The organism is Streptomyces sp. NPDC053755 (assembly GCF_040677675.1).
Classification (GTDB): Bacteria; Actinomycetota; Actinomycetes; order Streptomycetales; family Streptomycetaceae; genus Streptomyces.
Map to the genome: position 1 here is coordinate 1 of NZ_JBFASK010000041.1, position 51,640 is coordinate 51,640.

30 protein-coding genes, 2 tRNA genes and 1 pseudogene are annotated in these 51,640 nt (G+C 73.7%); 14 read left to right on the forward strand and 19 right to left on the reverse strand.

Annotation, left to right across the window (positions count from 1 at the left end; genetic code table 11):
* Positions 1-48: 48 nt before the first annotated feature.
* The 4 genes from AB0K65_RS28300 to AB0K65_RS28315 all read right to left on the reverse strand — a co-directional run bounded on the left by AB0K65_RS28300 (position 49) and on the right by AB0K65_RS28315 (position 17,371).
* Entirely contained in the window at positions 49-258 is a 210-nt protein-coding gene (locus AB0K65_RS28300; RefSeq protein ID WP_365721386.1) for an MbtH family protein, read from the reverse strand.
* A complete protein-coding gene (locus AB0K65_RS28305; RefSeq protein WP_365721388.1) occupies positions 255-14,528 on the reverse strand; it encodes an amino acid adenylation domain-containing protein in 14,274 nt (4,757 codons plus the stop codon). Before AB0K65_RS28305 ends, AB0K65_RS28300 begins: the two co-directional genes overlap by 4 nt.
* Positions 14,529-14,642: 114 nt before the next feature.
* Positions 14,643-15,689 carry an iron-siderophore ABC transporter substrate-binding protein gene (locus AB0K65_RS28310; protein WP_365721390.1) on the reverse strand — a complete coding sequence of 349 codons (1,047 nt, stop codon included), beginning with the start codon at positions 15,687-15,689 and terminating at the stop codon, positions 14,643-14,645.
* A 329-nt stretch (positions 15,690-16,018) separates the two neighbouring features.
* Positions 16,019-17,371 (reverse strand): SidA/IucD/PvdA family monooxygenase, encoded by a 1,353-nt coding sequence (locus AB0K65_RS28315; RefSeq protein WP_365721392.1) that lies wholly within the window; start codon positions 17,369-17,371, stop codon positions 16,019-16,021.
* Positions 17,372-17,636: 265 nt separating this feature from the next.
* Between AB0K65_RS28315 and AB0K65_RS28320 the strand changes: the two genes are divergently transcribed.
* Both AB0K65_RS28320 and AB0K65_RS28325 read left to right on the forward strand, forming a co-directional pair.
* Positions 17,637-18,584 carry a methionyl-tRNA formyltransferase gene (locus AB0K65_RS28320; RefSeq protein WP_365721394.1) on the forward strand — a complete coding sequence of 316 codons (948 nt, stop codon included), beginning with the start codon at positions 17,637-17,639 and terminating at the stop codon, positions 18,582-18,584.
* Between the two features lie 122 nt (positions 18,585-18,706).
* Positions 18,707-19,390, forward strand: a complete 684-nt coding sequence (locus AB0K65_RS28325) for a winged helix DNA-binding protein (RefSeq protein ID WP_365721396.1) — start codon at positions 18,707-18,709, stop codon at positions 19,388-19,390.
* A 153-nt stretch (positions 19,391-19,543) separates the two neighbouring features.
* Here the strand turns inward: AB0K65_RS28325 and AB0K65_RS28330 are convergent, their stop codons facing one another.
* From AB0K65_RS28330 to AB0K65_RS28355, 6 genes are all read right to left on the reverse strand, one after another.
* Positions 19,544-20,341, reverse strand: coding sequence for a VOC family protein (locus AB0K65_RS28330; RefSeq protein WP_365721398.1), 798 nt, complete (start codon positions 20,339-20,341; stop codon positions 19,544-19,546).
* Between the two features lie 87 nt (positions 20,342-20,428).
* A complete protein-coding gene (locus tag AB0K65_RS28335) occupies positions 20,429-21,631 on the reverse strand; it encodes an FAD-dependent oxidoreductase (protein ID WP_365721400.1) in 1,203 nt (400 codons plus the stop codon).
* Positions 21,632-21,779: 148 nt separating this feature from the next.
* Positions 21,780-22,457, reverse strand: a complete 678-nt coding sequence (locus tag AB0K65_RS28340) for a HutD family protein (RefSeq protein WP_365721402.1) — start codon at positions 22,455-22,457, stop codon at positions 21,780-21,782.
* Between the two features lie 164 nt (positions 22,458-22,621).
* Positions 22,622-24,040 carry a Re/Si-specific NAD(P)(+) transhydrogenase subunit beta gene (gene pntB / locus AB0K65_RS28345; RefSeq protein WP_365721404.1) on the reverse strand — a complete coding sequence of 473 codons (1,419 nt, stop codon included), beginning with the start codon at positions 24,038-24,040 and terminating at the stop codon, positions 22,622-22,624.
* 1 nt (position 24,041) lies between these two features.
* Positions 24,042-25,568, reverse strand: a complete 1,527-nt coding sequence (locus AB0K65_RS28350) for a Re/Si-specific NAD(P)(+) transhydrogenase subunit alpha (RefSeq protein WP_365721406.1) — start codon at positions 25,566-25,568, stop codon at positions 24,042-24,044.
* Between the two features lie 378 nt (positions 25,569-25,946).
* Positions 25,947-26,023: transfer RNA gene (locus AB0K65_RS28355), tRNA-Pro, on the reverse strand.
* Between the two features lie 183 nt (positions 26,024-26,206).
* On the opposite strand from AB0K65_RS28355, the gene AB0K65_RS28360 reads away from it, so the two are divergent.
* The gene (locus AB0K65_RS28360; RefSeq protein WP_365721408.1) at positions 26,207-26,701 is read left to right on the forward strand and encodes a DUF309 domain-containing protein; all 495 of its coding nucleotides are present in this window, start codon (positions 26,207-26,209) and stop codon (positions 26,699-26,701) included.
* 412 nt (positions 26,702-27,113) lie between these two features.
* Here the strand turns inward: AB0K65_RS28360 and AB0K65_RS28365 are convergent, their stop codons facing one another.
* Together AB0K65_RS28365 and AB0K65_RS28370 are read right to left on the reverse strand one after the other, a co-directional pair.
* Positions 27,114-27,488 carry a DUF488 family protein gene (locus tag AB0K65_RS28365; protein WP_365721410.1) on the reverse strand — a complete coding sequence of 125 codons (375 nt, stop codon included), beginning with the start codon at positions 27,486-27,488 and terminating at the stop codon, positions 27,114-27,116.
* Between the two features lie 29 nt (positions 27,489-27,517).
* Positions 27,518-28,120, reverse strand: a complete 603-nt coding sequence (locus tag AB0K65_RS28370; protein ID WP_365721412.1) for a TetR/AcrR family transcriptional regulator — start codon at positions 28,118-28,120, stop codon at positions 27,518-27,520.
* A 157-nt stretch (positions 28,121-28,277) separates the two neighbouring features.
* Here AB0K65_RS28370 and AB0K65_RS28375 point away from each other — a divergent pair, with 157 nt between their 5' ends.
* From AB0K65_RS28375 to AB0K65_RS28410, 8 genes are all read left to right on the forward strand, one after another.
* Positions 28,278-29,174, forward strand: a complete 897-nt coding sequence (locus AB0K65_RS28375; protein WP_365721414.1) for a phosphatase PAP2 family protein — start codon at positions 28,278-28,280, stop codon at positions 29,172-29,174.
* Positions 29,171-30,454: a DMT family transporter gene (locus AB0K65_RS28380; RefSeq protein WP_365721416.1), complete on the forward strand. Its 1,284-nt coding sequence runs from the start codon at positions 29,171-29,173 to the stop codon at positions 30,452-30,454. Before AB0K65_RS28375 ends, AB0K65_RS28380 begins: the two co-directional genes overlap by 4 nt.
* Before the next feature lie 493 nt (positions 30,455-30,947).
* Positions 30,948-31,952 (forward strand): SPFH domain-containing protein, encoded by a 1,005-nt coding sequence (locus AB0K65_RS28385; protein WP_365721418.1) that lies wholly within the window; start codon positions 30,948-30,950, stop codon positions 31,950-31,952.
* A complete protein-coding gene (locus AB0K65_RS28390; protein ID WP_365721420.1) occupies positions 31,949-32,848 on the forward strand; it encodes a hypothetical protein in 900 nt (299 codons plus the stop codon). The genes AB0K65_RS28385 and AB0K65_RS28390 overlap by 4 nt, the downstream gene beginning before the upstream one ends.
* Positions 32,849-33,057: 209 nt before the next feature.
* Entirely contained in the window at positions 33,058-33,921 is an 864-nt protein-coding gene (locus AB0K65_RS28395) for a GNAT family N-acetyltransferase (RefSeq protein WP_365721422.1), read from the forward strand.
* Between the two features lie 963 nt (positions 33,922-34,884).
* On the forward strand, positions 34,885-36,582 hold the full coding sequence (locus tag AB0K65_RS28400; protein ID WP_365721444.1) for a S8 family serine peptidase: 1,698 nt from the start codon (positions 34,885-34,887) through the stop codon (positions 36,580-36,582).
* A gap of 236 nt (positions 36,583-36,818) precedes the next feature.
* Entirely contained in the window at positions 36,819-39,875 is a 3,057-nt protein-coding gene (locus AB0K65_RS28405) for a LuxR C-terminal-related transcriptional regulator (protein ID WP_365721424.1), read from the forward strand.
* A 209-nt stretch (positions 39,876-40,084) separates the two neighbouring features.
* Positions 40,085-41,017 (forward strand): DNA/RNA non-specific endonuclease, encoded by a 933-nt coding sequence (locus AB0K65_RS28410; RefSeq protein ID WP_365721426.1) that lies wholly within the window; start codon positions 40,085-40,087, stop codon positions 41,015-41,017.
* Between the two features lie 78 nt (positions 41,018-41,095).
* Here AB0K65_RS28410 and AB0K65_RS28415 read toward each other — a convergent pair whose 3' ends face one another.
* Both AB0K65_RS28415 and AB0K65_RS28420 read right to left on the reverse strand, forming a co-directional pair.
* Positions 41,096-43,216: a SpoIIE family protein phosphatase gene (locus AB0K65_RS28415; protein WP_365721428.1), complete on the reverse strand. Its 2,121-nt coding sequence runs from the start codon at positions 43,214-43,216 to the stop codon at positions 41,096-41,098.
* 280 nt (positions 43,217-43,496) lie between these two features.
* Positions 43,497-43,570 (reverse strand) — tRNA-Pro (locus AB0K65_RS28420).
* Positions 43,571-44,177: 607 nt separating this feature from the next.
* Here AB0K65_RS28420 and AB0K65_RS28425 point away from each other — a divergent pair.
* Positions 44,178-45,377 (forward strand): acyl-CoA dehydrogenase family protein, encoded by a 1,200-nt coding sequence (locus AB0K65_RS28425; protein WP_365721430.1) that lies wholly within the window; start codon positions 44,178-44,180, stop codon positions 45,375-45,377.
* 79 nt (positions 45,378-45,456) lie between these two features.
* Here AB0K65_RS28425 and AB0K65_RS28430 read toward each other — a convergent pair whose 3' ends face one another.
* From AB0K65_RS28430 to AB0K65_RS28450, 5 genes are read right to left on the reverse strand one after another with little or no spacing between them, the layout of a single operon-like run.
* Entirely contained in the window at positions 45,457-46,026 is a 570-nt protein-coding gene (locus AB0K65_RS28430) for a GAF domain-containing protein (RefSeq protein ID WP_365721432.1), read from the reverse strand.
* A complete protein-coding gene (locus AB0K65_RS28435) occupies positions 46,023-46,646 on the reverse strand; it encodes an ATP/GTP-binding protein (protein ID WP_365721434.1) in 624 nt (207 codons plus the stop codon). The genes AB0K65_RS28430 and AB0K65_RS28435 overlap by 4 nt, the downstream gene beginning before the upstream one ends.
* On the reverse strand, positions 46,624-46,995 hold the full coding sequence (locus tag AB0K65_RS28440) for a DUF742 domain-containing protein (protein WP_365721436.1): 372 nt from the start codon (positions 46,993-46,995) through the stop codon (positions 46,624-46,626). The genes AB0K65_RS28435 and AB0K65_RS28440 overlap by 23 nt, the downstream gene beginning before the upstream one ends.
* A gap of 2 nt (positions 46,996-46,997) precedes the next feature.
* The gene (locus AB0K65_RS28445) at positions 46,998-47,432 is read right to left on the reverse strand and encodes a roadblock/LC7 domain-containing protein (RefSeq protein WP_365721438.1); all 435 of its coding nucleotides are present in this window, start codon (positions 47,430-47,432) and stop codon (positions 46,998-47,000) included.
* A gap of 7 nt (positions 47,433-47,439) precedes the next feature.
* The gene (locus AB0K65_RS28450; protein ID WP_365721440.1) at positions 47,440-49,272 is read right to left on the reverse strand and encodes an ATP-binding protein; all 1,833 of its coding nucleotides are present in this window, start codon (positions 49,270-49,272) and stop codon (positions 47,440-47,442) included.
* 502 nt (positions 49,273-49,774) lie between these two features.
* Between AB0K65_RS28450 and AB0K65_RS28455 the strand changes: the two are divergent.
* Positions 49,775-50,197: pseudogene (locus tag AB0K65_RS28455) on the forward strand (AraC family transcriptional regulator); the annotation flags it as partial.
* Between the two features lie 38 nt (positions 50,198-50,235).
* Positions 50,236-51,513, forward strand: coding sequence for an Nramp family divalent metal transporter (locus AB0K65_RS28460; RefSeq protein ID WP_365721442.1), 1,278 nt, complete (start codon positions 50,236-50,238; stop codon positions 51,511-51,513).
* The last annotated feature ends 127 nt before the right edge of the window (positions 51,514-51,640 follow it).

The window sequence follows — 51,640 nt, forward strand, 5'->3', positions numbered from 1 at the left end:
CCCGGAGAGGAACCCCCTCTCCGGGCGGCGGCGTCCGGCAGGCGGGCGTCAGCCCTGTTCCGCCGCGAGGCTCGCCGGGCGCAGGTCCGTCCAGTGGGACTCGACGTACGCCAGGCACCCCTCCCTCGTGTCCTCCCCGAAGACGGTGCGCCAGCCGGCCGGTACCTCCGCGAAGGACGGCCACAGCGAGTGCTGGTTCTCCTCGTTGACCAGGACCAGGAAGCGGCCCTGCGGGTCCTCGAACGGGTTGGTGCTCATGCGGTTTCACTCCTTGTGGACATGGCGGTGAACAGCTCCGAAAGCGGCTGCTCGGGATCGGCGGCCACGGTGCGCAGCAGCCTCTGGAGTTCGTCGGCGAGCCGCCGTGCCTTGGCGGCTCCGAACAGGTCGGTCGCGTGGATCAGACCGCAGTGGACGGGGCCTTCACCCCGCGGCTCGTAGAAGCTGAGGGTCAGCCGCGCCCGCGTCGAGCCGGTCGGCACGGCGTCGAGGGAACCGACGCCGCCCTCCAGCTGCTCCAGGTCCGCCTGCTCGTGGTGGATCACCATGACCTGCGGACCCTCCGGGGGCAGCCCGGTCGCCCGGACCACCTCCTCGAAGGGGAGTTCCTGGCGGTCCAGCGCGCTGAGCGTGGTCTCGCGGACGCGGGACAGCAGCTCGGCGAAGGTCGGGTCCCCCGCCGTGTCGGTGCGCAGCACGACCGTGTTGAAGAAGCAGCCGACCAGATCGGCCAGTCGGTCGTCGGTGCGGCCCGCCACCATCGTGCCGATGGGGAGGTCCGTGCCGGCGCCGTGGGCGGTGAGCAGCGCCGCCAGGGCGGAGTGCAGGACCATGAACATGCTGGTGCCGGTCGCCTGGGCCAGCTCGTCCACGGCCTCGTGCAGCCGCTCGTCGAGGACGAAGCCGACGTGGCCGGCGCCGGGGGCGGACACGCCCGGGCCGTCCGCGGGGAGCGCCAGCCCGGCCGGTACGTCCTTGAGCGTGTCCCGCCAGTAGGCGAGCTGGCGCGCGCCGCGGCTGTCCGGGTCGTCCGGGTCGCCGAGGACCTCGCGGGCCCAGCGGCCGTAGTCCGCGTACGTGACCGGCAGCGGCGTCCACTCGGGTGCGCGGCCCTGCGTGCGGGCGGCGTAGGCCGCCGTCAGGTCACGGAACAGGGGCACGACCGACCACTCGTCCACCGTCAGGTAGTGCATGGTCAGGAGCAGCGCCTGGTCTCCCCCGGCTCCCGTGAGCAGATGGGCCCCGAGCGGTGCCGCGCGCTCCGGCTCCGGTGCTCCCGCGGCGAGTTCCGTCAGGCGGGTCTCCAGGTCCCCGCACGCCTCCCGGACCAGCACCGGGGGCTCGGCGGGCCGGTGGTGGACGGTTCCGTCGCGTTCCGTGAACGCCGTCCGCAGGGGCTCGTGGCGGCCCGCCACGTCCGCGAGCGCGCTCTGGAGGGCGTCCGCGTCGAGACCGCCGCCGGGTGAGCGCAGCACGAGGGCGTGGTCGAAGCGGGGGGTACGGCGGTAAGCGTCCCACTGCCAGCGCTGGACGGGGGCGGCCGGGAGGGGTTCACGGCCGGCGTCCTGCGGGCGCAGCGCCGGGCGGGCGGCCGCCCCGCCCTTCAGCTTGCCCTCCAGTCCGGCGACGGTCAGCGCGTCGAAGACGTCGCGGATGCTCAGTTCCACCCCGAACTCGGCGCGGATGCGGCCCAGGAGCCGCATCGAGGCCATGGAGTGGCCGCCGAGCGCGAAGAAGTTGTCGTGGACGCCGACCTTGTCCAGCTTGAGGATGTCGCAGAACAGTGCGGCGAGCCTGGCCTGCGTCCCGTTCGTCGGCCGGGTGTCGCCGGTCATGGCGGCCCAGTCCGGCGCGGGCAGCGCCTTGCGGTCGAGCTTGCCGTTGGGCGTCAGCGGGAGCGGGCCGTCCAGCGGGACGACGAGCGCCGGGACCATGTACTCGGGCAGGACGCCGGCCACGTGGGCGCGCAGCTCGTGCGGCGCCGCTTCCCCGGCCTCGCCCGCCTCCCGGACGGCGTATCCGACCAGGCGGACGATGTCGCCGTCGCGGTCGGGCACGACGGCGGCCTGGGCCACGGACGGGTGCGAGGCGAGGACCGCCTCGATCTCGCCCAGTTCGATGCGGAAGCCCCGCACCTTCACCTGGGTGTCGACCCGCCCGAGGAAGTCGACGTTGCCGTCCGCGCGCCAGCGGGCGCGGTCGCCGGTGCGGTACATCCGGCTGCCGGGCGGGCCGTAGGGGTCGGCGACGAACCGCTCGGAGGTCAGCCCGGCCTTGCCGAGGTAGCCCCGGGCGAGGCCGCGTCCGGAGACGTACAGCTCGCCGGCGACACCGGGCGGAACGGGACGCAGATGGTCGTCGAGGACGTAGCAGCGGGTGTTCGGGTCGGGCCGGCCGATGGGCACCCGGCCGGTCGGGCGGCCCGTCTGCTCGCGTGCGGGCCAGAGCGTGGAGTTGACGGTCGCCTCGGTCAGGCCGTACGCGCAGATCAGGTGGGCCGTGGCGCCGAACCGCTCGAACAGGTCCGGCGGCACGGTCTCCGTGCCGACCAGGACGGTCGACCCTTCGGGCAGTTCGCAGCCCGGCGGCAGGGCGGACACCAGGGACGGCGGAAGGATCATGTGGGTGATCCGCTGGTCCTGGAGGAAGTCGGTGAGCGCGGGGCCCGCGACCCGGGCCTCGTCCGTGATGAGGACGAGCCTGCCGCCGTGGCAGAGCGCCATGGACAGTTCGAAGGCGAAGACGTCGAAGCCGATGGACGCGAACTGCAGGACGCGGCTGTCGCGCTCCAGGCCCATCCGGTCGACGGCCGTGGCGACCAGGCTGGCGATGCCCTCGTGAGGGACGATCACGCCCTTGGGGCGGCCGGTCGATCCGGAGGTGTAGATGACGTACGCGGCCTGGTCGAGGGCGATCCGGCCGCCGTCGACGGGGGTTCCGGGCAGGGCGTCCAGTTCGGCGGCGGTGGCGGGGTCGTCGAGCAGGACCGCCGGTACGCCCGCCACATCGGGGATCTTGCCCGCCACCGGCTCGGTGCCGACCACGAGGGCGGCCCGGGAGTCCTCGATCATGTACGTGAGGCGGTCGGCCGGGTGCACCAGGTCGAGCGGCAGGAAGGCGGCGCCCAGCTTCAGGGCCGCGAGGACCGTGGCGACCATGTCGACCGAGCGGGGCACCGCCACGCCGACGACGCTCTCGGCGGCCACGCCGCGTGCGGCGAGGAGCCGGGCGATGCGGTTGGCCCGGGCGTCCAGCTGCGCGTAGGACACGGAGCGGGAGCGGTCGACGACGGCGACGGCGTCGGGGCGCTCGGCGAGCCTCTCCGCGAACAGGGCGGGGAAGGTCTTCTCGTCGACCTCGCGGGCGGTGGCGTTGAAGCCCTCCAGGACCAGCCGGCGCTCGTCGTCGCGGAGGATCTCCGCCCGGGAGACGGGCCGCTCGGGCGCGGCGACCAGGGCCGTGACGAGCGTCCTGAGGCGCTCGCCGAGGCGCTCGGCGGTCTCCTGGTCGAACAGCTCGGTGGCGAACTCCAGGCGGCAGCCGAGGGAGCCCGTCGAGCCGTCGGCCGGGGTGTGCTCGGTGAAACTGAAGACGAGGTCGAACTTGGCGGAGCGGACACGGAAGGGCACGTAGTCGGCGTGGAGGCCGGGCAGTTCCAGTCCGTCGCCGGTGCGGGCGTGGTAGCCGACCATCACCTGGAAGAGCGGGTTGCGGGACAGCGAGCGGGTGGGGTTGAGCCTCTCCACGACCGCCTCGAAGGGCACGTCCGCGTGCGAGAACGCCGCCAGGTCGGTCTCCCTGACCCGGCCGAGCAGCTCCATGAAGCTGGGGTCGCCGGTCAGGTCGGTGCGCAGCACCAGCGTGTTGACGAAGAACCCGACCAGGTCGTCCAGGGCCTCGTCGCCGCGGCCGGCGATGGGCGAGCCGAGGGGGATGTCCGTCCCGGCGCCCATCCGGTGCAGCAGGGCGGCCACGGCGGCGTGCGCCACCATGAACATGCTGGCCCCGGACTGGCGGGCGAGCCGCCGCAGGCCCTCGTGGACGTCGGCGTCGAACACGATGTCGAGTTCGGCGCCGGAGAACGCCGGCCGTGCCGGGCGTGGCCGGTCGGTGGGCAGTTCCAGCTCCTCGGGGGCGCCGTCCAGCGCCGTCCGCCAGTACTCCAGCTGCCGGGAGGCCAGGCTGCCGGCGTCGGCCGGGTCGCCGAGGAGGCGCTGCTGCCACAGGGCGTAGTCGGCGTACTGGACCGGGAGCGGCTCCCAGTCGGGTGCCGAGCCGCCGAGGCGGGCGGTGTAGGCGGTGGCCAGGTCGCGCAGGAACGGGCGGTCCGACCACTCGTCGGTGGTGATGTGGTGCAGCAGCAGGACGACGACGTGGTCCTCGGGCGCCAGCTCCACGAGCGTGGCGCGCAGGGGCAGTTCGGCGGCCAGGTCGAAGGGGCGGTTGGCGGCCGCGTCGACGATGCCGGGCACCTCGTCCTCGGCGGCGCGCAGCCGCTCCACCACGGGGCGCGCCTCCTCGGCGGGCAGCACGCGCTGGAGCGCCTGGCCGTCGCGGTCGACGAACACGGTGCGCAGGGCTTCGTGCCGGGCGGTCACGTCGGCCAGGGCCGCCTCCCACGCGTCGGCGTCGAGCGCGCCGCGCAGCCGCATGACCAGCGGGAAGTTGTAGGCGGCGGAGGTGCACTCGATCTGCTGGATGACCCACAGGCGCTGCTGGGCGTGGGACAGCGGCAGTTCTTCGGGCCGCTCCACGGCGGTCAGCGCCGGGCGGGCGGCGCCGCCGGAGCGGGCCGCGCGCTCGACCAGCTCGGCGACGGTGGGGGCCTCGAACAGGTCGCGAATGGCCAGTTCGGTGTCGAGCGCCGTACGGGCCCGGCTGACGAGGCGGGTGGCGAGCAGGGAGTGGCCGCCCAGTTCGAAGAAGTCGCTGTCGATGCCGACGCTGCCCTCGGGCAGGCCGAGGACCTCGGCGAAGAGCGCGCAGAGCGTCTCCTCGCGGGGGTCGCGCGGTGCGCGGCTGGTGCCGGTCCCGGCGAAGTCGGGGGCGGGCAGGGCGCGGACGTCCAGCTTGCCGTTGACGGTGATCGGCAGGGTGTCCACGGGGACGAGGGCGGAGGGGACCATGTAGTCGGGCAGGCCCGTCCTCAGGTGGTCGCGCAGCCGCTGGAGCAGGTGGTCGTCGGCCGTGACGCCGTCCTCCGGCGCGAAGTAGCCGACGAGGCGCTTCGTGCCGGTGCTCTCGTCGACGACCACCGCCGCGTGGGCGACCTCGGGGTGCGCGGACAGGGCGGAGGAGATCTCGCCGAGTTCGATGCGGTATCCGCGGATCTTGACCTGGTCGTCGGTGCGGCCGAGGAAGTCGAGCAGGCCGTCGGGCCGCCGGCGCACGAGGTCGCCCGTGCGGTACATCCGCTCCCCCGGTTCGCCGTAGGGGTCGGCGACGAACCGCTCGGCGCTGAGTGCGGGACGGTCGTGGTAGCCGCGGGCCAGGCCGGTGCCGGCGATGTACAGCTCGCCGGGGCAGCCCTGCGGGACGGGCCGCAGCATGGTGTCGAGGACGTAGGCACGGGTGTTGCGGATGGGCAGGCCGACCGTGGGGGTGGGGCTGTCGGTCGTGGAACCGCCGAGCGTGTTGATCGTGTACTCGGTCGGTCCGTAGAGGTTGTAGCCGTACGTGCCGTCGGTGCGGCGCAGCTTCGTCCACACGGTGTCGGACACGGCCTCGCCGCCGAGCAGGACCAGGGCCGGACGGTGCTTGCCGGCCTTCTCGTCGCGGTCGAGGAGTCCTTCCTCGATGAGCAGCTGGGCGTAGGTGGGCGTCACGTTGACGACGTCGACCCGGTGGGTGTCGCAGTAGGCGACCAGGGCCTCGGCGTCGCGTCGCAGCTCCTCGTCGCAGACGTGGACCTCGTGGCCCTCGACGAGCCAGAGCAGCTCCTCCCAGGACATGTCGAAGGCGAAGGAGACGGTGTGCGCGATGCGCAGCCGCCGGCCGCCGGCCGAGGCGATGGCCGGGTCGAAGATCTCCTTCTGGTGGTTGAGCTGCATGTTCGTCAGGCCCCGGTAGGGGGTGACGACGCCCTTGGGGCGGCCGGTGGAGCCGGAGGTGTAGATGACGTACGCCGGGTGCTCCAGGCGGTCGGCGATGTCCCGCGCGAAGGCGGGCCGCTCGGCGTCGGTGACCTCGTCGCCGGAGAGGGCGGCCAGTTCGGCGGCGACGGCCGCGTCGTCGAGGAGGAGTTCGGGTGCGACGGGGACCGCGTCCGCGCACAGGGTGGGGGCGACGGCCGTGGTCGACACCAGGCACAGCGGGCCGGTGTCCTCGGCCATCAGGCGCAGCCGGTCGGCCGGGTGGTCCAGGTCCAGCGGCAGATAGGCGGCTCCGGTCCGCAGGACGGCGAAGAGCGCAGCCACCATGTCGATGGAGCGGGGCAGGGCCAGCGCCACGACCTTCTCCGGGCCGGCTCCCCGGGCGAGCAGCAGCCGGGCGATCCGGTTGATGTGCGCGTCCAGTTCGGCGTAGGTGAGGGCGCGCTCGCCGAAGACCAGCGCGACCGCGTCCGGGGTACGGGCGACCTGGGCGGTCAGCATGTCGGCGACGGTCTCGTTCGGCACCGGCTCGCGGCTGTCGGTCCACTCGGCGGTCAGCGCGGCACGCTCGGCGGGCAGCAGCAGGTCGACGCCGACGGTCCGGGCGGTGGCCGCGTCCGGGGCGCCGAGGGTCGCGGCGAGCCGCTCGAGGACGGTGGTGAACCGTCCGAGGACGGTGGTCGCCGCCTCGGCGTCGAAGAGGTCGGGCCGGGCGGCCAGGGTGACCCGGAGCCGGGTCTCGGGCGTGACGATCAGGGTCAGCGGGAAGTGGGTGCCGTCGACGTTCGACACGTCGGTGATGCCGTACCGCTGCCGCAGCGCCGCGGCCCGGTCCTCGCCGTCGGCGGAGCGGAGCACGAAGAGCGTGTCGAAGAGGCGGCGGTGACCGGTCTCCTGCTGGAGCGTGCCGAGGCCGACGTACTCGTACGGCATGACGGCGGCGCGCTCGGACTGCATGCGGCGCAGCAGGTCGAGCAGCGGCTCGTCCGGGGCGAAGGCGACCCGCGCCGGGATGGTGTTGAGGAACATGCCGATGATGCCGGCGGCGTTCGGCACGTCGGTGGGGCGTCCCGCCACGGCGGTGCCGAAGGCGACGTCGGCGCGGCCGGTCATCGCGGAGAGGACCAGGCCCCAGGCGGCGTTGAGGACGGTGTTGAGGGTGAGGCCGTGGCGGCGGGCCAGGGCCCGCAGACCGTCGCTGGTCTCCCGGGTGAGCAGGGCGTCGAAGTCGGCCGGGATGACCGGGTCCGCGTCGCGGCCGGCGGGGGCGACGAGGGTCGGCTCGTCGAAGCCGGCGAGCGCGTCGCGCCACGCGCCGACGGCCTGGGCGGTGTCCTGCTCGTCGAGCCAGGCGAGGTAGTCGCGGTAGGAGCCGGGGTCGGGCAGACCGGTGGTGTCGCCGCCGCGCTCGTACAGCGTGAACAGCTCCTCCAGGAACAGCCAGGCGGACCAGCCGTCCCACAGGATGAGGTGGTGGGTGACGACGAGCCGGTCGCGCCCTTCGCCGAGCCGGATCAGCTGGAGGCGGCAGAGGGGCGGCGCGGAGAGGTCGAAGCGGCGGCGGCGGTCGGCCGCGAGCAGCTCGTCGACGCGGGCGCGCTGCTCGTCGGCGGGCAGGCCGGACAGGTCGGTCTCGACGAGCGGGATCTCGGCCCCGTCCGCGATGAACTGCACGGGCCGCGGCAGGCCGTCACTGGTGAATCCGGCGCGCAGGCCGGCGTTGCGGGCGAGGAGGGCGCGGCAGGCGGCGCGCAGGCGGTCCGCGTCGAGGCGGTGGTCGAAGTCCAGGTTCTCCTGCGACAGGTAGACGTCGAGGGCGTCGCCCGCGTCGTAGGTCGCGTGGAAGTACATGCCCTCCTGGAGCGGGGAGAGCGGCCAGATGTCGGCGACGGGCAGTCCGGCGGCGGCCTCGACGCGCGCGGTCTCCTCGTCGGTCAGCTCCAGTCCGCCGAGCGGGGCGGGCGCGGGCGGTTCCTCGGGGCCGGCCGCGGCGGCGGCGGTCAGCTGGCCGAGCAGAGCCTGGAGAGCGGGGTCGACGGCCGCGCCGGACAGGCTCTGCTGGGCCAGCATGGCCTGGAGCGCGGCGGCGGCCTGTCCGGCGTCGGTGGCCGACACGGTGAGGGCGGGAGCGTCGGCGGGCGGGGCCGCCGGGGTGGCGCCGTCCTGGGGGTGCGGAGCGTCCTGGGCCGTCGCGGCGAGCGCGGCGGGCGTACGGTGCTCGAAGACGTCGCGCGGGCTGATGGTCAGTCCCCTTTCCCGGGCCTGGGTGACGACGGCGATCGAGGTGAGGCTGTCGCCGCCGAGCATGAAGAAGTCGTCGTCGGGGCCGATCCCCGGCGTTCCGAGGACGGCGGTGAAGATCTCGCACAGCGCGCTCTCGCGCTCGTCGCGGGGTGCGCGTCCGCCCGCCCTGGGCGCGGTGGACGGTGCGGGCAGGGCGTTCTGGTCGAGCTTCCCGCTGGGACTCAGGGGCAGTGCGTCGAGGGTGACGACGGCGCTGGGCACCATGCCGGCGGGCAGCGCCCCGGCGAGGGCGCCGAGCAGGGCGTCACCGTCCGGGACGGTGGTCCCCGGAGCGGGGACCGCGTAGCCCACGAGGGCCCCGTCGCGGACGACGACGGCCGCGCGGGCGACGCCCGGCAGGCCGGCGAGAGCCGCCTCGATCTCGCCCGGTTCGATGCGGTTGCCGCGGATCTTCACCTGCCGGTCGGTGCGGCCGAGGTACTCGACGGTCCCGTCGGCCCTGCGCCGGACCAGGTCGCCGGTGCGGTACATCCGGGCGCCGGGCTCCCCGAACGGGTCGGCGACGAACCGCTCGGCGGTCAGGCCGTACCGCGCGTGGTAGCCGCGTGCCAGCTGCACACCGGCGAGGTACAGCTCGCCCGGGACGCCGTCCGGGACGGGTCGCAGGAAGGCGTCGAGGACGTACAGGCGGGTGTTCCAGACGGGCCGGCCGATGGGGACGGCGAGTTCGGTGCCGCCCTCGTACGGGAAGAAGGTCACGTCGACGGCCGCCTCGGTGGGCCCGTAGAGGTTGTGCAGCGGCACCGGGCCGGGGGCATGCCGGGCCGTCAGGTCGGACCAGCGGCGGGCGTCGGGGCCGGTGAGCGCCTCGCCGCTGCAGAAGACCCGGCGCAGGCTCGCGGCCCAGTCGGGGGCGGCGGGGGCGGCTTCCAGGGTCCGGACGAACGCGGCCAGCATCGACGGGACGAAGTGGGCGGTCGTGATCCGCTCGGCGCGGATCAGGTCGGCCAGGTACGCCGGGTCGCGGTGGCCGTCGGGCCGGGCGAGGACGACGGCGGCGCCCTCGACCAGGGCCCAGAAGAACTCCCACACGGACACGTCGAAGCTCGACGGGGTCTTCTGCAGCACCCGGTCGTCGGCGGTCAGGCCGTACTCGCCCTGCATCCAGGCCAGCCGGTTGACGATGGCCCGGTGGGTGACGACGACGCCCTTGGGGCGGCCCGTGGAGCCGGAGGTGTAGATGAGGTACGCGGGGTGGTCGGGTCCCGCCGGCTCGAGCGGCGCGGGGGCCCGCCCGTCGTGCTCCGGGGCCTCGTCCTCGCGGTCCACGAGGACGTGTGCCAGGCCCGGCACAGGGGGCAGCCGGTCCGCGGACGCGGAGGTGGTGACGACCGTGCGCGCGCCGGAGTCGCCGAGCATGAACGCGACCCGATCGGCGGGGTAGTCGAGGTCGACGGGCAGGTAGGCCGCGCCCGCCTTGTGGACGGCGAGGAGCGCCACCATCAGCTCCGCCGAGCGGGGCACCGCGACGGCGACGAACCGCTCCGGGCCGGCGCCCGCGGCCCGAAGCCGCCGGGCCAGGGCCTCGGCGCGCCGGTCGAGTGCGGCGTACGTGAGGGTGGTGCCCTCGAAGACGACGGCGGGGGCCTCGGGGGTGCGGGCCGCCTGCGCGGCGAAGAGCGTGGCGAGGGTGGCGCCGGTGTCGGGGAGCGGGCGCGCGGTGGCGTTCAGCTCGGCGAGGCGCTCCCGCTCGCGGCCGGACAGCAGGCCGAGGCGGGCGACGGTGCGGCCGGGGTCGGTGGTGAGGGTGCGCAGCAGCGTCTCGAAGCGGTTGGCGAGGACGGCCACGGCGACCTGGTCGAGCCGGGCGGCGTCGTACGCGAACCGCAGCGCGAGGTGCCCGTCGCGGGGTTCCACGATGAGGGCGAGCGGATAGTGCACGGCGTCGAGGACCTCGACGCCGGTGACCAGCGGGGCCACCGGCCCGCCGGCGGAGGCGAGGTCGCCCGCCGGGTAGTTCTCGAAGACCACGAGGGTGTCGAAGAGTTCACCGCCGCCGGCGACGCGCTGGATGTCGGCGAGGCCGAGGTGCTGGTGGTCCAGGAGCGCCGCGTGCTCGTCCTGGACCCGCCGCAGCAGGTCGGCGAGGGACTCCTCGGCGCGCAGGGTCACACGCGCCGGGACGGTGTTGATGAACAGGCCCACGGCCGCGTCCAGGCCCTCGACCTCCGTGGTGCGCCCGGACACGGTGGTGCCGAACACGATGTCCCGGCTGCCGGTGAGCGCGCCGAGCAGCAGGGCCCAGGCGCCGTTGACGACGGTGCTCAAGGTGAGGCCGGCCGACCGGGCCCGAGCCGTCAGGTCGGCGGTGAACACCTCGGGCAGCCGGAGGTCGACGTGCTCGTGCCGGGCCCGGCGCGCGGAGCCGGCGCCGTCGTCGGTGGTGAGGGCGGGCAGCCGGGTCGGTCCGTCGAGGCCGGCGAGCGCCCGGGCCCAGGCGTCGCGGGCGGCGTCACGGTCCCGGCCGGCCAGCCAGGACAGGTAGGCGCGCGGTGCGACGGGCTCGGGCAGGGGCTCGCCCGCGTACGCGGCGGTGAGTTCGCGCAGCAGGACGGAGACGGACCAGCCGTCGGCGATGATGTGGTGCAGGGTGAGCAGCAGCCGCCGGCGCTGCCCGTCCCGGATCAGGGTGGCCCGCAGCAGGGGCGGGGCGGCCAGGTCGAATCCCTCGGCGCGGTCGCGCCGCAGGATGTCCGCCAGGCCGGTCGGGGCGGTGTCGGCCTCGCGCCAGGGCAGGGTCACCCGGTCGGCGAGCCGCTGGACGACCTCGCCGCCGGGGAGCTGTCGGAAGGAGGCGCGCAGCAGCGGGTGCCGGTCGAGCATCAGCTGCAGCGCCCGGCGCAGCCGCTCGGGGTCGACGGTGCCCGCGAGGTCGAGGACTTCCTGGACGACGTAGAGGTCGTCGTCCTCCCGGTCGAACGAGGCGTGGAAGAAGAAGCCCTCCTGGAGCGGCGAGACGGGCAGGGCGTCCTCGTCGAGGACGACCGCCGGGGCGGTCGCCGCGCCGGCCGCGGGATCGATCCGTCCCGCGGTCCTGGCGAGCGCCGCCACCGTGCGCTGCCGGAAGACGTCGCGCGGGGTGAGGGCGAGTCCGCTCTCCCGGGCGCGGTTCACCATCTGGATGGCGACGATGCTGTCGCCGCCCAGCTCGAAGAAGCTGTCGTGGACGCCGACCGACGGCAGTCCGAGGACCTCGGCGAAGAGCCGGGCGAGGGTGGTCTCGACGGGGCCGGTCGGCGCGTCGTCTCCGGCCATCGCGGTCCACTGCGGTGCGGGCAGCGCGCGGCTGTCGAGCTTGCCGTTGGGGGTGAGCGGCAGGGGTCCGTCGAGGCGTACAAGCGCGGAGGGCACCATGTAGTCCGGGAGTGCCTCCGCGATCCGGGAGCGGGCGTCGGCGACGGCCGCGTCCGCGTCGGTGCCGGACTCGGCCACGAGGTAGGCGACCAGGCGCTTGACGCCGCGGTGGTCCTCGCGGACGAGGACGGCGGCCTGGGCGACGCCAGGGCAGGCCATGAAGGCGCTCTCGACCTCGCCGGGCTCGATGCGGTGGCCGCGGATCTTGATCTGTCCGTCGGCGCGGCCGAGGAACTCCAGGTTGCCGTCGGCGCTCCAGCGCACCCGGTCGCCGGTGCGGTACATGCGGGCGCCGGGCTCGTCGGCGTACGGGTCGGCGACGAAGCGCTCGGAGGTGAGCCCGGGCCTGCCGAGGTAGCCGCGGGCCAGACCGCGGCCGCCGACGTACAGCTCGCCCTCGGCTCCGACCGGGACCGGTCGCAGGGCCGAGTCGAGGACGTAGGCACGGGTGTTGGGGTCGGGCCGCCCGATCGGGGCGGGGCCCGGCCGGTCGGCGTCGGCGGACCAGAGCGTGGAGTTGACGGTGGCCTCGGTGAGGCCGTAGGCGACGACGACCCGGACGCGGCCGGCCCAGCGGGCGATGAGCTCGCTCGGCACGGCCTCCGTGCCGACGATCAGCACGGCGCCGTCGGGCAGGTCGCACTCCTGCGGCAGCGCCGAGACGAGCGACGGCGGCAGGATCATGTGGGTGGCGCGGTGGTGGGCGATGTAGTCGGTGAGCGCCGGCCCGGCGACCCGGCGTTCGGTGGGGACCACGATGACGCGCCCGCCGACGCACAGCGACATGATCAGGTCCCAGACCGTCACGTCGAAGCCGGCCGAGGCGAACTGCACGACCCGGCTGTCGGCGGTGACGCCGATGCGGTCGGTGGCGGTCGCGATGAGGCTGCCGACACCGTCGTGCGTGACGACGACCCCCTTGGGGCGGCCGGTGGAGCCGGAGGTGTAGATGACGTACGCGGCCTGGTCGAGGACGACGGGGACGCCCGGACCGGTCGGGGCGAGGTCGGCGCACTCGGCGGCCACGGACGGCTCGTCGAGGAGCACGCGCGCGGTGCCGGGGGTGCCCGGCAGACCGTCGGACAGCTCCCGGGTGGTGAGGACCGTCCGGGCGCCGGCGTCGTCCAGCATGTAGGCGATGCGGTCCTGGGGGTGGTCGGCGTCCAGCGGCAGGTAGGCCGCGCCCGCCTTCATCACGGCCAGCAGGGCGATCACGAGTTCCGGGGAGCGGGGCAGCGCCACGGCGACGACGTCCTCGCGGGCCACGCCCCGGGCGAGAAGGAGGCGGGCGAGGCGGTTGGCGGCGGCGTCGAGTTCCGCGTACGTCAGCTCCCGGTCCTCGCAGACGAGCGCGACGGCGTCGGGAGCCAGGCGTACCCGCTCCTCGAAGGCGGCGGGCCAGGACAGCTCGGGGGCGGGGCGGGGCGCCACGCCGAACTCGTCGAGCAGCCGGGAGCGCTCGGCGCCGGAGGTCAGTTCGATGTGCCCGACGGGCCGGGCGGGGTCCGAGGCGAGCGCGTCGAGCACGGCGAGGAAGCGGCGCTCGTGGTCGGCCAGCGTGGCCTCGTCGCAGACGGCCGCGTCGGCGTCGAGGTGGATGCGGAGCCCGTGGCCCTCCGCGAACTCGCCGAAGGTCAGGGCGAGGTCGCTGACGGGGCCGAGCCAGCACGGCACGAACTCCGCGTCGGCGCCTTCGAAGCGGAGTCCCTCCGGCTGGGGAAGGATGTTGACCGTCGGGCCGACGAGCTCCTGGACGCCGTCGACCAGGCCCAGGTCACGGGCGAGGTCCTCGGCGCGGTAGCGGCCGTGGGCGACGGCCTCGGAGACGGCCTCGCGGACCGTCTCCAGGAGCCGGGTGCCGGTCATGTCGGGGCGGACCGTGAGGCGCAGCGGCAGGATGTTCGACACCATGCCGGGGGTGCGCTGGGTCCCGGGGTCCTGGCGGGTGGTGACGGGCAGGCCGAGGACCAGGTCCTGCTCGCCGGTAGCGCGGTGCAGATAGGCGGCCGAGGCGGCGATCAGGAGGCGGGAGAGCGACCGGCCCGCGGCGGTGGCCCCGGCGCGCAGCGCGGCGGCGGCTTCCGGGGCGAGTTGGGTGGTGCGGCGGACACGGCGCCTCATCGGCGCGGCCGCGCGCTCGACGAGGCGGACGGGCTCGGGCCGGCCGGCCGTCGTCTCCCGCCAGTACGCGCGGTCGCGGTCGTACCGCTCGGAGCCGCGGTAGGCGGTGTCCGCCTGGACGAGCCGGGCCAGGGACCAGTCCGGGGCGGTGGCCGTCCCGTCGGCCGAGTAGAGGTCGCCGGCGCGGCGGGTGATCTCGGCGATGCCGGCGCCGTCGACGACGATGTGGTGGTAGCGCTGGAACCACCAGACGCGGTCGTCGGCGAGGCGGAGCAGTGCCTGGCCGAACAGCGGGCCGGCGGACAGGTCGGCGGGGCGGTCGCGGTCGGCGTCCATCCACCGGTAGGCCGCCTCCTGGGGGTCGGCCTCGCCCCGCAGGTCGACGTGGGCCACCTCGACGGGGAAGCGTGTGGGTGTCTGGCGCGGTACGCCGTTCACGTCCTCGATCCGGACGTGCAGGCTCTCCGCCTCCTCGGTGGCCCGGCGGACGGCGGCCGTCAGGCGGTCCAGGTCGATGCGGCCGCTGAGTTGGAGCACGAACGCGATGTTGTAGGCCGAGCCTTCCGGCTCGATCTGCTGGGCCAGCCAGATGCCGGACTGCCCGCCCGTGACGGGCATCCCGGAAGCGGACGTCCGGTCCGACTCGACGTCAAACATCGTTCGTGAGGGCCTTTCCCTGGTGGTGCGTCGGTGACGTGCGGTGCGCGTCCCGCCCGCCCGCGGGGCCGAGCTGCGGCGGGCGGGACGGGACGCGCGATCGGGGGCTGACGGCTACTTGACGGCCGTCAGCAGCGGCTCGATCTCGTCGATCGCGTAGGGGATCGACAGGACCGTGTTGAAGGAGAAGGCGGCGCCGATGTCCGGGTCCTGGTACGGCACGAACAGGTCGCGCTTCTCCTGGTTGACCTTGAGCTTCTTGTAGAGCGGCTCGGCCTTGATGCGGTTGTTGGCGTCCGTGCTGGAGGTGACCCAGACGAGACGGTCGACGTCGAGGACGTTCAGCTTCTCGGCGCTGAGTTCGGCGACGTTCCAGCCGGGCTTGGCCATGGTGTCGATCTCGGGCTTCAGCTTGAAGCCGAGCTCGGAGAAGAAGATCGACTTGGGGTCGGTCTTGGTGAAGGCGGAGTACTTGCCGGCCTCGAAGCTGTCGGCGACGGCCAGGGTCTTCTGCGCCCACTCCGGGTGCTTGTCGCGCGCGGCCTTGAAGCGGGCGTCGACGCCGGTGATCAGCTTCTCGGTCTCGTCGGCCTTGCCGAGGGACTTGCCGATCTGGCGGGTCATCACCTGCCACGGGGCGCCGTAGTCGGGGTGGTCCTTGGGCTGGGCGACGACCTTGGCGATCTTCGACAGGGTGTCGTACTGCTCCTTCTTCATGCCCGAGTACTGCGCCACGATCAGGTCGGGCTTGAGGGCCGCGATCTTCTCGATGTTGTACTCGTCGCGCTCGCCGACGACCTGCGGCGGCGTCGAGCCCCACTTGTCCTTCGCCCAGGGCCACTTGCCGTACGGCTGCTCCTTGAACCAGTCGACGGAGCCGACCGGCTTGATGCCGAGGGCGAGCACGGCGTCCTGGTCCGACAGGCCGAGGGTGACGACCTTCTTCGGCTCCGACTCGATGGTCGTGCTGCCGTACTTGTGCTCCACGGTGACCGGGAAGGCGGTCGGCTTGCCCGCGCCGGTCCCGGCCGACGGCTTGGACTCGGTCTTCTCCGTACCGCCCCCACAGGCGGACAGGGCGAGCGCGGCGACGGCGGCGACGGCCACGCGGGGGACGTTTCTGACGAGCCGCGTCAGCGCGGGGCGTGTACCAGTGGACACGGATGTTCCTTTCACGGGGGTTCCTCTGTGCTGCCACGCCTGCCGGGTGCGACGGCGCCACCCGGTGGAGCGCGGCGGTATGTGCGTGGGGGGTACGGGGGACGGGGGGACGGGAGTGCGTCGGGGCGGGGAGTGTGCGCCCCGGGCTCCGGGGTGGCCGCCACGCGGGACCGGACCGGACCGGCGGGCGGGCCGGCCGGGTGCCCGGGGCCGGGCCCGAGGGATGCGATCGGGGCGGACCCTCGGGGGCGTGGCCTGGGTCGCGTCCGGAAGGTCTCGCCGGGGCTGCGACGCCCCGCGGGCGCACGCCGGTACTTTCCGGGCCCTCCCTAGCGGCTCGTACCGATCCCGTCGGCGACCGGGCGGGCCACCTCGGCGGAGACCGGAAGACCGCGGTCGAGGATCGAGTCCAGGATCTCGCCGACCCGGATGGCGGTGTTGGACAGCAGCGACGACGTGATGCCGTGCGTGTGCTCGGTGCCGCCCTGGAGGTAGATGCCGCACCGCAGTTCGGCGTCGGTGGCGATGCGGTAGTCGCGCTCGACGCGGACGCGGCCCTGGTCGTCGCGGTGGCACCGGCCGGCGACGTCGCCGAGGAGGCCGAGGCCGTCCGCCTGCTGGTAGCCGGTCGCGAAGACCACGATGTCGGCGTCCAGGGTGCTGTCCTCGCCGCTCACCAGCGACTTGACGGTGGCGCGGACGCTGTCGGTGGTCTCTTCCACGCCGGTGAGGCGGGAGACGTTGATGAAGCGCAGGCGCTCGGTGCCGAGGACCTTCTCCTGGTACGCCTGCCGGTACAGGTCGTCGATCAGGTCGATGTCCACCACGGAGTAGTTGGTGTTGCCGTGATAGTCCATCAGCTTGCGCTTGATGTCGTCCGGGGCCGCGTAGTACTCGTCGACCGCCGAGGGGTCGAAGATGCGGTTGGCGAAGCTGCTGTCGTCGGCGGGGCTGTAGCCGTAGCGCGAGAAGACGGCGCAGATCTCCGCCTCGGGGAAGCGGCGGTGCAGGTAGGCGACGTTCTCGGCGGCGCTCTGACCGGCGCCGACCACGACGAAGCGGGAGGGAGCGGTGCCCTCCAACCCCTCGACCTTGGCCAGGAGTTCGGAGTTGTGCCAGACGCGGTCGCCCCGCTCGACGCCCTCGGGCATGAGCGGACGCAGCCCGGTGCCGATGACGAGGTTGCGCGCCCGGTGGACCACGGTCTCGGTGCCGGACCGGGCGGTCACGTCCAGGTACTCCACCACGCCGTCGACGACCACGGGTTCGACGGAGACGACCTCGTGGCCGTAGGAGACCATGTCGTCGACCTTGGCCGCCGCCCACTCGAAGTAGTCGTGGAACTCCACGCGCAGCGGGAAGAGGTTCTTGTGGTTGACGAAGTCGATGAGCCGGCCCTTGCTCTGCAGGTAGCAGAGGAAGCTGTACTCGCTGGTCGGATTCCGCAGCGTCACCAGGTCCTTGAGGAAGGAGACCTGCATCGTCGCGTCGTCGATGAGCATGCCGCGGTGCCACCCGAAGCGGGGCTGCCGCTCGAAGAAGTGAGCGGTGACCGCCTCTTGCCTTCCGACGCGTGCGTTGTGCTCGCTGAGCGCGATCGCCATGGCCACATTGGACGGCCCGAAGCCGATTCCTATGAGGTCGTGGATCAGTGGTGCGTCGTCAGGAAGAGCCTGAGACATGTCACTCCCATCGTGCGGGACAGCCGCCTGCCAGGCGCGGCTGTCAGGCGTGGGGAACGGCGGAGCCCGAGCACGCCGGTAAGACGGCGCTGCCGAGCGGAACTTAGGTAAAGCTAACCTGATCTGGCCGCACTGTCGATGGGGCAAAACGGACACGAGGCTCGTCACCCGCGTCAACTGGGCCACAAATGAAGGGTCGTTGCATCCTTAGGTAAGGCTTGCTTTACTTGACGCCGGTCAGTCGCTTTTCTGAGGAGGAACCTCCATGCGGGTCGTCATGTTCGGTTATCAGACCTGGGGCCATCGCACCCTGCAGGCGCTCCTGGACTCCGAGCACGACGTCGTGACGGTCGTGACGCACCCGAAGAGCGAGCACGCCTACGAGAAGATCTGGAGCGACTCCGTCGCCGATCTGGCCGAGGAGCACGGCGTCCCGGTCGTCATCCGCAACCGGCCCGACGACGAGGAGCTGTTCCAGCGGCTCAAGGACGCCGACGCGGACATCATCGTCGCCAACAACTGGCGCACGTGGATCCCGCCGCGCATCTACACCCTGCCGAGGCACGGCACGCTGAACATCCACGACTCGCTGCTCCCCAAGTACGCCGGCTTCTCGCCGCTGATCTGGGCGCTCATCAACGGCGAGCCCGAAGTCGGCGTCACCGCCCACATGATGGACGAGGAACTCGACGCCGGCGACATCGTCATGCAGCGCGCGGTCGCGGTCGAGGCGACGGACACGGCCACCGACCTGTTCCACAAGACGGTCGACCTCATCGCCCCGGTGACCATCGCCGCCCTCGACCTCATCGCCTCCGGACAGACCGAGTTCACCCGGCAGGACCGGTCGCAGGCGACCTTCTTCCACAAGCGCGCCGAGGAGGACATCCGGATCAACTGGGAGTGGCCCGCGGAGGTGCTGGAGCGACTGGTCCGCGCCCAGTCCGCCCCGTACCCGAGCGCCTTCGCCTTCCACAAGGGCAAGCGGCTCGAGATCGTGTCCGCGGTGGTCTCGCAGGGGCGCTACGGCGGCACTCCGGGACGCGTCTTCTACCGGGAGGGCGAGGGCGTGGTGATCGTCGCCGGCGCCGACGCCCGCACCGGCCGCAACCACGGTCTCGCGATCACCCGCGTGCGCACCGAGGACGGCCGGGAGCTTCCCGCGACCGAGTACTTCACCTCCATGGGCGGCTACCTGACCAGTCGTCCCTGACGACCGGCCCCGTACACCGGCCCGCCCGGACGGTCCCGGGACGGGCCGGCACTCTCGGTCAAAGTTAGGTTAGCCAAACCTAACCAGACCTCCTCTGTGACATCTGAACAGTGAGGAAAGCGATGGATCAGCCGGTCATCTCCGGAACAGCGCACGACCCGTCCGGCACGCGGTTCGCCGTCGTCGGCATATCGAACATGCCGACCGACTGGGCGCAGGTCTTCCGATCCCTCGCGGGCGCCGACCTGACGCTGACGCTCACCGCCCCGCCCCTCGCGCCCGAGGGCACGACCCCGGAGCGCGTGCCGGTCTCCGGTCCGCCCTCCATGAGCATGACCCCGCCCAGCGTCCTCGGCCTCAACGCCTACCTCATGTACGCGATCGGCAAGGCCGCGCGACGCAGGCTCCAGGACAGGCTGACCTCCCGCGGGTTACGCCTCTGGCACCTCACCGTCCTCGCGATCCTCGCCGACCTGGGCCCCCAGGCCAAGACCGTCCTCGCCGCGCGCCTCGACATGAACGCGAGCGACCTCGTGAAGATCGTCAACGACCTCGTCAAGACCGGTCACGTCGACTGCGACCGCGACCCCGACGACCGCCGCCGCGTGGTGGTCCGGCTCACCCCCGCCGGCCGGTCCGCGCTGGCCGAGCTGAACGCGGACATCGCCACGGCCGACGACGAACTCCTCGGCCCCCTCACCCCGGAGGAACGCGACACCCTCGCCTCCCTCCTGCGCCGCGTCCACCACCACCTCGACCCCTCGCCCGCCGGGACGCCGGCGGCCACGCGGCCCCACCCCGGCTGAGCGGGCCCCGCCGCCGAGCCGTTCGGTGACGCACCCTCACCCGCCCCCGCCAGAAAGGGCCTTCGTCCCGGCCGAGCAGGCGGGCGCCGATGACCGGCGACGACGGGAGCCGCCACCGGCCCGCGGAACGGAACGCCGCGGGCCGGCCGGCGCTCAGCCGGCGGACGGCGTGAGGACGACGAAGTCCGCGTTCGACGGGTCGAGGCAGACGGCCATACGGCCGACTCCTTCCGCGTCATCCGGCCCCATCTGCACGGTGCCGCCGTTCTCGGTGACCCTGGCGACCGCGCCGTCGCAGTCGGCGACGGCGAAGACGGGGTGCCAGTACGGCCGCCCGCCCGTAAGGGTTAGGGCGTCGGCGGGCATCTCCATGAGACCGCCGTGCATGCGCTCGTCGGGGAGTCCTGCCGGGGTGATGAGGGCGTACGTGCCCGCGCCGCCGGGCAGCTCCATGTCGCCGAACCGCCAGCCGAGGACGCCGCCGTAGAACTCCTTCGCGGCGGCGGCGTCGGTCGTGTACAGCTCGGTCCAGGACAGCGAGCCCGGCTCGTCGACCAGCTCGACGCCCTTGTCCGTCCCCGGCTGCCAGACGGCGAACTGGCCTCCCAGAGGGTCGCTGTACTGCGCCATCCGGCCCCACTCGTCGAGGTCGCGGGGCGCGACCCGGACCGTGCCGCCCGCCCGTTCCACCGCCTGGGTCGTGGCGTCCGCGTCGGCGACGCTGTAGTAGATCATCCAGGCCGGGCGCGCGCCCTCCTCGGTGAGCTTGCCGAGCCCGGCGACGATCTTGCCGTCCTTGCGGAACATCCCGCCTTCCATGTCCTCCCCCTCCCCCATGGACTCGTACTCCCAGCCGAGCACGGCGCCGTAGAACGCCGCGGCGGCGGGGACGTCGGGGGCGCCGAGGTCGAGCCAGCAGGGGGAGCCGGGTACGAAGTCGGTGGTGATCATGGCAAACGCCTTTCGCAGGTCCGGTACGCACTCAGGCTCGCACCGGAGTCCTGCGCCCGCCCGTCGGCCGCGCCGTTCCGACGGCCGTCACCCCACCGGCCGGTCCGGAAGCCGGAAGCCGTCGAACAGGTCGTCCAGGCCGCGCAGGGCCAGCCGGTCGGGGGCGGCCCGGACCGCGAGGTCGCGGGCCGCCACGGCGAGCGGGTGACGGAGGGCGCCCAGGCGGCCGACCCGGCGGGCGCGGACGCGCACGGCGTCGGCCCGGTCGCGGCGGGCGGCGGTGTACGCGGCGAGGGCCGCCGGAACGCCGTCCGGGCCGTCACCGCCGTCACCGCCGTCACCGGCGGGCAGGAGGTGGGCGAGGATCACCGCGTCCTCGATGGCCTGGCAGCCGCCCTGGCCGAGGTTCGGGGCCATGGCGTGGGCGGCGTCGCCGAGCCAGGCGATCCTGCCGTGATGCAGGCGCGGGAGCGGGGTGGCCAGCTCGTGGAGGTCGTGCCGGAGGACGTCCTCGGGGGCGAGGCGGTCGACGCGGTCCAGCAGGGCGGGGATCGGGTCGTGCCACGAGCCGAAGCGACGGCGGAGTTCGCCGCGGGCGTCGGCCGACCGCACGCCGGCCGGGACGACCGCGGTGGCGTAGAGGTAGAACCGGCCGTCGCAGAGCGGGGTGACGCCGAACCGCTCCCCGCGTCCCCAGGTCTCGCTCATGGCCTCGATCCCCAGGTCCGGAGCGTCCACGAGGGCCCGCCAGGCGGTCTCGCCGATGTAGCGCGGGCCGGGGTGGCCGGGGAAGTACGCGCGGCGCAGCGGGCTGTGGATGCCGTCGGCGGCGACGACCACGTCGGCAGGCAGGTCCGGACCGGCTTCCGTACGCACGACCGGGCGGCCCGCGGCGTCGTCGACGGCGGTCACGGCGGTGGCATGGCGGAGGGTCCGCGCCGGCAGGGCGGCGGCCAGAGCGGCGGTGAGCGCCGGGCGCGGGACGGCGATCGGGGGCATTCCGTAGCGCGCCGCCATGTCGGCGGTACGGGTCCGGGTGAGCCACCGGCCGTCGGAGCGGCGCACGCCCATGACGGCGGGCACGGCGCCACCGGTGGCCCGGGTGACGTCGACGTCGATGGCGCGCAGCGCGCGCAGCGCGTTGGGGGCGAGGCCGATGCCGGCACCGGTGACGGGGGGTTCGGGGGCGCTCTCGCAGACGGTGACGTGCCAGCCGCGGCGGTGCAGCGCCACCGCCGCCGTGAGGCCGCCTATCCCGGCCCCGACCACGACCACGCGACGTCTCGGCATGGAGCCTGTCTCCCCTCGGTCCGGGCGTTCGCCACCGCTGCGGAGGCCGCGGCCGGCCACGGCCTCCGGGCCGGTGGCCGGGTGCGGCCGCGGACCCGGGGCGAGCCCGGGAGCGTGGTCTCGCGGATCCCGTTCCCGGCCACCGTACTCACCTCACCGGCGCGACGTCCGCCCAGAGGGCGACCGCCTCGGGCGAGAGCGGTGTGACCGCCCGGCCCGGGGCGGTCTCGTGCCGGGGCTCGGCTCGCGTCCGGATCGCTTCGCGCGCGCGTGCGCGGTCGGCCGAGCCCGCCCGCTCGTCCCTCCCGCGCTCTCCCTCCTCGACGGCCGCGTGTCCCCGCGGCTCGTCCCACCACACGCCCTGCCCCGTGGCCAGGGTGTGCCCCTCGGCCTCCGTCCGCCAGGCACCGCGCAGCACGTACAGCACTCCGGCGTGGCCGAAGGGCGGCACCACGGGCCCGGTGACGCGCTCCACCCGGGCGGCCCGGACACCGCGCCGGACCATGATGTTGAGCACCCGGCAGGCCCCGCCCCGCAGTTCGGCGGTGAGTTCCAGGTCACCGGAGAAGCCGAAGGGCTCCCCCGCTCGCACCGTCCGGTCGAACGCTCCGGGGGCCGTCAGGCGCACCCCGTCGCCCGCGAGGAGGGTGAACGTCCGGTCGACGCCGGGAAAGGCGGAGAACGGCCCGTCCCGGTCGATGTCGGCCACGCTCGCCCGCCACCGGAACTCCTCGGCGCCCGCCGGCCACGACACGATCACCCGCGTGGCGCCCCCGCCGTTGCGCCACCGGCCCGCCGTCAGGGTCTCGACGTCGAAGGGGTGCATGCGGACTCCCGGGCTGCGCGGCCTACGGGTGCGGATCACCCGTCCGGCCCACGATAGAGGGGCCGTCCCGAGGCCCCGCAGGGCGGAGGCTCCCGAAGAGGCCCGCCGGCCCGGGTGGACGACTGCGTCCACCCGGGCCGGCGCGTCCTCGGCCGTCGCGCTCCTCAGAGGGCGCCGACGATGTCCTCGACCCGGGCCTTCGCGTCACCGAAGAGCATCGCGGTGTTCTCCTTGAAGAACAGCGGGTTCTGCACACCCGCGTATCCGGAGGCCATCGAGCGCTTGAACACGATGACCTTGCCGGCCTCCCAGACGTTGAGGACCGGCATGCCGGCGAGCGGGCTGCTGGGGTCCTCGGCTCCGGCCGGGTTGACCGTGTCGTTGGCGCCGATCACGAGGACGACGTCGGTCTTGGCGAAGTCGTCGTTGATCTCGTCCATTTCGAGCACGATGTCGTACGGCACCTTGGCCTCGGCGAGGAGCACGTTCATGTGGCCGGGCAGGCGGCCGGCGACCGGGTGGATGCCGAACCGTACGTCGACGCCCTTCGCGCGCAGCTTCGCGGTCAGCTCCGCGACCGGGTACTGGGCCTGGGCGACGGCCATGCCGTACCCGGGCGTGATGACCACGGACCGGGCGGCGCCCAGCAGTTCGGCGGCGCCCTGGGCGGTGGTCTCCTGGTGCTCGCCGTAGTCGACGTCCGAGCCCGACGGCGCCTCGATGCCGAAGCCGCCGGCGATCACGGAGAGGAACGAGCGGTTCATCGCCTTGCACATGATGTAGGACAGGTAGGCACCCGAGGAGCCCACGAGCGCGCCGGTGATGATCAGCAGGTCGTTGCCGAGCAGGAAGCCGGAGGCGGCCGCCGCCCAGCCGGAGTAGCTGTTGAGCATCGAGACGACGACCGGCATGTCACCGCCGCCGATCGAGGCCACCAGATGCCAGCCCAGGGCCAGCGCCAGGACCGTCACGGTGATCAGCAGCCACAGCTCCGGCGTGATCACGAACCACACCGTCAGGGCGAGGAAGAGGACCAGCGAGCCGAGGTTGAGGGCGTTCTTGCCCGGCAGCACCAGCGGCTTGGAGTCGATCTTCGCGGCGAGCTTCAGGTACGCCACGACGGAGCCCGTGAAGGTCACCGCTCCGATGAACAGGCCGATGAAGACCTCGGCGTGGTGGATGCCCAGCGTGCCGAGCGCGTCCAGGACCTTGGCCTCGTGGCCGTCCGGGTCGTGTTCGACGTTGAGGAAGCCGTTCCAGCTGACCAGCACGGCGGCCAGACCGACGAAGGAGTGCAGCAGCGCGATCAGTTCGGGCATCCCGGTCATCTCGACGCCGCGGGCCCGCTGGAGGCCGATCACCGCGCCGATCAGCATCGCGGCGGCCATCAGGCCGAGGCCGGCACCGCTGATGTCACCGTCCAGCGCGAGCACGACCGTCGCGACGAGCGCGACACCCATGCCGAGCATGCCGAACGCGTTGCCGAGCCGTGCCGATTCGTGCTTGGAGAGTCCTGCCAGCGCCAGGATGAACAGCAGCGCGGCAACGAGGTAGGCCGCCTGTGCGGCGAGGGTCGCAGACATGTCAGCTCCGGTTGAACATGGCGAGCATGCGACGCGTCACCGCGAAGCCGCCGAAGATGTTGATACTGGCCAGAAGGATCGCGACGAACGAGAGCACCGTGACCGCCGTGCTCGTGTGGCCGATCTGCAGGAGCGCGCCGACGACGATGATCCCGGAGATCGCGTTCGTCACCGACATCAGCGGCGTGTGCAGGGCGTGGTGCACGTGCCCGATCACGTAGTAGCCGATCACGATCGCGAGGATGAAGACCGTCACGTGCGGCAGCAGCGCCGCCGGGGCGAACGCGGCCATGAGGAAGAGCGCCAGCGCGCCCAGGGCCACGCCGCCGAACTTCTGCTTCGCCGACTTCGGCTGCTTCTTCGGCACCGGCTGCGCCGCGGGCGCCGCGGGCGCGGGGGCCGGGGCGGCGGAGACCTGGACCGGCGGGGGCGGCCACGCCGACTCCCCCGCGCGGACGACGGTGATGGAGCGCTGCACCGGGTCGTCCCAGTCGAGGACCAGCGCGCCGTCCTTGCCCGGCGTCATCAGCTTCAGCAGGTTCACCAGGTTCGTGCCGTACAGCTGCGAGGCCTGGGCCGGCAGCCTGCCCGCCAGATCGGTGTACCCGATGATCGTCACGCCGTTCTCCGTGACGGTCTTCTCGCCCTTCACGGTGCCCTCGACGTTGCCGCCGTTGGCGGCCGCCATGTCGACGATGACCGAGCCCGGCTTCATGCTCGCCACCATCTCGGCGGTGATCAGCGTCGGCGCGGGACGGCCCGGGATCAGCGCGGTGGTGATGACGATGTCGACCTCGCGGCACTGCGCGGCGTAGAGCTCGACCTCGCGCGCCTTGTAGTCGTCGCCCATCTCCTTGGCGTAGCCGGTCTTCGAGACCTCCACCTCCGGGGACTCGATCGACAGGTACTCGCCGCCCAGCGAGCGGACCTGGTCGGCCACCTCCGGTCGCGGGTCGGTCGCCCGCACGATCGCGCCGAGCGAGCCGGACGCACCGATCGCCGCCAGGCCGGCGACGCCGGCGCCCGCGACGAGCACCTTCGCCGGCGGGACCTTGCCCGCCGCGGTCACCTGGCCGGTGAAGAAGCGCCCGAACTCGTGCGCGGCCTCGATGACGGCCCGGTAGCCGGCGATGTTCGCCATGGACGACAGGACGTCCATCGACTGGGCCCGGCTGATACGCGGCACCGCGTCCATCGACAGCGCCGTGAAGGGACGCCGGCCCAGGTCCTCGACCATCGCCGGGTCGAAGGCCGGCGCGAACAGCGCGACCACGGTGGCCTCCGGCCGGACCCGGTCCAGCTGTGAGGGCGTCGGGGCGTTGACTCCCAGCACCACGTCGGCGGCCTCCGCCTGGCCGACGGTCGCGCCGGCGGCCTCGTAGGCACCGTCGGTGAAGCCGGCCGCGACCCCCGCGCCCGGGGCGACGACCACGTCGTACCCCAGTTTGCGGATCTGTTCGATCGTGGCCGGCGTGGCCGCGACGCGACTCTCACCCGCCCGCGCTTCCTTGAGGACTCCGACGATCACGAGTGTTCTCCGTTCGCTGCTCCGGCCGTCACCGGCCTGTTCCCGACACGATCAGAAGTGCACCCGCGAAGATCCGGAGCACGACGCTCAGCTTGGCCGTCGAAAGCTCTCCTTGAACAGCACCCACCAGTGAGGCACACGCAACACTCGACAGAATTCGAATCCCGTGCCTCACCCCACGCCGCGCGTCCCGAAGCCGGAGTCACCGGGCGACCGCGCACGGCGCCCCACCCCTGCCCGCGTGGCGTCTCAAAGCCCTCTACCTGGGCGGACGCAGGGGGACCGACGCGCATCCGGCCCGCGTCCACCGCACGCGCGAACGCACGAAAGGCCGCCCTCTCACGGATGAGAGAACGGCCTCCGACCAGCGTTTCCGCATGGTCGGGACGACAGGATTTGAACCTGCGACCCCTTGACCCCCAGTCAAGTGCGCTACCAAGCTGCGCCACGTCCCGGTGCTCGGCCCGCCCGGATCATCCCGGTGGGGCGTTGCGAGACAGACTTTACCCCACTCCGGGGGGCCGGTGAGCGCACGGGGTCGTCGTCGCGTCGGGCGGTGGTGGGGCGACGGCGCAGGTGGGCGCGCCCGTGGGGGCGCGGCGACTGCGGGTGCGGGGCCCGGGGGCCACAATGGCGGGGTGAGCCGGACGCCGAGGGATCGCGACCAGGAGGGGCGGGCGCGCAGTGCGCGGCCGCGTGACGGGCTGGGGCGGCCCCTGCCGTACGGGGCGGAGGGGGTGCCCCGGCAGCCGGAGGGGCTGACGCGGGCTCCGGCGGAGACGCTCGCCGAGGCGCAACGGCTCCTGGACGCCGGCATGCCGTTCCACGCGCACGAGGTCTTCGAGGACGCCTGGAAGACGGGACCGGCCGAGGAGCGGGACCTGTGGCAGGGGCTGGCGCAGCTCGCGGTGGGGCTCACCCACGCGGCCCGCGGCAACGCGCCGGGCGGGGCGCGGCTGTTGCGCCGGGGCGCCGACCGCGTCACGGGTCCCGGGCCGGCGCCGCGGGCGCGGGCGTACGGCATCGACGTGGACGGCCTGGCGAGATGGGCGCGGGCTCTCGCCGACCGGACCGACCTGGCCGGTCAGGTGATCGACGCGACCGCCGAGGCGCCCCGGCTGCGCCGGGAGTAGCCCCCTCCGGCCGCGCGGGGGGGGCACACCAGGCGTCTCGGGTGGGCGGCGGCTGAGGGCCGGCCGCGCCACCGCTTCGTGGTCCTCCGCGAGCCGGAGGCCAGGAAGGCGGCGGGTGAACGGTTCCAGGGCGAGCCTGGGTTGCGCCCGGCCGAGCCGGGCCGGCCGTGCGCGCCGTGGCCGGCCGGAAGGGCGGTGGGGGGCGCCGCGGACCGGGGGATGCCGAAGGTGTCGGGGTTCGCGCGCCGCGCCTCGTCGCGGTCGGCGGAGCCGTGGGGCGACGAAGGCGGCCGCTCCGGCGGGCAGTTCGGTGCCGGACAGGACGGCCGGGCGGGTCGCGCCGGGACGGTACCCCTGGACGCCGGCGGTGTCGTGGCGCGGCACCGGTCCGACGACCCAGAGGGTGGACGGGTCAGCCGCTCGGCTCGGCCAACAGGCGCCGCAGGACGGAGGTGTGGCTGAGGGAGGGGTCCTTGGCGGCGGTGAGGAGGGTGATCGTGCCCCGCGCGGCGAGGTCGCGCACACGGTCGAGCGCCTCGGCGGCGGCGGGCTCGGCGAGCTCCTCCTCGTACCGTGCGCGGAACTCCTCGTACGTGCCCTCGGCGCCGTGATACCAGCGGCGTAGCTCGGTGGACGGAGTGAGCGCCTTGGGCCATTCGTCGACGCGCGCGTCGGTCCTGGCGAGGCCGCGCGGCCAGAGCCGGTCGACGAGGATCCGTACGCCGTCGTCGGGCGAGGGCGTTTCGTAGATCCGGCGCACGCGGATGCCGGGGGTGGTGGCGGCCATGTCTCCAGGGTGCGGGACGGGGCGGCCGGTCAGCCGTCGACGCGCAGCGCCGGAAGGAGGACCGCGTCCACCAGACCCCGCAGCGCCGCCTCGTCCGCGAAGCGCTCCTCGAAGAGGCGCTCGACGCGGAGCATGCCGAGGAAGCAGGGGGCCACGAAGCCGGCGGCGGGGTCGTCCGCGTCGATCTCGCCGCGCTCGACCGCGCGCCGCAGCATCTCGTCGAGCGCCGCGACCTCGGGGTCGATGACCGTGGCGCGCAGGGCGTCGCGCAGGTCCGGATGCCGGGTGTAGGCCTGGCTGACGGCCTCCATCAGCTCGACGTCCCGGTCACGGCGGGATCCGGCCGCCCGCGCCGCCTCGCGCAGGTCGCCGGCGAGGGAGCCGGTGTCGATGCCGGTGAAGAACGCGCAGCGGCGGTGAGCGAGCGCGGCCGTGACGAGCTGCGGCTTGGTGCCCCACTGCCGGTAGAGCGTCGCCTTGCCGCACTTGGTGAGGGCGGCGACGCCCTCCATGGTCACCGCGTCGTAGCCGCCCTCGCGGAGGAGGCGGATCACCGCCTCGTACAGCTCCGTCTCCCGCTCGGGGGTGATCTTGCTGCGGCGGGCTGCGGCGGTCGCGGCCTGCGTGGACATCGATTCCTCCCGGTCGTCCCGGACTGCTGCTCTGCACATACGAGAGTAGGGGGCGCACAATCGAGACGCAAACGTATCGAGACGCTTGCGTCTCGATGAAATCGGATCTAGGCTTCCCCCGTTTGTTGACGGTTTGATCGGAAAAAGGGGCCGTGCCATGGGTGCCGGGATACGCGGGATACGCGGGACTCGTCCCGCGGAACCGTGGCCGCCGCCCACCCCGGCACTGGGAACGGCCACGCAAGAGACCCCGGCGCTGGGAACGACCACGGAAGAGACCCCGGCACCGGGGACAGCCGCGCGGGAGACCCCCAGGCCGCCCCTCGTCCGCGAACTGCTGCTCGTCACCGCCCTCTTCGTCTTCTACAAATGCGGCAGGCTCTTCGCCAACGGCCACGAGCGACGTGCCTTCCACAACGCCGATCGCGTGTGGGACGCCGAGCGGGCCGTCCACCTGCCGGGCGAGGACTCCGTGCAAGCGCTGCTCCTGCACGGCGACACCCTCGTGCGGGTCGCCAACACCTACTACGCGGCGGTGCACTTCCCGGCCACGGTCGCGTTCCTCGCCTGGCTCTACTGGCGCCGCCCCGCCCACTACCTCTGGTCCCGACGCGTCCTCGCCCTCCTCACCGCCGCCGCGCTCGCGCTGCACCTGCTGATGCCGCTGGCACCGCCCCGCATGCTCTCCGCCGCCGGGCTCGTCGACACCGCGCGGGTCTACGGCCCCTCCGTGTACGCCGCGACGCCGCAGACGGACACGATGGCGAACCAGTTCGCCGCGATGCCCTCACTCCACTTCGGCTGGGCGCTGATGGTCGCGATCGGCCTGATCGGCGCCGGCCGCGGCCGCCTGCGGTGGCTGTGGCTGCTCCACCCCTTGCTGACCCTCCTCGTGATCGTCGGCACGGCCAACCACTACTGGTTCGACGCCCTCGCCGCCGCGGCGCTCCTCGCCCTCGCGCTCGCCGCCGTGCGTGCCCCGGGGTCCCGGCGCGCCACCCCGGCCCCTCCCGCGCGCACCGTCGCGCACCGCCCGGCAGGAGCACTGCGATGACCGGTCTCGACGGCACCGTGCTCGCGGTGCTCCTCTCCCTCGTCTCCGCCGCCGGGTACGCCCTCGCGGCGGTCGCCCAGGCCCGCCTCGCCGCGGCCTCCGACGGCGGCGGCGCTCTGCGCGCGCTGCTCGCCCGCGGCCGGTGGTGGTGGGCGGTCGGCCTCAACGCGGCCGGCGCGCTCGCCCACGTCGCCGCGCTGCACTACGGGCCCCTCACCCTCGTCCAGCCGCTCGGCGCGCTGACGCTCGTGGCCGCGCTGCCCCTGGGGGCGCGCCTCGCCCGGCGCCGGGTGACGCGGGCGGAGTGGCGCGGGGCGTTCTGGACGCTCGCGGGGCTCGTCGGGCTGGTGTCGGTCACCGGCCCCGCCGCGCCCGGCGAGGCGCTGAGCCTGCGCGAGGCGCTGATCGTCTCGGCGGCGACCGCGGGTCTGATCGCCGTCCTCGCGTCGGGCCGGGCAGGCCGCGTACGCCGGCGGTACGGAGCACACGGAACGGGAGCCGGGCGCGCCCGGGACATGCCCGCGGGCCGGGTCCGCGGCCTCGGTCACGCCACCGCCTCCGGGATGGCCTCGGGCGTCGCCTCCGCCCTGACCCAGACCCTGACGGCCGCGCTCGCGCTCGAGCTGCCCGGCGGGTCCCTCCCCTGGTGGCAGACGACGCTGGTGGCGCTCCTGATCTCCGCCTTCGCCGTCGGCGGCCTCCTCCTCTCCCAGACCGCCTACCGGGGTGGTCTCGCGGCTCCCCTGGCCGTGGTGAACCTCTCGAACCCCGCCGCCGCGGCGGTCATCGGCGTGGCACTGCTCGGCGAAACGTTTCGCGCAGGCGGCTGGGGCTGGCTGGTCGCGGCCACCGCCTCCCTGGTGGCGGCACGCGGCGTGGTCCTGCTGACGACCGCCGGGGGCGCCGCCGGAGCGGCTGCGGCGGCACAGGAACGGGTGCCGGCGGAAGGGGCGTGGGCACCGCCGACACCGAAGCGGATCCCGGCGGACGCGGCGCGGATCGCTCCGACACCGAAGCGGGTCTCGCCGGAAGCGGCCCGGACGTCACCCGCGCCACGACGGACGCCGCCGGACGCGGCACCTTCCCGCACCCCTGCGCCCGCCCCGGCCGCGCCCCCACCCGTGTTCTCCCGTGTGCTCGTCACCCCCGCGGGCCTGCCGCCCGCCGAGGACGAGCACCCCGCACCTCGCCCCGGGCCAGCCGGGCGGGGCTCCGCCCCGGCCTCCCGCCCCGTCCCCGCCGCCGACCCGGCGCCGGCCCCCGCGCCCCTCGTCGGCTGACGGGACGAGGAAGCCTCCGGAAGATCCGGCCTCCGGGAGCGACCTTCGGCAGCAGGAGCCGCACCGACGGACCACAGCCCGGCCGGGGGCGCCTCCTTCACCCGCGAGGCTACGGCGGGAGTCCCCCGGCCCCAGGGCCGCAACCCCGCAGGAGCGCGTGCGCGGGCCGCGGATCGCCCCCGAGGGTCGCGCGGTCGTCGACCACGCCCCGGCCCGGCGCGTCGCTCCGGTAGCGACCCGCCCTCGGGCCGGCTCAGACGCGGCCGGCGACCCGTCGCCCGGCTCCCGGGCCGCGACGACGGGTCCGGCCGCAGGCCCGACAGCCCGCCCCATCGCTCCCGGCCCCCGGACCGCGAACACAGGTTCCGTGGACGCCCGACAGCCCCCTTCCCGCCCGGCGCCGCCGGTCGCGAGACCCCCGACCAGCCACTTTCGTCATCTTGACGAGAAAGATCGGTTCCACTATCGTCAACATGACGACAAGGGGGATCCCATGGCCGACATCACCCGGCGCGCCGGTTGGCGCCATCTGCGCTCCGCGCCCACCGCGCACATCCGCCACCACCGTCGTGGACAGCTCGTCCACGACGGCGCGGGGCTCAGCTTCTGGTTCCGTTCGCTGTCCGCCGCGCTCTCCGAAGTGCCGGTGAACGACCGGGAGCTGGCCATGGCGTTCCACGCGAGGACCGCCGACTTCCAGGACGTGAGCGTGCAGTGCACGGTGACGTACCGCGTCAGCGATCCGGAGGCCGCGGCCACCCGCGTCGACTTCTCGATCGACCCCGACACCGGGTCCTGGCGCGGCGCGCCGCTGGAGCAGATCGCCACGCTCCTCACCGAGACCGCCCAGCAGCACGCCCTCGACGTCCTGGCGCGCACCCCACTGGCCGCCGCCCTCGTCGACGGCGTGTCGGCCGTGCGCGAGCGGATCGCGGACGGGCTCACCGCCGAACCCCGGCTGCCGGACACCGGCCTGGAGGTGGTGGCGGTACGGGTGGTGGCCGTCCGGCCGGAACCGGAGGTCGAACGCGCGCTGCGCACCCCGGCCCGCGAGCGGATCCAGCAGGAGGCGGACCGGGCCACCTACGAACGGCGGGCCGTCGCGGTCGAACGCGAACGGACCATCGCCGAGAACGAGCTGGCCAGCAAGATCGAGCTGGCCCGCCAGGAGGAGCGGCTCGTGGACCAGCGCGGCACCAACGCGCGCCGCGAGGCGGAGGAGAGCGCCGCCGCCGACGCCGTCCGGGCGGAAGCGGAAGCGGTACGGAAGGTGCGGCTCGCCCGGGCGGAGGCCGAGGCGGCGCGCGAGGTCGGCGAGGCGCGCGCCCAGGCGCAGGCCGCCTGGCTGCGGGTGCACGGTGAGGCCGACACCGGCACGCTCCACGCGCTGGCGGCGACCCGGGCGGCGGAGAACCTGCCGCGGATCGAGAGCGTCACCGTCTCCCCCGACGTGCTGAACGGCCTGCTCGCGAAGCTGGGCGGCGGGAGCGCGTCGTGAGCCTGGCGCCCCGGGCCGTGCTGGTGCACCGGACCACGGAGTACGAGGAGCTGCTCGCCCGGCACGGCACCCACGGGCAGGCCGCCTTCTTCCTGGCCGGGCGGGGCCGCGGCGTGGAGGAGGTACGGGAGCGGCACGAGCGGGCGCGTCGCGCGCTGGCCGAGGTCGCGGGGGCGGTGCCGCTGTCCTGGCGGCAGGCCAGGGTGGAGCGCGCCGACCTGGACCGCTTCCTGTTCGGCCCCGAGGACGTGGTCGTCGTGGTCGGGCAGGACGGTCTGGTGGCCAACGCGGCCAAGTACCTCACGGGTCAGCCGGTCGTCGGGATCGACACCGATCCGGGGCGCAATCCGGGCGTTCTCGTACGGCACCGTCCGGCGGACGCGGCGGCGTTGCTTCCGGCGGCCGGACGGACGGCCGCCGAGGAGCTGACGATGGTGGAGGCCGTCGCCGACGACGCCCAGCGGCTTCTCGCGCTCAACGAGATCTACGTGGGCCCGCCCGGGCACCAGACCGCGCGCTACACCCTCCACGTCGAGGGCGGGGAGGCCGGTCCGGGGCCCGAGCCGCAGGCGTCCTCGGGCGTCGTCGTCGGCACCGGCACGGGGGCCACGGGCTGGCTCCGCTCCCTGCTGCTGCAGCGTTCGAGCCCGCTGCCCCCGCCCTCCCCGACCGACCCCCGCCTCGCCTGGTTCGTACGGGAGGCCTGGCCGTCGCCGGCCACGGGCACCACGCGCGTGGAGGGTGTCCTGGGTGCCGGTGACGCCCTGAGCCTCACCGTGGAGTCCGACCGCCTGGTGGTCTTCGGCGACGGGATGGAGGCGGACGCGCTGGAGCTGACCTGGGGACAGACGGTACGGGTGGGGGTGTCGGGGACCGCTCTGCGACTGGTGGGCTGAGGCGCCTCGCGGGGCCGCTCCGCGTCCGGCCGGAAACGATCGTCGCCGAATCCGTCCGCCGCCAAGCGCCGCTAGGATCGGGCCGCTTCCGCTCGCGCGGGGCACGTCGCCCTCTCCCGGAATCCGACCGGCCGCGTCACCGCCCGTAGCCGCGAAGGGGGTCGGCCCCGACGACTCACCCCGGAACCAGGCAGCCGAAGGAACGCCCCATGCCCTCTCGCTCCCCCGGCCCGCTCAGGGTCTCCACCGCCACGCCCGAAGACTGGGCGCTGGTGCGCGCCTGGGCCGCCGACGAGGGGTGGAACCCGGGGGTCGCCGACGCGCGGGCGTTCTTCGCGCAGGACCCCGGTGGCTTCTTTCTCGGGCGGATCGACGGGGAGCCCGTCTCGGCCGTCTCGGTCGTCAACTACAGCGACCGTTACGCCTTCCTCGGCTTCTATCTCGTCCGCCCCGACCAGCGCGGTCTCGGCCACGGTCTGACGACCTGGCAGGCCGCCCTCGCCCACGCCGGCGACCGGACCGTGGGCCTCGACGGCGTGCCCGCCCAGCAGGACAACTACCGCCGGTCCGGATTCTCCACGGCGTACCGCACGGCCCGGTACGTCGGCGAGGTCCCCGCCGCGGCACCGGCCCCGGACGTGGTCCCCGCCGAGCGGGTCGATCCCGCCGCCGTCGCCGCGTACGACGACGCCTGCCACCCCGCCGACCGGCCCCGGTTCCTCGCGCCCTGGCTGACCACGCCCGGGCACCGCGCCCTCGTCCGGGTCGTCGGGGGACGTCCGACGGGATACGGAGTCGTGCGGCCGGCCCAGGAGGAGGCGCGTATCGGGCCCCTGTTCGCCGACACGGCCGCCGACGCCGCCGTACTCCTGGACGCCTTGGCCGCCGAGGCGCGGAGCTTCGGCTCGCCGCGGATCGCGATCGACATGCCGGAGGCCAATCCGGCGGCGGCACACCTCGCGCGGGAGCGGGGGCTCGAGCCGACGTTCGAGACGGCGCGCATGTACACCGGGCCGATCAGGCCGGTCGCCCAGGAGCGGATCTTCGGTGTGACCACCCTCGAACTGGGCTGACAAGCCTCACCCGATCCGCCGGGCGCCCACGATCCAGCAGACCGCGAACCCCGTCCACACGATCGCGAAGCCCCAGGCCGGAAGGGAGCCGCCGAACAGTGCCATGTCACCCCGCCGGACACCGCACCGCCCGCAACGCCGCCCGCGGTGGCCACGCCGCTGCCGCCGATCGTCGCACCGGCCGCCGTGACGCCCCCGCTCGAACCGCCGGACGTACAGCGCTCGCCCGTCCGGCGGTCGAGGACCGTGCCCGCAGCGCGCCGTACGCACCCCTCGCCGCCCCCGCTCCCGTTCGCGCAGACCGGCGCGTCGCGGAGCGGTACTCCATGGTCGCCCCGTACCCCTCGGCCACCTGCCGACCGCAGAGGAGGACACCCCATCCGGCGGCGAGGACGACCCGTCCCCGTAACCAGACGGGCATCCGCCCTCGGTAACGGCCCCGCCCGTATCCCCGTGTTCTCACCCCGCCGTGGTTCCCTCCGCACGGGGCCCCCAAGCACCGCCCCTCCCCCTCCCCCCTCCCCCCTGCGAGGGGTGACAAGGGTTTTCCCCGTATCGGGTTCATCCGCCCGTTCCCTACTGTCTGCCGCACCGGCAGATCCCATCCCCCGATCCACGCCCCCCACAGGAGCTCAGGCCCTGTCAGGTGCATGAGGTGAGGGGGGTGGTGTCCGCCGGTGACGGCCTTGACCCGGGCCGTCGCGCCGGTGGCGGCGCACGGGCCCCCCAAGCCCAGGGTGCAGCGGACCGCGACCCCCACTTCGCGCCGAGGCCCCGCGCCGCCGCCACTGCTCCGCACCTACGTCGTGCTTGAAAGGGAACACCTTGAACAGTTCCACGCGGAGAGTCATATCCGTGGTGGTCGCGAGTGCCGCGATCCTCGGTGCCGCAGCCGCCACCACCGGGGTGTCCGCCGCCTCCCCGGCCGTCTCCACCCCGAAGCCGGCTCCGGCTTCGCAGGCGATGACCGCGCTGCCCAGCGCTCCCGTCGAGAAGGTCATCGTCACGTACAAGACCAAGACCGCAGAGGCCGGTTCCAACGCCGCCGCGAAGAGCGACGCGGCCGCCAAGGGCGCCGCGACCGGCGAGAGCCTCTCCTTCGAGCGCCGCCTGGCCGGCGGCGCCGCGCTCGTCGACCTGGGCGACAGCGCCACCAAGCAGGACGTGACCGAGGTCATGGACGCCTTCCGCGCCGACCCGCAGGTCGCCTCGGTCGAGCCCGACATCCGTGCGTACGCCATGGCGGTCACGCCGAACGACACGGACTACGCCAAGCAGTGGGACCTCTTCGAGGCCACCGGCGGCATGAACGTCCCGGCCGCCTGGGACAAGACGACCGGCTCCGGTGTCACCGTGGCCGTCATCGACACCGGCTACGCCGCCCACACGGACCTGGCGACGAACATCGTCTCCGGCTACGACTTCATCTCCGCCTCCGCCGACGCCCGCGACGGCAACGGCCGCGACGCGAACGCCAAGGACGAGGGCGACTGGAACGCCACCGACGGCGAGTGCGGCGTCGGATCCAAGGCGAGCGACTCCTCCTGGCACGGCACCCACGTGGCCGGCACCATCGGTGCGGTCACCAACAACACCAAGGGCATCGCGGGCATCGCGTACAACGCGAAGATCCAGCCCGTGCGCGTGCTCGGCAAGTGCGGCGGCTCCTCGTCGGACATCGCCGACGCGATCACCTGGGCGTCCGGCGGCACCGTGCCGGGCGTCACGGCCAACCCGACGCCGGCGAAGGTGATCAACCTGAGCCTCGGCGGGGCCAGCTCCACCTGCCCGAGCGTCTACCAGACCGCGATCAACGGCGCCGTCTCGCGCGGCAGCACCGTCGTCGTCGCCGCGGGCAACAGCAACGCCAACACCTCCGGCTTCACCCCGGCCAACTGCTCCAACGTCATCACCGTGGCGTCGACCAGCCGCGAGGGCAACCGTTCGTTCTACTCGAACTACGGCACCATCGTGGACGTCGCGGCCCCGGGCGGCGAGACCCGCCGCGGCACCGACACCCCCGGCACCGTGACCACGCCCCAGAACGGCATCTACTCCACGCTGAACTCGGGCGCGACGATCCAGTCGGCCGAGAACTACGAGCCCTACCAGGGCACCTCGATGGCCGCGCCGCACATCGCCGGCCTGGCGGCCCTGCTGAAGTCGGCCAAGAGCACCCTCACCCCGGCCGAGATCGAGTCGGCGATCAAGGCCAACGCCCGCCCGCTGCCCGGCACCTGCACCGGCGGCTGCGGAACCGGCATCGCCGACGCCGCGAAGACGGTCGAGGCCGTCACCACCACGACGCCTCCGTCCGGCGGCACCTTCACCAACACGGCGGACGTGACGATCTCCGACAACACCACCGTGTCGTCCTCGATCGCCGTCACCGGCCGCACCGGCAACGCCTCCGCGGCCCTCAAGGTCGCCGTGGACATCAAGCACACCTGGCGCGGGGACCTGGTCATCGACCTGATCGCCCCCGACGGCACCGTGCGCAACCTGAAGGCGTCCTCCTCCTCCGACAGCGCCGACAACGTCCTGACCACGTACACGGTCGACGCGTCGAGCGAGGTCGCCAACGGCACCTGGAAGCTTCAGGTCCGTGATGTGGCTTCGGGTGACACCGGCTACATCGACTCCTGGGGTCTGACCTTCTAACCCCTTCCGACCCACCCCCCACATCAGCATAACTGCTGGTCAGCGACGCGCTCGTGGTCTACACCACGGGCGCGTCCTGGCGTGTTGACCGGCGTCCGCTGTCCGTATGCCGGACAACAGGCCTGGACTGCGCCCGTACGCTCCGTATTCTCTGCCCCACGGGGCTCAGGGGCCGGGCCCGAGTGCGCCGGAGGGTGGTGGACAACGTGACGACAACGCCGCACCTCCCTGCGGGCATGGGGGGACCCCCCGCGCCGGTGGGCCGCGAGGAGCTTCTCGCACGTCTCGAACGCGTGCTGCACACACGGGGCCGTGCCCTGCTGACCGGACCCGCCGGGGTCGGCAAGACCGAGGTCGCCCTCGCCGAGGCCGCCCGGGCCGAGGCCCGCGGCGAGACCGTCCTGTGGCTCCCCACCCTCCCCGCGGACCGCGACATACCGGGCGCGACGGCGGCCGCGCTCGTCGCCTCCGTCGCGGCGACGGTGACCTGGCCCGACATGCCCCCGGCGGCGGAGACCGTTTCCCCGGAGGCAGTGACGGGCGCCCACGGAAACCGCGCCGACCACGCCGCAGGGCGAACGGCGATACCGGGACAGTCCAGGGGCGACACCCTCGTCCCCGGCGGCCCGGACGCACCGGTCCCGGGCGGAGCGGCGGCCGCGTCCGGGAGCGGCACCCATGCCGCAGGCCACACCGCCGCCTGGACGGGCCACGCGCCGCCCTCCGGCACCCACCCCGCGCCCGGGTACACCGCGGGAGCCCCGCTCGGCGCGACGGCGTCCGGCGCCTTCGACGGTCTCCCCGGCCCCCAGCGGACCGCCGTCGCCATGCTGTGCCGGGAAGCCCCGCTGCACGAGGGTGGTTGGGACCCGATCGCCCTGCGCCTGGGCATCGCCCAGATCCTGCGCGCGCTCACCGCACGCGGCCCTGCCCTGCTCGTCGTCGACGGCGTCCAGCACATCGACGCCGACAGCGCCGACCTGCTGCGCTTCGCCCTCCACCTCGCCCCGCCCGCGCTCCGCGTCATCGCCGTCGAGACCCCCGAGGCGTACGGATCCCAGGACGCGCACGACACCGATCTCTGGGTGCCGTCGGAGGCCGACATCCTTCTCGTCCCCCCGTTGCAGGCCGATGAGATCGCCGAACTCCTCATCCACCACCGGCTGCCCTCCCGCATGGCGGGGCGCATCCACAAGGCCAGCGGCGGCAACCCCCGCCTGGCCCTCGCCGTCGGACGGTCGCTGGCCGACGCCCGCACGCCCGTCCACCACGCCGAGGCGCTCACCCTGTCCGGCAGGGCCCGCGACCTGGCCCGGCAGCTGCTCGGCACCGCGCCGCCCGCCGTCCGCGAGACCCTGCTGCTCGCCGCGCTCGCGCTGCGCCCCTCCGCGGCGCTGATCCGCCGGGCCGGCCGGCCGAACGCGGAGGCGGACCTCGCGGCCGCCGAACGCGCCGATCTCGTCTCCCTGGCAGAGGACGGCACGGTCACCTTCACGGCCGGCCTGCTGCCCTCGACCCTGGTCCACGACGCCTGCTGGGCCGAGCGCAGCGCCGGACACGCGGCGCTCGCCGAGGTCGTGGACGACTCGGTCGAAGCGGTACGGCACCGGGCGCTCGCCACCGACGTCCCGGACGAGGCCCTCGCGGCCGAGGTCGCCGCGGCCGCCGACCTCGCGCGCCGCCGCGGCAACAGCGCCCTCGCCGCCGAGCTGGCCCTCCTCGCCGCCGGATCCACCCCCGTCGAGCACGGCCCGCAGCGCATCGTGCGGCTCGTCGACGCGGCCGAGGAGGCCGCCCGCGCCGCCCGCGCGGACCTCGCGATGCGGGCCGCCACCGACCTGCTGGCCCGCGACGCCGCGCCCTGTGACCGGGTGCGGGCCCGGCTCGCCGTCCTCGACACGGCGGGCCAGGGCCTCACCGAGCTCGACGAGATGTACGTCCACGCCATGGAGGACTCCGAGGGCGACACCGCGCTCAGAGCCGCCGTCCAGCTCCGACTGGCCGTCAAGTACGTTCTGGCGGAAGGCGATCCGCTGCGCTCACGGGCCGCCGCGGTCGAATCCGCGGCCCTGGCGGCCTCGATGGGCGACCCGCGGACGGCCGCCCAGGCCCTCACCGTCCAGGCCCGGATGGAGCGGGCGCTGGGGTCGCCCGACGCCGAGTCGGTCCTCGCCCAGGCCCGCGGACTGGAGATGGCCGAGCGCCCGCTCGGAATCCGCAACGCCGCACAGATCCTGACGATCCGTCACGCACTCTTCGACGATCGCCTCTGCGACGCCCGCGACCAGCTGAACGCGTTGCTGCCGCTGGTCCAGCGGCGCGGCTCGGTCGAGGACACGATCGAGCTGTTCTCCACCCTGGCGGCGATCGAGGCCCGGATCGGCGCGTGCCCGGCGGCCCTCGCCCACGCGGGGCAGTCGCTGGCGCTCACCCTCGAAGCCGGGCTCTCCCCCGGCCCCGCCTGGTACACACTGGCGCTCGCCGAGACCGCCGGCGGCAGTTTCGGGCGGGCCGCGAGCTACGCCCGGCGCAGTGTCCAGGCGTCGGAGGAGGAGGGCGACCGCGTCTTCCTCTCCCGCAGCCTGTACGCGCTCGGCCGCGTCCAGCTCGTCAACGGCGACGTCGCCTCGGCTTTGGAGACCCTGCGCCGCGTCCAGGTCAACGAGCGCGCCCAGGCCAACGTCGACCCGTCCATGCTCCGCTGGCACGAGGAGCTGGCGGAGGCGCTGCTGGCCACCGACGCGCAGCAGGAGGCGATGGACCTGCTCGACGAGGTCCGCCCGGTCGCGGAGCGCCTGGGCCGCACGACCGTCCTGCTCGGCTGTGACCGCGCGTACGCCCTCTCCCTGGCAGCGGCCGGGAAGACCGACGAGGCCGCGCAGCTGCTGACCCGCACCGCCGAGCGGTTCGCCGAGGCGGGACTCCCGCTGGAAGGGGGGCGTGCGCTGATCGCCCTGGCCAGGGTGGAGCGCCGTCGTCGTCGCCGGTCGGCTGCGCAGAGCGCGCTCCAGGCCGCGGCGGCCGTCTTCGAGCGGGCCGGCGCGGCGCCCTGGCTGGCCCTGACCAGCGAGACCAGGGTCGGGGAGGCCGGGGAGGAGTCGCTGCCGGCGCTCTCTTCCCTGACGGACGCGGAGTTGCGGCTCGCCCGGCTGGTGGGGCAGGGCGCCAGCAACCAGGAGGCGGCGGCGAAGCTCTATCTGAGCGTGAAGACGGTCGAGGCACGTCTGACCCGGATCTACCAGAAGCTCGACGTGCGCTCCCGCGCGCAGCTCGCGACCGCGCTGCGGGGGTGAGGCAGGGCGGGCCGGCCGCCCCGGAGGGGCCGTAGGGGAACGCGGACGAGCGGGCGCGGTCACCGGCGAACGAACCGAGCGCGTACGGCCGCGTGAGTCCGGCGGGAAGGCCACGGAGGCGAAACGAGCCGGGCCCGCGGGGGAGGTCTGAACGAGTGGCCTGCGGCCCGGGGCCGACCGCGGCCCGCCGCGCGCGGTACCTACTCCGTATGAACCCGACCGAACCGCCCTCCACTCCGCCGCCCTTCCCGCCTTCCCCGCGGGCGGGCGGTCCGCGACGCGACGCGCTCGCCGACCGGACGGGCTACGACGAGGCGTTCCTCGGACCCGTCGTACCGCTGGCGCTGCCCGCCCGCGCCTCGGTGGAGACGGTGATCCTTCCGTATACGCACTTCACGGTGGTCTTCCGGCCGGACCGGCGGCTCGCGGCGTCGACGGCGGTCTGCATCGAGGGCCGGCGGCTCCTGGAGGACGTGGCCCGTGACGATCTGTGGGAGCTGGATCCCCGGCTGCCCGAGGAGCGGCAGACCGGCTACGACCTGTACCGGAACAACGGCCTGGAGCGCGCCCATCTGGTCCGCCGGCAGGACCCGGTGTGGGGCACGGTCGCCGAGGCCGGGCAGGCGCACACGGACACCTTCTTCTCCACCAACGCCGTTCCCCAGGCCTCGCACACGGTCTCTCCCGAGGCCGAGGGGCTCGGTCAGGGCCGACGCCTCTGGCAGGGCCTGGAGACCTATCTCCTGGACCATGTGGCGGCGTTCGACCGACGGCTGTGCGTGCTTGCGGGGCCCGTGCTCCAGGACTCGGATCCGCCCTACCGGGGTGTCCAGGTGCCGTTGCGCTTCTGGAAGGTGGCCGCGTTCATGCAGGACGGGGCGCTGGCGGCGACGGCGTACGTCCTCGACCAGAGCCCGGACCTCGGCCGCGACGCGGAGCGGGCCCTCGCCGGGGCGAAGGCGGGCGCGCCGCCGCCGCTCGGCCCGTTCCGTACGTACCAGGTGCCGGTCTCGGACGTGGCGGAGATCGCGGAGCTGGAGCTGGGACCGCTGCCCGACGTGGATCTGATGCCGCCGATGCGGGCGCCGGAGGACCGCTGGCGCCGTCTGGAGTCCTTCGAGGACATCGCGATGCAGGGGTGAACGGTACGGCGCGCGGCGGCCCGGACGGTCACCGTCGCGGGTCGCGCCCCGAGGCGGGTGGTGGTCCGGCCGCCGTCCTCAGGAAAGGCCGCTCCCCCTGGTGGGCGGGGTTCCGCTCTGCGGCCCGGGGGGCGCGTCCGTCGTCGCCTCGGCGATGAGGAGGGCGATGTCGTCGTGGCTCTCGGGGTCGGGAAGCGCCGCGAGGAGCCGGTCGCAGGTGGCCTCGAGGGGCAGCCGGGGGCCGGTGAGGTGGCGGAGGAGGGCGTTGATGCGGGTGTCGATGGAGTGGCGGCGGGTCTCCACCAGCCCGTCGGTGTAGAGGAAGAGCCTGGCGCCGGGCGGGAGCGCGAAGGAGGTCGTCGTGAAGAGCACGTCCTCCGCGGCTCCCAGGGGCGCCCCGGTGGGCAGCTCCAGGAGCACGGGCGCCTTCCCCGGCAGGAGCAGGGCCGGCGGGGGGTGGCCGGCGAGGGCGATGTGGCAGGTCTGGGCGTAGGGCGCGCACAGGGCGTAGACGCAGGTGGCGATGGTCTCCTCGAGTTCGCCGGTGAGCTGGTCGAGGTGGCGCAGGATCTCGGCGGGCTGGAGGCCGAGCCGGGCCAGGGTGCGGGTCGCCGTGCGCAGTTGCCCCATGGTGGCGGCTGCCTTGATGCCGGATCCCATGACGTCCCCCACGACCAGGGCGGTGGTGCCGTCGGCGAGGGGGATGATGTCGAACCAGTCCCCGCCGGCGTGCCCGGCGGCTCCGGCGGGCTGGTAGCGGGAGGCCACTTGCAGGCCGGGCGAGTCCGGTGGGGTGCGCGGCAGCAGGTGGCGCTGGAGGGTGGTGGCCGCCTGGAGCTGGGTCTGGTACCAGCGGGCGTTGTCGATGCACACGGCGGCACGTGCGGCGAGCTCCTCGGCGAGGAGGATGTCGTCCTCGGTGAACGGCTGGGGGTTGCGGGCGCGCTTGAGGTCGAGCGCGCCCAGCACCTCGCCGCGGGCGATCAGCGGGACGGCCAGGTACGAATGGAGGCCGGCGTGGGCGAGGACGGTGGCGGCCGGCTCGTCGCGGGCGACGTGCGGCAGGTCCTCCGCTCCGACGTGGGCCAGGTGGACGGTCCGGCCGGTGGTGACGCAGCGGGTCACGAGGCGGTCGGCCTCGTAGCGGGTGATCTCCCCGACGGGGTCGGCGGCGTCGGCGGCGCTGGTGGGGTAGGCGGTCTTGACCGCGAGGGCCCGGAAGTGGGCGGGGGCGGTGGGGGCGCGCGTGGTGCTCCGGGCCTGGATGACCGTGTCGAGGACGTCGACGGCGGCGATGTCGGCGAGGTCGGGGACGACGGTGTCGGCGAGCTCGCGGGCGGTCTGTTCCAGGTCGAGGGTGGTCCCGATCCGGGTGGAGGCGTCGGCGATGAGGGCCAGGCGCCGTCGGGCCTGGGCGCTGCGCTGGTCGGCCCGGAACTGCTCGGTGACGTCGATCATGGTCACGGCGACCCCGATCACCCGGCCGGTGGAGCCCTCGAGACGGAAGTACGACACCCGCCAGGCGCGGCCGTCCTCTCCGCGGGCCGGGGCGCGCTCGGTCGAGGCCCGGCTCAGCAGGGGCGTCCCGCTCTCCAGGACCTGCCGCATCGCCGCCTCGACGTCGTCGCGGTCCTCGAACGGCAGGTGATCGGCGGCGGGGCGGCCCAGGCAGCTGTCGGCGGACCGGCCGGTGATCCGTTCGAGGGCGCCGTTGACCAGGACGAGCCTCAGGTCGGTGTCGGCCACCGCCACTCCCGTCGGGGACTGGGCCACCAGCTGCGCCGAGAGCGCGAGGTTCCGCTCGATGCCCCGGACGACGGTGTGGTCGGCGGCGATGCCGAGGGCGTACAGCGCGCCGTCCCGGTCCGTCAGCCGCATGTTGCGGAACTCGACGAGCCGGTTCGACCCGTCCTTGTGCCGGATCGGGAAGACCCCCGACCAACTGCCTCCGCCTTCCATGACCTGGGCGAAGAGGTCCAGGGCGAGGCCCGAGTCGTCCTCGGACACCAGCATGTGCGCCGCGTACCGGCCGAGCGCCTCGTCGGCGCTCCAGCCGAACAGCTCGTGCGCCTGGGGGCTCCAGAGCCGGATCCGGCCGTCGGCGTCCAGCACCACCGCCGCCACGCCCAGCGTGTCCAGCAGGCCTCCCGGCTCGGACGGTGTGGCGGCCCCGAAGGCGTCAGCCGCGTCCGCGTCCACGTCAGGTCTCCCTCCGTCCACCGGCCACCGGAGGCCCTCTCCGAGGAGTACCCGGCGGGGCCCGTGGGCCTGGCGCCGGGCCCGACAGCTTCTATCGTCCTCCGGGTCGGCCGCCCGGGCAGCTCGGCGAACGGGTGACAGCTCCGAATGGCCGGTGCTCCGGCCTCTCCGGGCACCGGTGCTCCCCCGGCCGGACCCCGCCGGCCCGCACCGCCCGGAAACGCATCAGAGGCCGTACCGGATTCCTCCGATACAGCCTCTGACCTGCGACTCTTACGAGTCGGGACGACAGGATTTGAACCTGCGACCCCTTGACCCCCAGTCAAGTGCGCTACCAAGCTGCGCCACGTCCCGAGCCCCGCTGACCTGGGGTTTCCCCCGGCCGAACGCGCATGAGAACAATACCGCACTTCCCCGGGTGCTCACGAACCGCTTTACGGTCGTGCGCGGCGCGCGACGGGCCGGCCTCACCGGGCGCGTGCGCGCCGGAGTGTGCGCCCGTCACTCCCCGTGACGCAGCCGAGCGCCGATCCGCGCCTCCGCGCGCCGCGCCCGCGCTCTCCACCGGAGGGTGCCCGCGCCCTCTCCCCCGCGCGCCATCCGCGCCCTCGGGACGCGCGGCGGGCCCCGAGGAGAGACCCGGATGGTGAAAGGGAGACGCCTGAGACCGCCTCGGACGGCTTCTCGTCATATACCCGTCATTCGCGTGCCGTTGGCATGTGGCAGAAAGATGCCCACCAGGAATGCCGCGCGAGCCGGACCGAGCAGGCCGAGACCACCCGAAACACAGACACATTTAATCGTCAACCACTCGGCTTTCAGACAAAGTCCGTGGCGATATTGCTCCACTCCCGAAAGATCAACACCATGAAGTGGTCGGCCTGTTCGGGACGGGACCACTGCCGATGCACCACCTGCTCGAACAGACGAACGAGCAGGAATGTCGCAGGGGAGGACTCGCATGGACAGCTATTTCAGCAGCCGGCTCCATCACCGAATCAGGGAGACGGTCCGCGACTTCGCGGAGAGTGAGGTCCGGCCGCGAATACCCGATATGGAGGCGTCCCGTTCCGTCCACCGTGAACTCTCCCGGATGATCGCCCGACAAGGCTGGCTGGGAGCGACGATCAGCCAGGAATACGGTGGAATGGGAGCGGGACATCTCGCCAAGACGATCATTATCGAGGAACTCTCCCGCGTCAGCGGCGCCATGGGCGCCATGGTCCAGGCCTCGCAACTGGGCACCGCCAAAATCGTCCATTTCGGCAGCGACGAGCAACGCAAGACCTGGCTCCCCGCCATCGCCGCCGGGGAATGCCTGCCCACCATCGCGGTCACCGAGCCGGAGTCCGGCGGACACGTCCTGGGCATGACCGCGAGCGCGGTCCGCTCCGGGGACGACTACATCCTCAACGGCAGCAAGGTGTTCGTCGGCAACAGCCACGTCGGCGATCTGCACGGCGTCGTCGTCAGGACCGGTCCCGGCTCGAAGGGGCTCACGGCCTTCCTGGTGGAATCCGACCGCCCCGGCTTCAGGACCGGCCCTCAAGCGCCCGCCATGGGCCTGCACGGCTTCAGCTTCGGCGAACTCGTCTTCGAGGACTGCCGGATCCCGGCCTCCAACCGACTGGGCGACGAGGGCGACGGGCTCTCCGTGGCGTACTCCTCCAGCGTGCTGTACGGCCGCGCCAATCTCACCGCCGTCTCGCTCGGCATCCACCAGGCGATCATGGAGGAGACCACGCGCTTCACCGTCGAGCGCCATCGCTACGGCAAACCGCTCCACGAACTCCCCTCCGTGAAGCTCAAGCTGGGCCAGATCCAGTCCCGGCTGATGACCGCCCGGCTGGCCGCGTACCACGCCGTGCACCTGCTCGACCGGGGACTGTCCTGCGACGCCGAGCTGATGAACGCCAAGCTGGTGAACGTCGAGTCGGCACTCGACTCCGCGCGCAACGCGATGGAGATCCACGCCGCCGCCGGACTCTTCACGGACCGCCCCATCGAGCGCTACCTCCGCGACGCGCACCACATCTTCGCGCCCGCCGGCACCTCCGACATCCAGCTGTTGCGCCTCGCGGAGGTCGCCCTCGGCACGGCGAAGGGCAGCTGGTCGGAAAGGCTGTCCGAGCTGCTCAGGCTGGAGCCCGCGCACGCCTGATCCGTGGGCGGCGCACCGCCCCGGTGCACCGCCCTCCGGCACGGCCGCCCGCCGTGCCGGGGCTTGCGCCGGCCTCGGGTCAGATCAGGCCGTCCTCGCGGCGGTGGATCTGCTCCACCAGCTCGGCCGCCAGAGCCTTGATCGTCTCCAGGCCGGCCCGGCCCCACGGCCGTACGTCGGTGTCGACCACGCAGATCGTGCCCAGCGCCACTCCCGTACGGTCGATCAGCGGCGCCCCCATGTAGGAGCGGATGCCGATCTCGTCCACCACCGGGTTGCCCGCGAAGCGCGGGTAGTCGCAGACGTCCTCCAGGACCAGGGCCTTGCGCCGCACCACCACGTGCGGGCAGTAGCCGTGGTCGCGGGCCATGAACCGGCCGACGTTGCCCCCGGCGGCCGCCGCGCCCAGGTCGCTTCCCGAGTGCGTCCCCGCCGGGGTGTGCAGCCCTGCGAAGAACTGCCGGTTCTCGTCGATGAAGTTGACCATCGAGTAGGGGGCGCCGGTCACGTCCGCGAGCCGGTGGGCGAACTCGTCGAAGGCCTGCTCGGGACGCTCGCCGATCCCCAGTTCACGCAGGCGCCGCACACGCGTGGGGGCCTCCCGGTCGACGGGGGTCAGCAGCATGTGCCCGGTGGGGTCGTAGGTCATGACGGTGCTCCGTAGCTCGGCACGGCGGCCGGGATGGTGGTGAGCAGGTGCTGGACGAGGGTGAGCAGCGTACGGATGCCGGCGCTGGAGATCCGGGCGTCGCACAGGACGACCGGGACGTCCGGCTTGAGGTCGAGCGCGGCCCGCACCTCGTCGGGCTCGTAACGGTGAGCGCCGTCGAACTCGTTGACGGCCACCACGAAGCCGATGCCGCGCCGCTCGAAGAAGTCGACCGCGGAGAAGCAGTCCTGCAGACGGCGGGTGTCGGCGAGGACGACCGCTCCCAGCGCGCCCTCGGAGAGCTCGTCCCACATGAACCAGAAGCGCTCCTGGCCGGGAGTGCCGAAGAGGTACAGCACATGGCGGTCGTCGAGGGTGATCCGCCCGAAGTCCATCGCCACGGTGGTCGTGGTCTTGGACTCGACGCCCTCCAGGCTGTCGGTGGCCGCGCTGACCTGGGTGAGCAGCTCTTCGGTGCTCAGCGGTTCGATCTCGCTGACCGCGCCCACGAAGGTGGTCTTGCCCACGCCGAAACCGCCCGCCACCAGGATCTTCAGCGCGGTGGGGAACGGGTCGGCCGCCATGGTCTCGTGGCGCTCAGAGCCGTTGTCGTAGGCCATCGAGCACTGCCTCCAGCAGGGAACGGTCGGTTGGGTTGGCGTGGAAGCGGGGCGCCCGGGCGGTGACCGCCCCGCAGTCCACGAGATCGGAGATCAGGACCTTGGTGACGACTGCCGGGAGCCGTAAGTGCGCCGCGATCTCCGCCACCGAGGTGGGTCCGTCGCACAGGCCGAGGGCCATGTCGTGCTCGGGACCCATGTGGGGCTGCGGGGAGGAGCCGGTCGCCATCACCATGGAGAGGAGGTCCAGCGCGGTGGTGGGCCTGGTCCGGCCACCGCTGACGGTGTACGGACGGATGAGCCGGCCGGCCGCGTCGTCGAGCCAGGGCCCCTCCTGCGAGGACGTCATGCTCACCGCCCCGGGATGCCCGCCGCGCCCGCCGCCTGCCGGGCGGGGGTGACCAGATACGGCCGTACGCTCTTGACGAGCATCGCCATCTCGTACCCCAGGACGGCGGCGTCCGCCTCGCGCCCGGCGAGCACGGCGAGGCACGTGCCGGAGCCGGCCGTGGAGACGAACAGCAGGGTGGAGTCGAGCTCGACCACCACCTGCCGCACCTCACCGCCGTCGCCGAACCGCGCGCCGGCGCTGCGGCCGAGCGAGTACAGCCCGGAGGCCAGCGCGGCCATGTGGTCGGCGGCGTCGGTGTCGAGGCCGTGGACGGATTTCACCAGGCCGTCGGAGGAGAGCAGTACAGCGTTGCGGGTGTACGGAACCCGCTGGACCAGACCGCTCAGCAGCCAGTCGAGATCCGAGGAATGGCCGTGCGGCGCATTGCTCGCCATGGTGCATCTACTCCTTGTGCGCGTCGCCGTGACGCCGCGGTTCTTGGGGGGAGGGCTGGGATTCGGCGAGTCCGATGCCGCGCTGGAACGCGGCCATCAGACCCGGGTCGTGCAGAGCGGGTTCCTCGGGCTTGCGGCCCGCGGGTTCGTCGCGCAGCTGCGGGACGAGGTGTTCCTGGGCCCGCCGCTTGGGAAGGGAGGGCTTGCTCGCCGCCTGTGGACGGTGGACGGGCGGCGCCTGCGGCGGGAGGGGGGCGCCCCCCGTACGGGACCGCTCGGACGGGAACGGCTCACCGGCGGGCGCGGGCCGGTGCGGCGGCGCGGACGCGGGGAAGGCCTGGGGCGGGTAGGACGGCGGTACGGGTCCGGGCGCGGGCGTCGTGGTCAGGGAAGCGGGGGCCTGGGCCTGTACGGACACGGGCACGGGAGGCGCCCCCACGGGGGCCGGCTGCGGCACCGGGGCGGGGACCGCGTGCGCGGGGGCCACGGCCTGGGGCCGGCGCTGGGGCATGGCCGTCGGCTGCCCCTGGGCGGCGGCCTGGGCCTGTGCCGCGGCGCCCGTCGCCTGCCGGTCGTTCGCGGCCAGCCCTTCGGGGTCGGCGCCGAGCAGCCCCTGCGGCAGCACGAGCACGGCCTGGACACCGCCGTAGATGTTCGACTGGAGGCGCACGGCGATGCCGTGGCGTCGTGCGAGGGCCGAGACGACGAAGAGCCCGATACGGCCGTCCTGGAGCAGGTGGGCCACGTTCACCTGGTCGGGGTCGGCGAGCAGGGCGTTCATCTTGTTCTGCTCGGTGACCGGCATGCCCAGACCGCGGTCCTCGACCTCGATGGCGAGGCCGGCGGTGACGTACTGCGCGCGCAGCAGCACGGTGGTGTGCGGTGCGGAGAACAGCGTCGCGTTCTCGACCAGTTCGGCGAGGAGGTGGATGACGTCGGCGACGGCGTGGCCCCGCAGGGTGCCGTCGATGGGCGGGACGAGCTTCACGCGCGGGTACTGCTCGACCTCGGCGATGGAGGAGCGCAGCACCTCGGTCATGGTCACCGGGTTCGACCACTGGCGCCGGGAGATGGCGCCGCCGAGCACCGCGAGGTTCTCGGCGTGGCGGCGGATCCGGGTGGCCAGGTGGTCGACGTGGAACAGACCCTTCAGCAGCTCCGGGTCCTCGACCTCGTTCTCCAGCTCGTCGAGGAGCTGGATCTCGCGGTGCACGAGGGACTGAAGCCTTCGGGCGAGGTTGACGAAGACCTCGACCTTCTGTTCGTTGCCGACGCTGCTGGAGAGGCGGGACGCCTGGACCACGGCGGCCACGGCGGCCTCGTGCGAGCGGGACAGCTCCTGCCCGAGCAGGTCGAACTCGTCGCCGGACCCGGCGGCCGGAGGGGCCGCGGGGCGGGCCGGCGGGCCTTCGCCGCGCCGCAGCTGCTCGACGATCGCGCGCAGCTCGCTCTGCCCCCGGGCGCTGGAGCGGCGCAGGGAGTTGCACCGGTCGAGGACACCCCTGGCGGCCCGGTCGGCGCCGAGGGCGGCCGCGGTGACGGAGGCGATGGTGAGGGCGGCGGCTCCGGTCAGCGCGGCCCAGAGCCCGGGGGTCGGGCCCGCGCCGGTGGAGCGGATGGTGAAGAGCACGGCGGCGGCGCCGCCGAGTGCCACCGCGACCACGGGGAGCACGGAGGTGCGCAGGAGTTGGGAGCGTATGCGGGCCTCCGCCGGCGGCGGCGCGGAGCGCTGCGCGGGCTGGGGAGCCCCGGTGGGGGGAGCGGAGCGGGCGCCTGACCGGCCGTGCCGCCCGCCCTCGCGGCGGTCGGACCGCGAGGCGGGTGCGCGAAGTTGAGACATGAGTGTCCTTGGTACGTGCCCAGGAATCGGCGTACTGCGAAATGTACTGAGGGGGTCGGTCATACGTGGTTGCGATGAGGCTACCGATGATCACCAAGCACACACTGTAGTCGTCAACCGCTCATGTGGAGTGCGCAGTTGACAAACTCGCCCGCAAAGCGTCCCGCTCTGGTATCACCCTCCGCACGCCAGGCCGAGAACACTCGGCCGAAACCCGTCGGCGCACCCTCGCAAGGTAGAACGGAGGAGGGCGAAGCCACGGAAAGGCCCTTGCCCTGCGCGGAGTTCAAGCCTGACCGGAATTCGCCTACGGGCCCGGAGACCGGGAGGCGCGACCCGTCGACGAGGCCGCACCACGGACCCGCGCGCCGCCGTCCGACCGCTTCCGCGACGTTCGCATGTGCGTTCGCGCCGGTGGCGACCGTGGGGGCGGGGTGGTCACTGTCCGTACCTCCGGACCCCGGCTCGGCCGGCCGTCGCGGGCCGACCGCGGCGTGGCCACCGTCTGCGGGACCTCCTCGGCGAGCGCCTCGTCCAGGGGATCACCCTGGACGAGCCGGCGACGGTGGGGCACGCGCACCCGACGCACCCGGTGCGGGCGTCCGGCCGCGCGTTCGATGTCGCGCCGCACCGGTACGTGACGGCCCGCCGGGTCGACCGCGCCCGCCGGCTCCCGCTCGACGGGCGGCCTGCGGCGGAGGTCGCGTCCGCTTCCGGTTCGCACGACCAGTCGCACCTCACCCGGCACTTCGAGCGGATCGTGGGCTGCGCCCCGGGCCGCTACGCCCGAGGCAACCGGGACAGGGGGGACGAAGCCCCTGAGGCAGGACCCGGAGACGGGGCGTCGCGGCCGTCGGGCGGACCGCGCGCCTCCGCGGGCGCGGGCGGGTCCTCTTGCGCGACCGCCTCGGACCCGTTTTGGTGACCTGACGACCTCTGGGGCGAACGGGAAGGCGGCCACGCATGGCAGACATCACCCAGACCGAGACCACGGGCAGCGGCAAGGAGGCGCCGCGCAAGGCGAGTTGGCGTTCCATCGGGCCGGGCATCGTCGTGGCGGCGACCGGTGTCGGCGCCGGCGACCTCGTCGCCACCCTCATCGCGGGCGGCAAGTTCGGCTACACCCTGCTGTGGGCGGCGGTGATCGGGTGCCTCGTCAAGATCTCGCTCGCCGAGGCCGCGGGCCGCTGGCACCTCTCCACCGGCCGCACGCTCTTCGACGGCTGGCGCAGCCTCGGCTCCTGGACCACCGTCTACTTCGCGGGGTACGTCGTCGTCTGGGGCTTCGTCTACGGCGCCGCGGCGATGTCCTCCAGCGCGCTCCCGCTCGCCGCGCTCTTCCCCGACCTGATGGACCTCAAGGTGTGGGCCGTGCTGTGCGGCCTGGTGGGCCTGGCCTTCGTCTGGTTCAACCAGTACGCCGTCTTCGAGAAGCTGATGACGGTCCTGGTCGGGGTGATGTTCGTGGTCACCGTCTACCTCGCGATCAGGGTCACGCCCCGCCTCGACTCCGCCGTCGCCGGCCTCGTGCCCGCGCTACCGGACGGGTCGCTGTTCTACACGCTGGGCCTGATCGGCGGCGTCGGCGGCACGATCACCCTCGCCGCCTACGGCTACTGGGTCAACGCCAAGGGCTGGAACAACCCGAGCTGGATGAAGGTGATGCGGCTCGACAACCGCGTCGCCTACCTCACCACCGGCATCTTCGTGGTGGCCATGCTCTTCGTCGGCGCGGAGCTGCTGCACTCGTCCGGCGTGGCCCTGGCGAAGGGCGACAGGGGGCTGCTCGACCTCAGCACCGTCCTGGAGGAACGCTACGGCGCGGCGACCGCGAAGCTCTTCCTGATCGGCTTCTTCGCCACGTCCTTCACCTCGCTGATCGGCGTCTGGCACGGGGTGAGCCTGATGTTCGCCGACTTCGTGACGAAGTACCGCCCGTCCCTGGCCCGCCCCGGCGTGGCTCCCGAGAAGTCCCGGCCCTTCCGGGCGTACCTGCTGTGGCTCACCTTCCCCCCGGTCAGTCTGCTCTTCCTCGACCAGCCCTTCGGACTGGTCGTGGTGTACGGAGTCATCGGCGCCGTCTTCATGCCGTTCCTGGCGCTGACGCTGCTGTGGCTGCTCAACTCCTCCCGTACCCCGTCCGAGTGGCGCAACGGGATGCTGAGCAACGCGATGCTGGGAGCCGCCGGTCTGCTGTTCGTGGTCCTGTGCGTCCAGCAGGTCCGGGATCTGCCCTGGTAGGAGAACCGGTCGCCTCGTCCCGGCCCCGCGCCGGGGAAGAGGGCCTCGGCACGGCGCCCGCCGGCCGCTACGGCGCCGACCAACTGCGCCTGCGCCCCCAGGACCTGGTCGCCCTCGGCGTGGTGCG

What these genes read in the sequence shown, in the direction of transcription:
- AB0K65_RS28300 (WP_365721386.1), bottom strand. Translation starts at nt 258, where the DNA reads ATGAGCACCAACCCGTTCGAGGACCCGCAGGGCCGCTTCCTGGTCCTG.
- AB0K65_RS28305 (WP_365721388.1), bottom strand. Translation starts at nt 14,528, where the DNA reads ATGTTTGACGTCGAGTCGGACCGGACGTCCGCTTCCGGGATGCCCGTC.
- AB0K65_RS28315 (WP_365721392.1), bottom strand. Translation starts at nt 17,371, where the DNA reads ATGTCTCAGGCTCTTCCTGACGACGCACCACTGATCCACGACCTCATA.
- AB0K65_RS28320 (WP_365721394.1), top strand. Translation starts at nt 17,637, where the DNA reads ATGCGGGTCGTCATGTTCGGTTATCAGACCTGGGGCCATCGCACCCTG.
- AB0K65_RS28325 (WP_365721396.1), top strand. Translation starts at nt 18,707, where the DNA reads ATGGATCAGCCGGTCATCTCCGGAACAGCGCACGACCCGTCCGGCACG.
- AB0K65_RS28330 (WP_365721398.1), bottom strand. Translation starts at nt 20,341, where the DNA reads ATGATCACCACCGACTTCGTACCCGGCTCCCCCTGCTGGCTCGACCTC.
- AB0K65_RS28335 (WP_365721400.1), bottom strand. Translation starts at nt 21,631, where the DNA reads ATGCCGAGACGTCGCGTGGTCGTGGTCGGGGCCGGGATAGGCGGCCTC.
- AB0K65_RS28340 (WP_365721402.1), bottom strand. Translation starts at nt 22,457, where the DNA reads ATGCACCCCTTCGACGTCGAGACCCTGACGGCGGGCCGGTGGCGCAAC.
- pntB (WP_365721404.1), bottom strand. Translation starts at nt 24,040, where the DNA reads ATGTCTGCGACCCTCGCCGCACAGGCGGCCTACCTCGTTGCCGCGCTG.
- AB0K65_RS28365 (WP_365721410.1), bottom strand. Translation starts at nt 27,488, where the DNA reads ATGGCCGCCACCACCCCCGGCATCCGCGTGCGCCGGATCTACGAAACG.
- AB0K65_RS28370 (WP_365721412.1), bottom strand. Translation starts at nt 28,120, where the DNA reads ATGTCCACGCAGGCCGCGACCGCCGCAGCCCGCCGCAGCAAGATCACC.
- AB0K65_RS28375 (WP_365721414.1), top strand. Translation starts at nt 28,278, where the DNA reads ATGGGTGCCGGGATACGCGGGATACGCGGGACTCGTCCCGCGGAACCG.
- AB0K65_RS28380 (WP_365721416.1), top strand. Translation starts at nt 29,171, where the DNA reads ATGACCGGTCTCGACGGCACCGTGCTCGCGGTGCTCCTCTCCCTCGTC.
- AB0K65_RS28385 (WP_365721418.1), top strand. Translation starts at nt 30,948, where the DNA reads ATGGCCGACATCACCCGGCGCGCCGGTTGGCGCCATCTGCGCTCCGCG.
- AB0K65_RS28395 (WP_365721422.1), top strand. Translation starts at nt 33,058, where the DNA reads ATGCCCTCTCGCTCCCCCGGCCCGCTCAGGGTCTCCACCGCCACGCCC.
- AB0K65_RS28400 (WP_365721444.1), top strand. Translation starts at nt 34,885, where the DNA reads ATGACCGCGCTGCCCAGCGCTCCCGTCGAGAAGGTCATCGTCACGTAC.
- AB0K65_RS28405 (WP_365721424.1), top strand. Translation starts at nt 36,819, where the DNA reads ATGGGGGGACCCCCCGCGCCGGTGGGCCGCGAGGAGCTTCTCGCACGT.
- AB0K65_RS28410 (WP_365721426.1), top strand. Translation starts at nt 40,085, where the DNA reads ATGAACCCGACCGAACCGCCCTCCACTCCGCCGCCCTTCCCGCCTTCC.
- AB0K65_RS28425 (WP_365721430.1), top strand. Translation starts at nt 44,178, where the DNA reads ATGGACAGCTATTTCAGCAGCCGGCTCCATCACCGAATCAGGGAGACG.
- AB0K65_RS28430 (WP_365721432.1), bottom strand. Translation starts at nt 46,026, where the DNA reads ATGACCTACGACCCCACCGGGCACATGCTGCTGACCCCCGTCGACCGG.
- AB0K65_RS28435 (WP_365721434.1), bottom strand. Translation starts at nt 46,646, where the DNA reads ATGGCCTACGACAACGGCTCTGAGCGCCACGAGACCATGGCGGCCGAC.
- AB0K65_RS28440 (WP_365721436.1), bottom strand. Translation starts at nt 46,995, where the DNA reads ATGACGTCCTCGCAGGAGGGGCCCTGGCTCGACGACGCGGCCGGCCGG.
- AB0K65_RS28445 (WP_365721438.1), bottom strand. Translation starts at nt 47,432, where the DNA reads ATGGCGAGCAATGCGCCGCACGGCCATTCCTCGGATCTCGACTGGCTG.
- AB0K65_RS28450 (WP_365721440.1), bottom strand. Translation starts at nt 49,272, where the DNA reads ATGTCTCAACTTCGCGCACCCGCCTCGCGGTCCGACCGCCGCGAGGGC.
- AB0K65_RS28460 (WP_365721442.1), top strand. Translation starts at nt 50,236, where the DNA reads ATGGCAGACATCACCCAGACCGAGACCACGGGCAGCGGCAAGGAGGCG.